At 62.8% G+C, this 57,671-nt stretch carries 31 protein-coding genes and 1 pseudogene (2 of these 32 running past the window's edge); 19 read left to right on the top strand and 13 right to left on the bottom strand.

Annotated features, from left to right (window positions below):
- A protein-coding gene (gene lapD / locus BLT86_RS03560) for a cyclic di-GMP receptor LapD (RefSeq protein WP_092374686.1) crosses the window boundary here: on the top strand, window positions 1-750 show its 3' end. It extends 1,197 nt beyond the left edge of the window; the window shows 750 of its 1,947 coding nt (coding positions 1,198-1,947); its start codon lies beyond the left edge, outside the window; its stop codon occupies window positions 748-750.
- Window positions 751-842: 92 nt separating this feature from the next.
- Here lapD and BLT86_RS03555 read toward each other — a convergent pair whose 3' ends face one another.
- On the bottom strand, window positions 843-1,184 hold the full coding sequence (locus BLT86_RS03555; RefSeq protein WP_017677405.1) for a hypothetical protein: 342 nt from the start codon (window positions 1,182-1,184) through the stop codon (window positions 843-845).
- 151 nt (window positions 1,185-1,335) lie between these two features.
- The gene (locus tag BLT86_RS03550; RefSeq protein ID WP_092374683.1) at window positions 1,336-12,414 is read right to left on the bottom strand and encodes a retention module-containing protein; all 11,079 of its coding nucleotides are present in this window, start codon (window positions 12,412-12,414) and stop codon (window positions 1,336-1,338) included.
- A 446-nt stretch (window positions 12,415-12,860) separates the two neighbouring features.
- Here BLT86_RS03550 and BLT86_RS03545 point away from each other — a divergent pair, with 446 nt between their 5' ends.
- The 3 genes from BLT86_RS03545 to BLT86_RS03535 are packed head-to-tail and all read left to right on the top strand — an operon-like array spanning window position 12,861 to window position 17,771.
- Window positions 12,861-14,216, top strand: coding sequence for a TolC family outer membrane protein (locus tag BLT86_RS03545; protein ID WP_021490009.1), 1,356 nt, complete (start codon window positions 12,861-12,863; stop codon window positions 14,214-14,216).
- A 33-nt stretch (window positions 14,217-14,249) separates the two neighbouring features.
- Window positions 14,250-16,400 (top strand): type I secretion system permease/ATPase, encoded by a 2,151-nt coding sequence (locus tag BLT86_RS03540; RefSeq protein WP_086005924.1) that lies wholly within the window; start codon window positions 14,250-14,252, stop codon window positions 16,398-16,400.
- A gap of 12 nt (window positions 16,401-16,412) precedes the next feature.
- Window positions 16,413-17,771: an HlyD family type I secretion periplasmic adaptor subunit gene (locus BLT86_RS03535; RefSeq protein ID WP_017677409.1), complete on the top strand. Its 1,359-nt coding sequence runs from the start codon at window positions 16,413-16,415 to the stop codon at window positions 17,769-17,771.
- 127 nt (window positions 17,772-17,898) lie between these two features.
- Here the strand turns inward: BLT86_RS03535 and BLT86_RS03530 are convergent, their stop codons facing one another.
- The 4 genes and pseudogenes from BLT86_RS03530 to BLT86_RS03520 form a co-directional block, all read right to left on the bottom strand.
- Window positions 17,899-18,492 (bottom strand): tRNA-uridine aminocarboxypropyltransferase, encoded by a 594-nt coding sequence (locus BLT86_RS03530; protein WP_017677410.1) that lies wholly within the window; start codon window positions 18,490-18,492, stop codon window positions 17,899-17,901.
- Between the two features lie 81 nt (window positions 18,493-18,573).
- Entirely contained in the window at window positions 18,574-19,614 is a 1,041-nt protein-coding gene (locus tag BLT86_RS03525; RefSeq protein ID WP_408003028.1) for a methyl-accepting chemotaxis protein, read from the bottom strand.
- Window positions 19,615-19,857: 243 nt separating this feature from the next.
- A pseudogene (locus tag BLT86_RS26335) lies at window positions 19,858-20,139 on the bottom strand (PAS domain-containing protein); the annotation flags it as partial.
- 117 nt (window positions 20,140-20,256) lie between these two features.
- On the bottom strand, window positions 20,257-21,150 hold the full coding sequence (locus BLT86_RS03520; RefSeq protein WP_017677412.1) for a LysR family transcriptional regulator: 894 nt from the start codon (window positions 21,148-21,150) through the stop codon (window positions 20,257-20,259).
- A 421-nt stretch (window positions 21,151-21,571) separates the two neighbouring features.
- On the opposite strand from BLT86_RS03520, the gene BLT86_RS03515 reads away from it, so the two are divergent.
- The 10 genes from BLT86_RS03515 (at window position 21,572) to BLT86_RS03470 (ending at window position 33,251) form a co-directional block, all read left to right on the top strand.
- The gene (locus BLT86_RS03515; protein WP_092374677.1) at window positions 21,572-22,414 is read left to right on the top strand and encodes a sugar phosphate isomerase/epimerase family protein; all 843 of its coding nucleotides are present in this window, start codon (window positions 21,572-21,574) and stop codon (window positions 22,412-22,414) included.
- A gap of 9 nt (window positions 22,415-22,423) precedes the next feature.
- Complete coding sequence (locus BLT86_RS03510; RefSeq protein WP_092374674.1) at window positions 22,424-23,464, top strand: isopenicillin N synthase family dioxygenase; 1,041 nt, start codon at window positions 22,424-22,426, stop codon at window positions 23,462-23,464.
- A 42-nt stretch (window positions 23,465-23,506) separates the two neighbouring features.
- Complete coding sequence (locus BLT86_RS03505; RefSeq protein WP_092374671.1) at window positions 23,507-24,313, top strand: ABC transporter substrate-binding protein; 807 nt, start codon at window positions 23,507-23,509, stop codon at window positions 24,311-24,313.
- Between the two features lie 125 nt (window positions 24,314-24,438).
- Entirely contained in the window at window positions 24,439-25,953 is a 1,515-nt protein-coding gene (locus BLT86_RS03500) for an amino acid ABC transporter permease/ATP-binding protein (RefSeq protein ID WP_092374669.1), read from the top strand.
- Window positions 25,950-26,672, top strand: a complete 723-nt coding sequence (locus BLT86_RS03495; RefSeq protein WP_092374666.1) for a class II aldolase/adducin family protein — start codon at window positions 25,950-25,952, stop codon at window positions 26,670-26,672. Before BLT86_RS03500 ends, BLT86_RS03495 begins: the two co-directional genes overlap by 4 nt.
- A 146-nt stretch (window positions 26,673-26,818) precedes the next feature.
- Entirely contained in the window at window positions 26,819-27,778 is a 960-nt protein-coding gene (gene speB, locus BLT86_RS03490) for an agmatinase (protein WP_017677418.1), read from the top strand.
- A 74-nt stretch (window positions 27,779-27,852) separates the two neighbouring features.
- Window positions 27,853-29,247: a YjiH family protein gene (locus BLT86_RS03485; protein WP_064494561.1), complete on the top strand. Its 1,395-nt coding sequence runs from the start codon at window positions 27,853-27,855 to the stop codon at window positions 29,245-29,247.
- A gap of 21 nt (window positions 29,248-29,268) precedes the next feature.
- The gene (locus tag BLT86_RS03480; RefSeq protein WP_092374663.1) at window positions 29,269-30,870 is read left to right on the top strand and encodes a 5-guanidino-2-oxopentanoate decarboxylase; all 1,602 of its coding nucleotides are present in this window, start codon (window positions 29,269-29,271) and stop codon (window positions 30,868-30,870) included.
- A gap of 193 nt (window positions 30,871-31,063) precedes the next feature.
- Entirely contained in the window at window positions 31,064-32,404 is a 1,341-nt protein-coding gene (locus tag BLT86_RS03475; protein ID WP_092374660.1) for a purine-cytosine permease family protein, read from the top strand.
- 115 nt (window positions 32,405-32,519) lie between these two features.
- Entirely contained in the window at window positions 32,520-33,251 is a 732-nt protein-coding gene (locus BLT86_RS03470; protein ID WP_092374657.1) for an MBL fold metallo-hydrolase, read from the top strand.
- 6 nt (window positions 33,252-33,257) lie between these two features.
- On the opposite strand, the gene BLT86_RS26200 is transcribed toward BLT86_RS03470, so the two are convergent.
- Together BLT86_RS26200 and aceK are read right to left on the bottom strand one after the other, a co-directional pair.
- Entirely contained in the window at window positions 33,258-33,386 is a 129-nt protein-coding gene (locus tag BLT86_RS26200; protein ID WP_017677423.1) for a PA1414 family protein, read from the bottom strand.
- An 87-nt stretch (window positions 33,387-33,473) separates the two neighbouring features.
- The gene (aceK, locus tag BLT86_RS03465) at window positions 33,474-35,192 is read right to left on the bottom strand and encodes a bifunctional isocitrate dehydrogenase kinase/phosphatase (RefSeq protein WP_092374654.1); all 1,719 of its coding nucleotides are present in this window, start codon (window positions 35,190-35,192) and stop codon (window positions 33,474-33,476) included.
- A gap of 211 nt (window positions 35,193-35,403) precedes the next feature.
- Between aceK and BLT86_RS03460 the strand changes: the two genes are divergently transcribed.
- Entirely contained in the window at window positions 35,404-36,294 is an 891-nt protein-coding gene (locus tag BLT86_RS03460; RefSeq protein ID WP_092374651.1) for a DMT family transporter, read from the top strand.
- A gap of 334 nt (window positions 36,295-36,628) precedes the next feature.
- Here BLT86_RS03460 and cysK read toward each other — a convergent pair whose 3' ends face one another.
- Entirely contained in the window at window positions 36,629-37,600 is a 972-nt protein-coding gene (gene cysK / locus BLT86_RS03455) for a cysteine synthase A (RefSeq protein WP_092374648.1), read from the bottom strand.
- A gap of 127 nt (window positions 37,601-37,727) precedes the next feature.
- Between cysK and BLT86_RS03450 the strand changes: the two genes are divergently transcribed.
- The 3 genes from BLT86_RS03450 to BLT86_RS03440 all read left to right on the top strand — a co-directional run bounded on the left by BLT86_RS03450 (window position 37,728) and on the right by BLT86_RS03440 (window position 41,156).
- Window positions 37,728-38,810, top strand: a complete 1,083-nt coding sequence (locus BLT86_RS03450) for a DUF748 domain-containing protein (RefSeq protein WP_092374645.1) — start codon at window positions 37,728-37,730, stop codon at window positions 38,808-38,810.
- Between the two features lie 145 nt (window positions 38,811-38,955).
- Window positions 38,956-39,801 (top strand): AAA family ATPase, encoded by an 846-nt coding sequence (locus BLT86_RS03445; RefSeq protein ID WP_092374643.1) that lies wholly within the window; start codon window positions 38,956-38,958, stop codon window positions 39,799-39,801.
- Between the two features lie 176 nt (window positions 39,802-39,977).
- The gene (locus tag BLT86_RS03440; RefSeq protein WP_017362875.1) at window positions 39,978-41,156 is read left to right on the top strand and encodes a vWA domain-containing protein; all 1,179 of its coding nucleotides are present in this window, start codon (window positions 39,978-39,980) and stop codon (window positions 41,154-41,156) included.
- Between the two features lie 122 nt (window positions 41,157-41,278).
- On the opposite strand, the gene BLT86_RS03435 is transcribed toward BLT86_RS03440, so the two are convergent.
- Complete coding sequence (locus BLT86_RS03435; RefSeq protein ID WP_092374640.1) at window positions 41,279-42,325, bottom strand: DUF2167 domain-containing protein; 1,047 nt, start codon at window positions 42,323-42,325, stop codon at window positions 41,279-41,281.
- A 213-nt stretch (window positions 42,326-42,538) separates the two neighbouring features.
- Window positions 42,539-48,631, bottom strand: a complete 6,093-nt coding sequence (locus BLT86_RS03430; protein WP_092374637.1) for a peroxidase family protein — start codon at window positions 48,629-48,631, stop codon at window positions 42,539-42,541.
- A 556-nt stretch (window positions 48,632-49,187) separates the two neighbouring features.
- Here BLT86_RS03430 and BLT86_RS03425 point away from each other — a divergent pair.
- Complete coding sequence (locus BLT86_RS03425) at window positions 49,188-50,663, top strand: sensor histidine kinase (RefSeq protein WP_092374634.1); 1,476 nt, start codon at window positions 49,188-49,190, stop codon at window positions 50,661-50,663.
- An 11-nt stretch (window positions 50,664-50,674) separates the two neighbouring features.
- On the opposite strand, the gene BLT86_RS03420 is transcribed toward BLT86_RS03425, so the two are convergent.
- Together BLT86_RS03420 and BLT86_RS03415 are read right to left on the bottom strand one after the other, a co-directional pair.
- On the bottom strand, window positions 50,675-51,343 hold the full coding sequence (locus BLT86_RS03420) for a response regulator (protein WP_092374631.1): 669 nt from the start codon (window positions 51,341-51,343) through the stop codon (window positions 50,675-50,677).
- 74 nt (window positions 51,344-51,417) lie between these two features.
- Window positions 51,418-57,671 carry the 3' portion of a peroxidase family protein gene (locus tag BLT86_RS03415; RefSeq protein ID WP_092374628.1) on the bottom strand. Its footprint extends 6,049 nt past the window's final position, so 6,254 of the gene's 12,303 nt are visible here — the last part of the coding sequence; the start codon falls outside the window, past its right edge; its stop codon occupies window positions 51,418-51,420.

The following is a 57,671-nucleotide window of genomic DNA, read 5'->3' as shown; positions in this document are numbered from 1 at the left end:
GACTTCACCGCCCAGACCACTCAGGGCCTGCACGACTGGCGCGGCTGGATCGACGAGGCGCTGAGCCAGGGAAAATTGCAGTTGTATTTCCAGCCTGTAGCCGAATGCGCGACGGGCAGGCTCATGCAGCACAAGGTCCTCGCACGCCTGCTCGATCCAGCCGGTGAAGCCATCACGGCCGGGCGCTTCCTGCCCTGGATCGAGCGCCTGGGCTGGGCTGCGCGCTTCGATCTGGCGATGCTCGAACACAGCCTGGAGCACCTGGCGCAACATCCTCACCCACTGGCGCTGAGCCTGTCTGCCGCGACCCTGCGCAATGACCAGGATAAAGCGCGCCTGCTCGATGCGCTGAACAGTCATAAAGACGTAGCGCACCTGATGACGCTGGAAATCGACGAACGCCACCTGCCGCCACCCGCCGAGCTGGAAGCGCTGAGCCAGGCGATTCGTGAGGCGGGTTTCAACCTGGGCCTGCAGCATTTTGGTGGGCGCTTCAGCCTGATTGGCAATCTCACCCACCTGGGCCTGGCGTACCTGAAGATCGATGGCACCTATATCCGGGCCATCGACCAGGAGAGCGACAAGCGGCTGTTCATCGAAGCGATCTTCCGCGCCACCAACAGCATCGACCTGCCGCTGATCGCCGAGATGGTGGAAACCGAAGAGGAGCTCACAGTGCTGACCGAACTGGGCATCCACGGTGCCATGGGCCGTCTGATCGGCGCACCGGCGCCCTGGGGCAAGCAATAACTGCAGGAGCCCCGCCGGGGGTAATTTCTGAAGATTACGGGTGTCGCACCGGCCGCTTCGCCGCGGGGCGCGGCTCCTACAAAGGCGGGGTTCTAAACCAGATTGTGCTCGTCGTCGCCAAGCAGGCCGCTGAGCCCCTCGATTTCGGCACGGGCGATGGCACGCTGATCGAGCTTCTGGCGTGCGGCCTCGGGCAGGTCGGTGTAACGAATAACGCCTCGTTCGACCAGCACGCTGACCACGTCTTCCAGCACGCGCACGAGCTCCAGGTCAGACTGTTTCAGGCTGTCCAGGCGCGCCTTGACCTCTTCCTTGGCCTCAAGCCAGCTGTGTAGCTCCTCGCTCTCGACAGCCAGGTTTTCCGTCATACCCTCAAAGGGCTCATGTTCGACTCGCAACAAACGCCCGGCCGCGTCGCGCTGTACGTAAACCATCGCTGCCTCCAGCAAACGCCATAAAAAAGCCCGCTACTCGGAACGGGTAGCGGGCTTACTCTAGTTGAGTGCTCCAACTAAGGAAACTCTGATAAGCATTTCCCTTTTCTTGAGAGGCCGCCAGCGCAGCGCTGACGGCCTCCCTCACACCTCAGGCGACCAGCTGATTCTGGTCCAGCATGCCCTGGATGATATCTGCAGTGTTGCCACCGGAAAGGATGGTGTTCTCCAGAGTGATGGTCTGATCCACCGGCGCGCCACCTCCGGCGCTGGCGATGTTGATCACCGTACTACCCGGATCGCTGACGAAGTCGAAGCTCAGGTATTGGGTCAACACATCAGCACTGGCTGGATCGCTGACACCCACCAAAAGCTGCGACAGATCCAGCTTGTCCGCGCCATTGCCGAAGTCCTTGACGATATCGTGGTAGTTGCCGCCACGATCATCGGCGTTCCACACGAAGGTGTCGTTGCCTGCACCGCCAATGAGGATGTCGTTGCCCTTGCCGCCGATCAGGGTGTCATTACCATCACCGCCCTCCAGACGATCATTGCCACCCAGCCCATGCAGCGTATCGTTGCCACCCAAACCCAGCAGCACATCACTGCCTTCGCTGCCCAGCAAGGTGTCGTTGAGCGCCTCATGGCCCATCACCACATTGGGCTGCACTGCAACGCTGGAGCCGATACCGACCACCAGACGCGCCGTGCTGACGTCGCCATCAGGCTGGGTCAACTGGTAGGTGAAGACATCTTCCTTGCCCAGGTTGGCGTAGTCGGGATCCGGTGTGTAGGTGTAGAAACCGTCGCTGTGCAACAGCAAGCTGCCCCACTGCCCGTCGATGGTCTTCGAGGTGCTCACGGCCACGAAGCTGCCGTTATCCAGCACGCTGAGCGTCGCCCCCTCGCTACCCTTGCTATCCACCGCACCCCATGGATGGTCGCTGTAGAGGTAGTTGTTGGCATCGGTCAGCACGTTGCCCGCCACCGCCGTGGCAGTGTCGACCAGCATCGCGGCTGCAACGGTGATCAGGGTGATGTTGTCCACCCGGACACGGAAGCTGCTGCTGTTGTTGGTGCGATCATTGACCTCGAAGTAGAGACGATAAGTACCCTCGCCCACGCTGTTGCTGGTGACGGTAGTCGAGTTACTGGATGCATGGGTGCCGCTCTGCACCAGCGTCCAGGCACTGCCGTTCTGCTTGTACAACGTCCAGGTGAACTGGTCTCCCGAGCCGCTGCTGCTGAAGTTGCTGATGCTGCCCAAGTCGAAGGAGACCTTGGCCGTGTTGCCCTCGGCCACCTCGAAGGTCGGTGTTGCAGCCTTGGTGCTGACACCGGCGCTACGATCACTGTCGACGAGCTGCAAGGCATTACCCTGCACGCTGACGCCATTAGAGGAATTGACAGCGGTAACGCCCCATTTGCTGCCTGCCACGGCCATGACATCGGCCTGCGTGATCACCGTGGTTTCATTGCCACTCACGTTGCCGTTGTCGGTGGTATCGAATATCCAGGGGTTGTAGTTGGGCCCGGACGAGGCCTGATTGCTGGTACTGGAAAAGTCCGCCAGCACCTTGGTTACCGGGTCGGGCGTGACCCATTTCTGCCCGACGATGGCCTGGTTGTAGTTGTCGTAGGCATAGACCTCGCTGCTGTCGGTGATGGTCAGCTTCAGGTCGGCAGACACCGCATCGCCATCGCGATCGATCAGGGTGTAGCGGATGGTATCCGTCACATCCTCGGCGACATCGTCGTTGAAGTTGTAGGTGTAAGCCCCGGTGACCAGGTTGACACTGAACGAGCCGCCACCCGCGGTGGTGAAGGTCAGCGTATGGCTCGCGGGATCGTAGGCAGCCGACTCGCTGGTATACGTGACACCGTTGTGGGTGATCGCAGCAATCGGCTGCAGACCCGGGCCATCGGCACCGAAACCATTGCTGCCTTCGCTGATCAGGTTGCCGGAGATCACCGTACCCGTCACCGTACCCTGCAGAGTGTCGTTGAGCTGGTTGAGGTTGGAGACCAGGATGCCATCGGTGTTGACGCCCGTCTGGCCGTCATAGGCGATGGGGTTGAGCAGGGTCTTGTCGAGGTCGCTGCCCAGCCCCATACCCAGCGCATAGGACTTGATGTCCTTGGCCGTGAGGAAGGCGATCCAGTCCGCCTCCTCGCTGGCGCCGATGCCATCGCCCAGTTCCGGGTTGTACTGGCTGCCACTGTTGTTACTACCTGGGTTGGCGTTGGACAGCGTCGGCTGGCCGTCGGAGAGGAAGTAGGAAACGTTCTGTACCCCTGCGCCGGTGAGCTTGCCGGACGAATCGTAGGCATTCATCGCCTTGATCAGCGCATCGTCATAGTTGGTCGAACCGTTGCCGGCGTTGTTGGCCAGGTCGGTGAGCCAGGCCTTGGCATCGACGGCGCTCATCCAGACATTGCCCACAGCACTCGCGCTGTTGGCGAAGGTCACGATGCGCACCATCACGTCACCGAGGTTGTCGTAGCTGTCGATCAGACGCTGCACGGCATCCTTGGCCAGCGCCAGCTTGCTGCTGAACCCGCTGACACCCGACGGCGCTTCGTCCATGCTGCCGGACAGATCCAGCACTACCATCAGGTTGGTCTGGATGCCTTGCGGCTCGCTGGCAGACTTGGCGATGTCGTCGGGCGTGGCCGGCGAGTCGTCATCCACCGTGATCGTCAGGCTACCCGTGGCCGGAGCCGAAGGCGCAGAGGAGTCCCAGACCTTGTAGGAGAAGGCCAGGTTCAGGTCGTTCTCGTCTGCCGTACCATCGACGTCCGGCGCCGGATGATCGAGCGGCTTGAACAGCTTGAAGCTGTATTGCCCGGTCTCCGAGTTGGTCAGGCTAAGGGTGAAGACCGGATTGCCACCGGCATCGAACGCACTCAGCGTCTTGCCATCTGCACTGAGCTGATAGTTGAGCGCCGAACCGCCTGAAGACAGGCTGCCAAGACCACTGGCATCCCAGGCGAAACCACCGAAGCTGTCCACCTGATAACCGAGCGCCCCACTGGCCGTGGTGGCTTCGCCAGCCAGGTCGTTGGGGCCTCCGGCCAGCCCATGGGTCAAGCCATCCTCGTCGACGCTGCCGGAAGCCTGACCACCGACCGGGTCGTTGCCACCGAGCGAGAGGGTCACAGTGGCCGTGGAAACGTCGCCATCGCCGTCGGTGATCTGATAGGTGAACACCTCCGTACCGGCGCTGGCCCCACTGCCAGCGCTGTAGACCAGATTGCCGCTGGTATCGATGACCAGCGTACCGCCCTGGCTGCCCTGGCCGATGATCTGCACCGGCGAGACGCTAGCCCTGCCATCGTTGCCAAAGCTGTCGTTACCGGTGAGGTCGTTGATGTTGCCGACAACCTGATCGACTGCCGTACGTGAGACCTCACCGGCAATTTCATCATTGACCGCCATGGGTGCGTCATCACGGAAGCCCAGCACCTGGCCCAGGTCGATGCTGGCCGAGGCCTGATCACCGTCGGCATCGGTAATGGTGGCCTGCAGTCCGATCTTGTCACTGCCCAGCAGATGCAGTTCATCAGGCTGGGCAGTGGGATGAACCACGGCCCTCAGTTGCGTCAGGGTCACCAGTCCTGCGGCGTCGACGCTCAGGGTGAAGACCAGCTCGTTACCGGTTTCGGTGCGACCTTCGAGCACCGAGCCGTTGAACACCAGCTTGACCGCTTCATCGCTCTCGGTATCGACCAGCCCGGAATCCGGCGATTTGATCACCAGCGCGTAGGCCAGCGAACCAGGGCCGTCGGCACCATACTCGGCGTTGAAGGCCGAGCTGAAGTTACGGCTGACCGTCGCATCCGGCGTACCCAGATAAGTCTCGTCCACCTGCAGCGGCATGCCCCAGGTAACGTTGGTGTTGACGTCGTTGTAGTCGTAGTCGGGAGCGTCAGTGAGGTCCTCCCAGTTCTGGTTGCCCGGTTCGGCGTTATCCTGCAGGTGCGAGCCGCCCGGGTTGAACTCGGCACGGTCGAACAGCACGTTGGCACCGCCAGCACCGGTCAGTGGCACCCCACCCAGCAAGGCCTGCCAGTTACCATCAGCGTCCTGCTGGAAGGTCAGCTCGGCGCCATTGCTCAAACCAACATTGGCGGCGCCATTGGGGATGATGAAGAAACCAACCTCACTCGGGTCGAGCCCATCCAGATCGAAGGTGACTCCTGTCGCCTGCGCCTTCACATCAGCCCAGATCACCTTGCCCACCGATGGATTGCCCTCGGCATCTCGCGAGTAATAACCGTAGCTGTTGTGATAGCCGGCATCGCTGCCGAGGAAGGTGGCCTGCGACTCGAAGCCCGGCTGCATGGCCTGGATGGTCGGGGTGTCATCGTCGACGGTGACCACCAGCTTGCCCACGGCGGTATCACCATCACCGTCGGTCACGGTGTAGCCGATCTGCAGTTTGATGTCGTTTTCGTCCTGGCCAGCCGGATGCATCAGGGGTTGATGCAACTCCAGCTCGTACTTGCCGAGCGCCGGATCGGTCAACACCACGGTCACCAGCGTGCCGCGCGCGGCACTGCTGATGGTCAGCGTTTTGCTGTCGGCGTTCCAGGTCGAGGTGACGTTCTCGGTGCCCAATACGCTCGGCCCGGACAGGGAGATGCCACGCAGACCATCGGAGCCGGCGTCGAATACCAGCGTGCCGGAGACCGTGGTGTTCGCCCCTGTCACGTCGCCCTCACCACCATTGATGCCATTGGGCAGGCCTTCATCGTCCAGCGCGTAGGCGGCATTGGTGATGCCTGCGGAGGGACCATCGTCCTCGAAGCCGACTACCTTGCCCAGATCCAGACTGGCACTGTGAGAGTCGCCATCCTTGTCATAGACGGTCACGCCGAGCTTCAGCACACCGGCGCGAATCAACGCCAGCTCGTCATGATTGCTGGTATTGCCATGGGCGATGGCCTCGTATTGCACGAGGGTCACATTGCCACTGCCGGCATTGACGCTGACCTTGAATACCGTGACGCCGTTGGCCACACCCAGCACGTTGCCGTCGGCATCCTTGTACAGGCGAATATCACCGCCGGCTGTAGCATCCAGCCCAGAGTCGACGCCGTCCTGGCTCAGATTCAACTCGAAACGGGTACGCGACGTGTCTTGGCCATCCGAACCGGCATCCACCGTGAGCTTGAACAGATCCTTGCCGTCGATGCTGGCATAGCCGAGCACATCACCATGGCCTTGCTCATCGTTCGGCGCGACATAGCCATTCTCGTTCTGGCTGGAACCTGTGCTGCCCACCGATTCGTCGACGTACAGCTTGGTGCCGTGCTGCAGCTCGAACTTGGTGATTTTCGGGCCGTCGTCCTCGAAGCCGACCACCTTGCCCAGATCCAGGCTGGCGCTCTGCGGGTCGCCGTCCTTGTCGTAGACCGTCACGTTCAGTTTCAGCACGCCATCCTTGAGCAGCGCCAGCTCGTCATGGCTGCTGGTATCGTCGTGGACGATGGCCTTGTACTGCACCAGGGTCACGCTACCGTCAGCGGCATTGACGCTGATCTTGAACACCGTAACGCCGTTGGCTTTACCCAGGATGCTGCCATCGGCCTCCTTGTACAGCAGGATGTCGCCACCGGCCGTGGCATTCAGCCCGGAGTCCACGCCATTGCTGGCAAGGGTCAGGGAGAAGCGGGTACGGCCACTGTCCAGGCCATCCGAACCACCATCGGCGATCAGCTTGAACAGCTTCTCGCCATTGATCCGGGCGTAACCCAGCACATTGCCGTGGCCCTGCTCGTCATTCGGCGCCGCCTGGCCGGGTTCGTTCTGGCTGGAACCACCTTTGCCAACGGATTCGTCGACGTATAGCTTGACGCTGTGACCCAGCTCGAACTTGATGATTTTCGGGCCGTCGTCCTGGAAGGAGAAGTAGGACGAATTGCCGCCAGCAAGCTCGACCTTCGCGGTACGGGTCACCGCGTCACCATCACCGTCGACACGGGTAACCTGATACTGCAGCTGCAACGAGCCCTGGTGTTTGATCAACAGATCGACCGCCTCGTCAAAGCGCTGATCGTTGTCCGGATGACGGATCGCTTCGAACAGCGTGGTCTGCAGTTGCGGTTGCCCATCGACAGTGACGATGGCGATGGTGAAGACCGTATCGCCAGTGGCATCGACACCTCTGACCACCTGGCTGTTGGCCGGGTCGACGAACAGACGGATGGCACCGCCATTGGTGGCCGACAAGGTGGTGGTCAGCCCCTGGGGCGGCACCCCGGAGAAGCTCAGCGTACCGCTGAGCGAAGCCTCGCCATCAGCCCCGGCTGCCCCACCGATGGTGAACAGCGAGGTCAAGCCGCCAGCAAGCTCAGTGGTGACCTTGGCCAACGCGCCATTGTCGTCGTTCACGTAGCCCTGGCTCTGGTTATCGTTGGTGGCGTAACGATCATGATTGCCACGGGTTTCGTCCAGCGCCACTTCCAGCTGAACCAACGCTTGCTTATTGACCCCTAGACTCAGGGTCGGCACATCGTCCTCGATATTGATCACGAACAGGCCGCCAGCCCCCTGCGGCATCTGCAGCGGGTCGCCATCGCCATCGGTGATCGCCAGCAACTGGGTGAAGTCGATGCCAAAGGCACCGTCCGACGACCAGAGCTCGTTATCGTCACCATTTTTCAGCGGATGGTCGATTGGCCCCTGCAGACTAAAGGTGAAGTCACCGTTAGCCTCCACCACCAGGGTGAATACCGGATAACCGCCTGCAGCCGTGCCCGTCGCAATAAGCGTGGTGCTGACCAGATTGCCATCGTCATCGAGCTCCTGGGTGACCTTGTAGTCGAGCGGCTCACCGCCGGACGTCAGCCCCTGGGCGTTCAGCAACTCGGCGGCGCTACCCTCCTCCACCAGGCTGAAATCGCCGGGCCCATCGGCACCGAAGGCAACCAGCGAGAGCAAACTGGCCGCGCCCGTCGCAGTGCTGATCACCAACGTCTGGCCAGGACCATCCGGGTTGCCCTGATGGGGATCGGTCAGCTTGTCCTCATGTACCGTACCGCCTACCGGTGCAGGCGTCTTGACCGTCCAGGTGGCCTGGATATTGACATCGTTGTAGTCGTTATCGCTGGCGCTGGCGCTGTTGATATCCTCCCAGTTCTGGTTGCCGGGCGCGGCGTTGTCCTCGACATGGGATTTGCCATTGGGGTTGAGCGCCGGGTTGTCGAAGACAACCTGCGCGCCGCCGGCACCATTGAGTGCGCTACCGCCGACAAAGGCCTGCCACTGTCCATCGACCAGTTGGAACGTGACCTCGGTACCGTTACTGACACCATTGAAGGCGCCATTGGGAATGATGAAAAAGCCGACGCTATCGGGATTGAGCCCTTCCAAGGTGGTGGTAGTACCAACCCCAAGGAAACGTGTATTGCTCCAGATGATCTCGCCGCTGGCCGGCGTACCATCTGCGTTCTTGATGTAATAGCCGTAGCTATTGAACATCGCCGCATCGCCGCCTTTATAGGTCAGCGTCAGGCAGTAGTCCGGCTCGCTGACGACCAGCTCAGGCACATCGTCTTCAATATTGATGACGAACAGGCCGCTGGTGCCCTCCGGCAGTTGCAGCGGGTCACCGTCACCATCGGTGGCGGTAAACAGCTGAGTGAAGTCGATACCGAATACGCCATCGGAAGACCACAGCTCACTGTCGTTGTCGCTCTGCTCGGGATGGTCTATCGGGCCCTGCAGTTCGAAGTGGAAACTACCATCGGCATTTACCGTCAATGTAAACACCGAGTAGTTGCCCAGGCTGTCGGCGGAAACCGCTGTCAAGGTGGTACTGACAAGCTTGCCGTCGACGCGGGTCTCAACCACGTCATAGAGCAGACTTTCTCCGCCCGAGGTCAGCCCCTGAGCGTCAAGCAACGCAGTGGCGTCACCGCTGTTGACCAACCCGAAAGCACCGGGACCATCCGCGCCAAAAGAGACCAGCGAAGCCAATGTACCGGCACCACCCTCGGTGCTGACTACCAGCGTTTGAGTACCGCCATCCGGGTTGCCGGAGTTCGGGCTGGTCAAAAGATCTTCGTGCACCGTACCGCCGAGCGCAGGCTGCTGCGGATCGACAGGTTTCAAGGTCGGCACATCATCCTCGACGTCGATGACAAAGCTACCGCTGGCAAAACCATCGGCGATCGGATCACCATCACGATCGGTGGCGATCAGTAGGCCAGAGAAATCCAGCGCCAGGCTGTTGTCGCCAAGGGTTTCGGAGTCGACACCATCCTCCTCCTCATGGTCCAACGCGCCCTTGAGCGTGAACAGGTAGCTACCATCGCTATTCACCACGAGGCTAAAGACCTCGCTGCCACCGTTACCAGCCGTCGCGGTGAGCGTAGTGCCATCCGTAGAGACGACGTAGAACAGCGCAACACCGCCGGAGCTCAAGCCAAGTGCCTGCAGTCCTGACAGCGCACTGGGCTCCTGGCTCAGGTGGAAACCACCACGACCATCGGCGCCGAAGTTGACCAGTACATCCAAAGTGCCGATACCCCCCTCAACCGTGAGGGTCTGTTCAGGCTCACTGCCGGGCTCGGCATTGCCGGTACCCAGGGCATCTTCATGTACCAACCCGCCAACCACCGGCTGCTGCGGATTGGGCTGGGCCGGCAACGGCACGTCATCCTGAATATTGATGACGAACAGGCCTTTCGCGCCTTCGGGCAGTTGTAGTGGGTCGCCGTCGCCATCAGTAGCGGTGAACAGCTGAGTGAAGTCGAGGCCGATACCGCCTTCGCTCGACCACAGCTCGTTATCGTCGCCATCGTCGCGAGGATGGTCGATCGGTCCCTGCAACTCGAAGCTGAAGCTGCCATCGGCGTTGATTACCAGGGTGAATACAGAATAGCCGCCAACCTCAGCGGCAGCTGTCGCAGTTAGCGTGGTGCTCAGCAGGTTGCCGTCAAGATCCGTGGTCGTGGTGATGCTGTAGAGCAGCGGCTGACCTCCAGAAGTCAGGCCCTGGGCACCCAGTACCTCTGCCACCGTATCGCTGCTTACCAGACCGAATACACCCGGGCCGTCAGCCCCGAAGGACACCAGCGCCATCAAACTACCAGCGCCACCCTCCGTGCTGATCACCAGGCGCTGACCAGCTTCAGGATTACCGGGATAAGGCGTCTCCAGTTGGTCTTCGTGCACGGTGCCGCCAACGGGCGCCTTGGTGGTCCATGCCACCTGGATGTTGACGTCGTTGTAGTCGTTGTCACTGTTGCCGTCGTTGACATCCTCCCAGTTCTGGTTGCCCGGCGCGGTATTGTCGTCAACATGGGACTTGCCACCGGGATTCAGCGTTGGGTCGCTGAACAGAACGTGAGCGCCACCGGCCCCATCGATGGGTGTATCGCCGATGAAGGCCTTCCACTGTCCATCCACAATCTGGAAGGTTACCTCGGTGTTACTGGCAGCACCGTTCAACCCCCCATTGGGAATGATGAAGAAACCAACCTGGCTCGGGTCGAGGCCATGAAGGGTGATCGAGTCTCCCTCAGCCAGGCCGCTGGTGTCGCCCCAGATGATCTGACCGCTAATCGGCTCACCATCGGGGCCTTTGATGTAATAGCCGTAGCTGTTGAGGTACGAGGCATCACCGCCCTGATACGTGATGGTCAGGCAGTGTTTGACCCCGTCTTCCACCAACACGGGCACATCATCTTCCACATCGATCACGAAGCTGCCAGGGTTGAAGCCGCCTGGCACCGCGTCACCATCGTAGTCGGTGGCGATCAGCAGCTTGGAGAAGTCCAGCGCGAGATCCTTGTCGCCCAACAGCTCGCTGTCATCTCCATCCTTGCGTGGATGATCGATCGGCCCCGACAGGGTGAAGACATACCCACCATCGCTGGTCACCACCAACGTGAATACCGGCACGCCACCCGCTGTCGCTATCAGGGTGCTCGTGCTGCCATCGTCCGAGACCTCGACGGAATAGACCAACGGCTCCTTACCCGAAGTCAGGGCCAATGCCTGCAGATCGCTCAATGCCTCAGGGTCAGTACTCAGCTGGAAGCCACCGCGCCCATCAGCCCCGAAGTTGACCAGCGCATCCAGTGCCCCCGGATCGCCAATCAGCTGATGGGTTTGCGCAGGCAGGTTGCCGGGCTCGGCGTTACCGATATCCGTCAGGGCATCCTCGTGCACCAGGCCTCCGACGACCGGACGCTCACCCTCGACCAATTCAGGACTGTCGTCGTCGATCAGAATGCTCAAACTGCCACTTGCCGGGGTGCCGTTACCGTCGGTGATGGTGTAGTTGAACAGATAGAGGATGTCGTTCTCGTCGCTTTCACCCAAGGGCGGCGCGGCATGATCCAGCGGAGCGAAGAGCTCGAACTGATAAGCACCGGTCAACAGGTCGGTGACCAGCACCTCGAATACCACAGACTCTCCGGCAAAGGCGGTCAGGAGAAGACCGTCGGCGCTGACCTGATAGGTCAGCGGTACACCACCCGAAGAGATACCCAGATCCGCCAGACCGGCAGTCGACCAGGTGAAGGTGCCCGGCCCGTCCGGCCCGAAGCTGTAGCCCAGAACCCCGGTGACCAGCGTCGCCTCGCCATCCAGATCGTTCACTCCGCCCACGATGCCGTCAGGCAGGCCATCCTCGTCCACCGCATTGGAGGCTGTGCCACCCGTGGGAATGCCATCTACCGCAGGCACGGCATCGTCGGCAGCGATGGGTTCACCCTCCGGAAACTCCGGTCCACCGGGTAGGCCTTCAGTGGGAAAACCGATCACCGGATCCAGCGCACCACCGACCTCATCGAGCAGCACGAAGGAATGCCCGCCCCCTACGCCACCCGCTCCGCCAGCGCCAGCACCCGGCCCAGCGGCAGTAGCTTCGCCCTCCAGAGTCGGGTCGACACCGGCTTCGATCGCGGCCTGCAAGCGCTCGACATCGGTGAGGTCGGCATCGCTGGGGGTGGCGGGAGGTGTTTCAGCGACCGGGGGCTGCGATTCGCCGCGGTAGGCAAGCATCTGCGCGTCAAGCGTCATGCTGCTGTCGCGCCCAAGCGTCAGTTGCTGGCCGTTGGTCATTGCAATGGCCACCGCGCCCGAAGCGCCGGTTACCAGTTGCTCGCCCGCGTAGACCCGGTCCCCTTCGCTGATCGGCCGGCGCGATCCATCGCTCGCTACCGCGAACACTTCGCCGACAACCTGACTGACGACACCAATAAGAGTAGCCATGATTCCATCCTCACTACGGCTGCCGACCACCGCCGACACGTACCTACCGAAAGGGTCAGAACACCTTTTCGAAGCCGAGGAGAAACCCAAGACAGCTGATTGAAATGGAACGGCGCAAAATCCAAAAAACGCTAATGACAAAAAAATGTCACTACAACCTGCGTCGAACTACTCCATCAGATGAATCCCCGCCCTGTGATGCCTGACAACCCATTTCAGCTGCGCAACCCACGGAAAATGAGGACTTGCGCAGCTCACAGGTTCAAACAATGTGCTGCTTTTCGCAGAGTTCATAAGATTTTTTCTGAATATAGGTTGTGAAAAAAACATCTTAGGTTCTCCAAAAGTTGTTCTTAGCTCTGATGTTACAAGCCTGAAACGGTTTTACAGGCAAAAACGCCAGTTTTATGGCGACAGGATAAGAACATCAGTCAGGAGAAACGCCAATGCGCACCCTAACCCCGCTATGGAGCGCCATGCTTTTGGCGACTGTTTGCAGTCAGGCGCAAGCCATGAATCTTTCGGAAGCGATTCAGAGCACCTTGGACAATCACCCGGAAATCCACGCTGCCGCCAATAGCCGACTCTCATCGGATGAAGACGTGAAATTCGCCAAGGGCGGCTACCTGCCCACCGTCGATCTGCTGGTCGGTTATGGCCGGGAACGTACTGACAGCCCCAGTACACGGGCGCTTGGCGATCACAACAAGGAGACCCTGAACTACCGCGATGCCGAACTGCGGCTGCGGCAGATGCTGTTCGACGGGTTCAACACGCCCAACGAGGTGGCGCGCACTCAGGCGGTGGTCAACTCCCGTGCCTACCGCCTGCTCGGTACGTCCGAAAGCCTGGCCCTGCGCACCGTCGAGGTGTACCTCGATGTGCTGATGCGCCGCGAGATGGTCACCCTGGCGCGCAATAACCTGCAGGCGCACCAGCGCATCAACGATCAGATCGGCTTGCGCAGCCGCCAGGGCGTTGGCAGCACTGCCGACCTGGACCAGTCCGAAGCTCGCTTGGCACTGGCGCAGAACAACCTCTACACCGAAGAGGTCAACCTGGCCGATGCCGAAGCCAGCTTCTTCAGTGCCGTGGGCCGTCTGCCGGATCAGCTGGAAAGCCCGGCATCGATCAGAGGCGGCATGCCTGCCGATCTGCTCGCTGCGCGGCAGACCGTGATGGACAACAACCCCTTCCTGAAGTCAGCGCAGGCTGACGTCAACGCCGCCGAGAAGCAGTACGAGGTAGCCAAGTCGCCATTCTACCCACGCTTCGATCTGGAGCTGGCGACCTCGGCCGATGACAACGTGCAGGGCGATGAGGGTCACTACAACACCTGGCGAGCTGCCGTGGTGATGAACTACAACCTGTTCAACGGCATGCGCGACAAGGCTCGGCTGCAGTCGGCTGCGCACCAGATCAACGAGTCGATGGACATCCGCAACAACGCGCTGCGCGTGCTCAACGAGAACCTCTCGCTGGCCTGGAACGCCATGGAGAACGCGCGCCTGCAAACCCCCAAGGCGCGTGATTACGCGGACTACACCTCACGGGTTCGCGAGGCCTACCAGCAGCAGTTCAGCCTGGGCCAACGCACCTTGCTCGACCTGCTCGACAGCGAAAACGAGCTGTTCACCGCCAACCGTCGTTACACCGAGGTGCGCTACGGCGAAGAGTTCTCGATGTACCGCGTCGTTGCGGCAATGGGTGATCTGTTGCGCCAGCAACAGGTCGTAGTCCCGGCAGAAGCTGTAGCCCTCACTGAAGTGAAGAGCGAGGCACGCTTGCCGGATATGAAGTAGTACCGGCGTGAGGAGTAGTAGAAATTGACCACCATGGAACGGCCAGGCCCGTCCAGTGATCCGCGGCTCAGTCACGACGATCCGCTGCTGGATGGTTTGTTGATCCTCTGCCGGCTACATGGCTGCTCGGCCAGCCGTGGCACCCTCAGTGCCGGCCTGCCCATGCCGGAGCAACGCATGAGCCCCGACCTGCTGCCGCGTGCTGCGGCACGGGCCGGGCTGCAGGGGCGCCTGCTACAGCGCGAGCTTGCCAGCATTTCCGCCCTCAACCTGCCAGTCCTGCTGCTGCTCAAGGACGGTCGCTGTGCGGTCCTGCGCCAGTGGGGGCCGAAGCAGCAGGCGCAGATACTGCCCTGCGAGACCGATGGCGGCGAACAATGGGTCAGCCGTGAACAACTGGCCGCCGAGTACAGCGGCCGGGCCTTTTTTGCCCGCCCTCGACATCAGCTGGAAGAAGCCCGCACGCCGCTGGTGCCACGCATCGAAGCCTGGTTTCGCGACACCCTCAAGCTGTCGCGCTGGCTCTACACCGATGCCGTCCTGGCCAGCCTGCTGATCAACCTGCTGGGCCTGATGGTGCCGCTGTTCGTGATGCAGACCTACGACCGTGTAGTGCCCAACCAGGCGACCGCAACGCTCTGGGTGTTGGCCATCGGCCTGTTTATCGGCACCGGTTTCGAACTGCTGCTCAAGGTGCTGCGCGCGCACCTGCTCGACACGGCAGGCAAGAAGACCGACGTGGTGCTGTCGGCCACCTTGTTCGAGCGCATCACCGGCATGTCGATGAAGGCGCGGCCGGCCAGCGTGGGCGGTTTTGCACAAAGCATTCATGATTTTCAGGGGCTGCGCGACTTTCTCACCGCAGTGACGCTGACCAGCCTGATCGATCTGCCCTTCTCCCTGCTGATGCTGCTGGTGATCGGGCTGATCGGCGGCCCGCTGGTGTTCATCCCGCTGTTGGCCTTCCCCATCACCGCGCTGTTCGCCTACATCATTCAGGCACGCCTGCGCGACACGGTGCAAAGAAGCCTGCAGCTTGGCTCGCAACGCCAGGCGCTGCTGATCGAAACCCTCGGTGGCCTGGAAACGCTCAAGGCCTGTGGTGCCGAAAGCGAGCGCCAGCACCAATGGGAGCAAACCCATGGCGCCCTCACCCGCCTGGACGGCCATGCAAAATTCCTCGCCTCGCTGGCCACCAACGGCACCCTGTTCCTGCAGCAGTTCGCCGGCATGGCCACCATCGTCGCGGGGGTCTATCTGATCATCGCCGGCAATCTCAGCGTCGGTGCGCTGGTGGCCTGCTACATGCTCGGTAGTCGCATCCTCGCCCCACTGGGACAGATCGCCGGGCTGATCACCCGCTACCAGCAGGCACGCCTGACCATGACCAGCACCGATGCCCTGATGGCCCTGCCGCAGGAGCGTCAGGACAAGCAGCAGCCGCTGGATCGCACCCAGCTCAAGGGGGCACTGGAGGTACGGCAGATCAGTTTCACCTACCCCGGCCAGAGTGCACCGGCGCTGAACAACGTCAGCCTGCGCCTGGGCGCTGGCGAACGCCTCGGCATCATCGGTCGCAGCGGTTCGGGCAAGAGCACCCTGGCGCGACTGCTGATGGCCTTCTACAGCGCCGACGAAGGACAGATCCTGCTGGACAACCTCGACCTGCGCCAACTCGACGTCGCCGACCTGCGCCATCAGATCGGCTACGTCGCCCACGACCTGCCACTGCTAGCCGGCAGCCTGCGCGACAACCTGACCCTCGGCGCCCGTTACATCAGCGACGCGCGCATGCTAGAAGTCGCCGAGCTCACCGGCGTGGTGGACCTGGCCCGCCAGCACCCGCAAGGCTTCGACCGCCCGGTAGGCGAACGCGGCCAACTGCTCTCCGGTGGCCAGCGCCAGGCCGTGTTGCTGGCCCGTGCACTGTTGCTCGACCCGCCAATCCTGGTGCTCGACGAACCCACCAGCGCCATGGACAACACCAGCGAAGACCTGCTGCGCCAGCGCCTGCACAAGTGGGTGCAGGGCAAGACGCTGATCCTCATCACCCATCGTGCCTCCATGCTCAGCCTGGTGGATCGCCTGGCCGTGCTGGACAACGGCCATGTGGTGGCGGACGGGCCGAAGGAAGCGGTGATCGAAGCCTTGCGCAAGGGCCGCGTCGGCCCGGCCAGCCTGTAGGAGCGACGAGCGATGCAAGCGACCCAGAGCCTCGGCAACTACTTCAGCAGCCTGCGCGAGAAACGCCAGGACACCGAGTTCATGCCGGAAGTCGAAGGCGCCATTCTGGAAGACTCGCCCTGGCTCAGCCGCGCCACGATCTGGGTGGTCAGCGCCTGCCTGCTGGCGGCGCTAGTCTGGGCAAATTTCGCCGTACTGGAAGAGGTCACCACCGGCGAAGGCAAGGCCATTCCGTCGAGCAAGGTGCAGGTGATCCAGAACCTGGAGGGCGGCATCGTCAGTGAGATCTTCGTGCGCGAAGGCCAGGTGGTGGACAAGGGCGATACCCTGCTGCGACTGGATGACACGCGTTTTCTCTCCAATCGCGGGGAAACCGAAGCGGATCGACTGGCGCTCATCGCCCGTCTCGAACGACTGAGCGCCGAGGCCGAAGGCCGCGAACCGCAACTGCCCGAAGAAATCACCCGCGACGCGCCACAGCTGGCCGAAGACCAGTTGGCTCTGTATCGCTCGCGCCAGCAACGACTGCGCAGCGAGCAGCGCACATTGGGCGAACAACTGCGGCAAAAGGAGCAAGAGCTCGCCGAATTTCGCTCCAAGGCCCAGCAATACCGTTCCAGTCTCGGCCTGTTGCAGCAGGAGCTGAACATGTCGCAACCTCTGGTGGCCTCGGGCGCCATTTCCGAGGTCGAGGTGTTGCGTCTGCGCCGCAGCGTGGTGGAAGTACGCGGCTCGCTGGAGGCCACCAACCTGGCGATCCCACGCGCCGAAGCGGCTATGAGCGAGATCAAGAGCAAGATGGAGGAGTCCGAGCTGGCATTTCGCGCCGAGGCCTTCAAGGAGCTCAACGAATTACGCACAGAGCTGCAAAAGATCACCGCCACCAGCGTCGCCATCCAGGACAAGGTGACCCGGACCACCGTGACCTCGCCGGTGCGTGGGGTGATCAAACAGCTCAAGGTCAACACCATTGGTGGCGTGGTGCAGCCGGGCAGCGACATGCTGGAGATCGTACCGCTGGACGACAGCCTGCTGATCGAAGCCAAGGTCCGCCCGCAGGACGTGGCCTTCTTGCATCCTGGGCAGAAAGCCATGGTCAAGTTCACCGCTTACGACTACACCATCTACGGCGGGCTCAAGGCCAACCTCGAGCTGATAAGCGCCGACACCATCACCGACGAGGAAGGCAACAGCTTCTACCTGATCCATGTGCGCACCGACAAAAGCCACCTCGGTGGCGAGGAACACCCGCTGCTGATCATCCCCGGCATGGTCGCCACGGTAGACATCATCACCGGCGAGAAGAGCGTACTGGCCTACCTGCTCAAGCCCGTGCTCAAGGCCCGCTCGGAAGCCATGCGCGAGCGTTGAACACCTGCCGTTCACGCGCGTAGCCCGGATGAAATCCGGGATTGATTATCGAGACGCACAATCTCCCCGGATTACATCCGGGCTACGCGGCCGAAGCGATTTCGTAGGGTGCGCCGTGCGCACCGCCCTAGCGCCGGTGATTGCGGGTGAACACCTCTTCTCCCATCGCCGCGATCTGGCCTTCGATCAGCGCATCGAAGGGCCGCAGCAGCGCGTCGAAACGCCGTGGCGCCTCCAGCACATCCAGCGCGGCAACGATCGCCTCGATGGTCGACAGCGCCCCCTCTTCCGGCGCCTTGCGCAGACGGTAGCGCGACGGGGCCACGGCTCCCAGGCTCACGCGCGGCAACGCCGCCAGGAGCGGGTTGAGATGCAGCAGCTTGCGCGCCTTGCGCCAGGTGCCGTCGGGTACCACCAACAGCAAGGGTTTCTCGTCAGGTGCATAAGCACTCAGAGCGACGGACTCTTCACCGGGAAACAGCAGGCAGGCGCGATAATCAGACTGCGCGAGCAGTTGCGGCAGATCATCGAATACCTCACCGACGCGCAGCTCCGCGTTGCGCAAGCCAAGCGCAGCCAGGCGAGCGGTATTGAGGGCATGGCCGACTTCGCTCGGGTGCTGCAGGATGAGCACACGAGTACGACTCTCGAGGTCGGGAATCAGCAGGCAGAGGCAGTGGCCAAGCGGGCGCTGGCAGCGGGAGCAGGTCGGACGAGGCATGCCGCGCAGTGTGCCAGAACGGCTCGAACTCGCGTAGCCCGGCTGCAATCCGGGCCCCCCAGACTGCATCCGGCTTCAGAGTCAGCGGTTGAAGCGCTCCGCCAGACTGTGCAGGTAATCGGCCATTTCCTCCAGCTCGCGGCTGATGGCCGCGCCCTGATGCGCCTGCCCAGCACTGTGATCGGAAAGCTGAGCGATACGAGTGATCTGCCGGCTGATGTCCTCGGCCACGTGGCTCTGCTCTTCGGAAGCCGCAGCCATCTGCTGACTCATATTGGTGATGCGCGTCACTGCAGAGCTGATGCCCTCCAGCGCATCGCGTACCGACTCCACGCTTTGCACGCTGCCACGGGAAATGTCCTCGCCCTTGCCCGCCGTGACCACCGCACGCTCGGCACCGGCACGCAGGTCAGCGATGATCTGGTGAATCTGCTCGGTGGACTGGCGCGTACGCGAAGCCAGCGAACGCACTTCATCGGCCACCACTGCAAAACCGCGACCCTGCTCCCCTGCGCGCGCGGCCTCGATGGCAGCGTTGAGCGCCAAGAGGTTGGTCTGCTCGGCGATCGAGGTGATCACGTCAGCCACACTGCCGATGGACTGCGTGGAGTTGGCCAGTTCGTTGACCGCCTGACCAATATCGTTGACCGCCTTGGCCATCTGGCGCATGGAGTCAAGGCTGCCTACAGCCAGATCACGCCCCTCACGTGCCAGGCGATCCGCCTCTTCGGCAGCATGCGAGGTGTTCTGCACGTTGTGCGCGACTTCCTGAATGGTCGCTGCCATCTGGTTGATGGCCGTGGCCGATTGATCGGTCTCGGCACGCTGTTGATCGAGCATCTGCGCGCTGGATTGCGACAACTCGGCGGACTGCGTGGCGCGCTTCTTGACGTTCTCGCCAGCATCCTCCAGTCGCGTCAGCGCCGTCTGCAAGCGCGCCTCCTCACTGATCATCGCCATATCCAGCAACGCCTGGGCACCACGGTTGTCGCTGTAGGTCAGCGCCACCAGGCCGCTGGTAAAGGCTTTCGGATGATCCGCCAGGGTGCGGCGAATCAGCTGCCGAGTCCGATAAAGCTGGTAGGAACCCAGCGCGAACAGTGTCAGCACGATAAAAGCCATCAACGGCCAGCCAGAAACCACCCAGTGCGCCGCAACGATCAGCAGCGACGCGGCGATCAGTGGCCAGGAGCGCAGCAAATCGTAGGTCCAGTACTCCAGCTTCGGCACCGGTGGTTTGCCGGCCCGCAGACGGGCATAGAGGGCTTCGGCACGACGTTTCTGGGCCTCGGTTGGCAATGAGCGTACCGACTCGTAGCCGGAAATTCGGCCGTTCTCGTAGACGGGCGTGACGTAGGCACTGACCCAATAGAAATCGCCATTCTTCGAGCGGTTCTTGACGATGCCCATCCAGGGTTTGCCCTGCTTGATGGTGTCCCACATATGGCCGAACACCGCTGGCGGCATGTCCGGGTGGCGCACGAGGTTGTGCGGCTGGCCGATCAGCTCCTCGCGGGTGAAGCCGCTGATCTCGACGAAGGCGTCATTGCAATAGGTGATCTTGCTGTTGAGGTCGGTGGTGGAAATCAGGCGTTCATCAGCGGGGAAGGTTCTTTCCCGCTGAGTCACGGGCAGGTTCTGGCACATCGAGGCTTCCCTGTTCGAATTGAAGTTGGTACAGACGTATGAATAAGTACTAGCACAGCCTAATAACCGCGCCAGTTGCAGGCTCTAAGCCTTTCGGAGGAGAAAGACGACCCTGTTTCAGATTTGATTCAGTTGCGTTTTGAGCAAATCGCGAAAGGTCTGAATCAGCGGCTCGCGAGTACGCCCTCGGCGCAGGATCAGCGAGAACGGTGCCTGGTAGCCAAATACCGCTGGCAGCAATACCCGCAGCTTGCCCTGATCCACCCAGGGCTGGGCGTAGTGCTCCGGCAGATAGCCGATGTAGGCGCCAGAGAGCACCAGAATCAGCTGCGCCTCCATCGACTCCACCGTGGCCGCACTGTGCTTGAAACCATGGCGTGCCAGTTCGGCCTGGCTCCAGTAGCCACGGCCCACCATGCGTTGCTGGGTGATCAGTTCTTCGGGTATCCGTCTCTGCTCGAACAGGGCATGCCGCTCGCTGCAATACAGCCAGTGTTGCTCGCGATACAACGGCTGGTAGACCAGGCCGTTCATGCGCGTGGAGAAAGCACCGATGGCCAGATCCAGACGATTGTCCAGCACCGCCAGTTGCAGCTCATAAGGGCTCATCACCGACAGGTGCAGATGCACGCCAGGGTGCTCCTGGCTGTAGGCGCCGATCACCTCGGCCAATGGCAGGGCCGGATCGCTGACCGTGGAGTCCAGCACACCGAGGTTGAGGGTGCCGCGCAACTCGCCCTTGAGCGCCGCCGAATAGCGCTCGAAACCTTCCAGTTCGCCGAGCAGGCGCAGGGTTTCCTGGTGAAACAGCTCGCCCTTGCTGGTCAGGCTGAAGCCGCCGCGGCCTCGATGGCAAAGCACAATGCCAAGCTGGCTTTCCAGCTGGCTCATGTAGGTGCTGATCGCAGAAGTGGACAGGTTCAGTTCCTGCTGCGCGGCGGCGAAGCCCTGATGACGCACCACGGCGACAAAGATCTTCAGCAGTTTCAGGTCGGGTAAAGCGAGGGACATGGCGGCGCACGGCAGAGGAACGGAGCGCCAGTGTAGCGCCCTGCCCTGGCCTGGCACATCCAGCAAACGTAGCCCGGATGAAATCCGGGACAACAGCCAGCCTATTTCCCCGGATTGCATCCGGGCTACAAGACTACACCGCCCTGCTCTAGGCACAGACCGACGAAACAACAGGTGCGCGCGGCGCATCCTACGGAGCGGCGCTAGCTTAGTACCCGAATGAAATCCGGGGCAGCGCATGGCGTATCAATAGTTCAGCAATCACTGAACTAAGTATTTGTTCGATGCGATTTAAACCATTCGCAGGCTGAGCCAACAATGCTGCCATAACCAGGCGCCGACTCGAATCGGCCGCCACCGGGCGCCACACCACGCCCCTTGCCAATCTGCCGCTGACCTTCGTCCTCTTCAGGAGACGGCCATGCGACTGGAAATCTTCCGCACCCTCTGGGGTTACCGCGGCAGTTGGCAGCAAGCGCTCGACGAAGCGCTCGGTGCCGGCTTCGACGGTATCGAAGCGCGCATCCCCGAGACCGCCGCGCAGCGCGCCATCAATGCCCGTCTGCTGCGCGAGCAGAATGTCCCCTATATCGCCACCCTGTTCACCTCCACCCCGGTTCTGCCACGTCAGAGCGACAGCCCGCAGGTGCACCTCGAAGACCTGCGCATGAAGCTCGACTGGGCCGCCGAACTCGGCCCGCGCCTGGTCAACGTGCTGCCCGGCAATGATCGCTGGGCGCTGAGTGAGCAGGTCGACTTCTTCGCCCGAGCCGTCGAACTGGCCTCGGCCAGCGGTCTGCGCGTGTGCTTCGAAATTCATCGCGGCCGCTCGCTGTACAGCCCCTGGGTCACTCTCGACGTGATTCGCCAGGTGCCCGAACTGCGCTTCACCAGCGACATCAGCCACTGGCTGGTGACCTGCGAGCGCCTGCTCGACGATCCCGCAGACGACCTTTCCGCCTTTATCGAGCGGGTCGACCACATCCAGGCTCGCGTGGGCTACGACCAAGGCCCGCAGGTGCCGCACCCCGGCGCCCCGGAATACGCCGAGGTACTGGCCTTCCACCAGCGCCACTGGGAAAGCATCTGGAGCAGCCAGGAAAAACGCGGCCTGCAGACCACCACCCTGACCCCCGAATTCGGCCCGGACGGCTACCTGCACCACCTGCCCTTCACCGACATGCCGGTGGCCGACCTGTGGCAGCTCAACCAGTGGATGGCGCGCTGCGAGCGCCAGCACTTCCACCGTTTCACCAGTCGCTGAGGAGCCGTGATGAACAACAACGCCAAGCATTTCACCGAAATCCCCGTGGTCGACATCGCCGGCCTGTTCAGCAGCGACCCGGCCGAGCGCCTGGCCGTGGCCGAGAACCTGGGCCGCGCCGCCCGTGAGGTGGGCTTTCTCTACATCAGCGGCCATGGCATCGAGCAGACGCTGATCGATGGCCTGCACCGCGCCGCCGAGGACTATTTCGCCCAGCCCCTGGACGCCAAGATGCGCCACTACATCGGCACCTCGGCCAGCCACAAGGGCTTCGTGCCCGAGGGAGAGGAACGCTACGGCGCTGGCAAGCCGGACCACAAGGAAGCCTTCGACATCGGTTTCGAAGTCCCCGCCGACAACCCGCTGGTGCTGGCCGGCACGCCGCTGCTGGGGCCCAACGACTGGCCAACGCTGCCCATTTTCAAGGAAGCGGTGCAGGCCTACTACGCGCGCATCTTCCAGCTTGGTCGCATGCTGTTCCGTGGCTTCGCCCTGGCCCTCGGCGTGCCGGAAAACACCTTCGACGAGATGGCCAACTTCCCGCCGTCGAAGCTGCGCCTGATCCACTACCCCTTCGACGGCGACGCCCAGGATGCCCCCGGCATCGGCGCCCACACCGACTATGAGTGCTTCACCATCCTGCTCGCCGACCGCCCGGGGCTGGAGGTGATGAACGACCTCGGCCAGTGGATCGACGCACCGCCGCGCGAGGGTACCTTCGTCGTCAACATCGGCGACATGCTCGAGGTGATGAGCGCCGGCACCTTCGTCGCCACCTCGCACCGTGTGCGCAAGGTCAGCCAGGAGCGCTACTCCTTCCCCTTCTTCTATGCCTGCGACTACCACACGCAGATCCGCCCGCTGCCGCAGTTCGAGGCCACCGGCCAGAGCTACGAAACCATCAGCATCGGCGAACACATGTGGAGCCAGGCGCTGCAGACCTACCAATACCTCAAGAAGCGCGTCGAGGACGGCCAGTTGCAGCTGCCCGAACGCGCCCGCGCACCGTCCAGCTTCGGCCACCTGAAGCACCAGCCGAGTGCGCTGTGACTTTCCACGCTGCCAACACAAGCCCTGACCCGGAGATAAACAATGACAACCCGTAAACCGCTGCGCACCACCGCCCTGGCTCTGGCCTGCACCCTCGCTGGCCTGTTCAGCACCGCCCACGCCGCAGAAACGCCCAAGACCCTCGCCAGCGGCGAGTTGAAGGTGGGCATGGAGATTTCCTACCCACCGTTCGAATACTACGAAGGCGACAAGGTGCTCGGCTTCGACCCGGAGGTTTCCGCAGCGCTGGCCAAGCGTCTGGGCCTGGAGGCGAGCTTCAGCGACATCACCTTTCCCAACCTGATCCTCGGCCTCGACGCGGGCCGTTTCGACACCATCATCTCCGGCATGTACATCCTCCCCGAGCGCCTGGAGAAAGCCGATGCCATTCCCTACGCCAAAACCGGTGCGGCGATCATGGTACGCAGCGACGCCGAAAAGAAACCGGCTACCCCCGAAGAACTGTGCGGCATGACCGTTGGTCTGCAACAGGGCACCTCATGGATTCCGGCACTGCAGAAAGTCTCCGACGGCTACTGCAAGGAGCAAGGCGCCGGCGCCATCACCATCAACCAGTACCCGACCACCGCCGAAACCACCCAGGCGCTGCTCTCCGGCCATATCCAGGCACACCTGGAGATCGACGCCGCCTCGCTGCGCATCGTCGAACGTGCCAAAGGCCGTATCGCCATCAGCTCCAAGGGCTCGATCTATCCGCAGGTGCTGGGCATCTACGTGAAAAAAGGCAACGCCCAGTTGCTCGACGCCCTGAAAGCCGCGCTGGACGAGTTCAAGGCCAGCGGCGAGTACAGCGAGTTGCTGAAGAAATACAACCTGGAAGAAGCCTGAAACCAACCCGTGGATAAGCCTTATGGCTCACCCACGGGCGCTGCATGGCATGACCGCTTCACCCCGCTGGCCGGTGCTTGATCAGGCCAGCGGCCTTTTTTCGGCTTGAGTAGCAGGTGCCCCATATGCCGTTCGAATGGAGCTATTTCTTCTCCCTGTTTTCCATGCCGGCCTTCTGGGCCGCGTGCTGGACGGTGGTCAAACTCAGCAGCCTGGCCTGGCTGCTCGGTCTGGTGCTGGGCTTCGGCCTGGCCAGTGCCAAGCAGGCCGCCAGCCGCTGGCTCAGTGCGCCAGCCGCGATCTACGTGTGGTTCTTTCGCAGCGTACCGCTGCTGGTGCTGCTGATCTTCGTCTACAACCTGCCACAACTCATCCCGGCCAGCGGCAAGGTGCTGTCCAACCCGTTCTATGCCGGCCTGTTCGCCCTGGTGCTGACCGAAGCGGCGTACATGGCGGAGATTCACCGCGGCGGCCTGCTCTCGGTGGCCAAAGGTCAGCGCGAGGCGGCCCGCGCTTTGGGCATCGGCCGCATCGGCGCGCAACGGCTCATCGTGGTGCCGCAGGCCTTTCGCATCGCCCTGCCGACCCTGACCAACGAGTACGTCACCATCGTCAAGCTGACCTCGCTGGTCTCGGTGATCTCCCTCAGCGAGCTGCTGCTGGTGGGCCAACGCCTCTACGCGCAGAACTTCCTGGTGCTGGAAACCCTCGGCGCCGTGGCCGTGTACTACGTGCTGATCGTCAGCCTGTTCGGCTGGGGCCTGCAGTATCTGGAGCGTCATCTCGACCTTGGCCGGCGTAAACCGAGCACCCTGGGTGAGGCCCAGATGGCCGAGCTGCGCAGCAGCCTGCCGCAGGTGACGGCCGGCGGCGCGCAGGCGCGCCAGCCCGGTACCCCGGCGGCGCTGCACCTCAGCAACATCCACAAGCACTACGGCGACCACCATGTGCTCAAGGGCATCGACCTGAGCGTGCAGCCCGGCGAGGTGATCTCCATCATCGGCCCGTCCGGCTCCGGCAAGACCTCGCTGATCCGCACCATCAACGGCCTGGAAAGCATCGACCAAGGCGAGATCGTGCTGTTCGGCGAGTCGTTCATCCAAGCCGGCGACCGCCCCGAGAACCGCCGCCAGCGCGAAGGCGTGCGGCGCATCGGCATGGTGTTCCAGAGCTTCAACCTGTTCCCGCACCGCACCATTCTCGACAATGTGCTGCTCGCGCCGCGCTACCACGGCCTGGGCGATACCGCCGACCTGCGCCGGCAGGCACTGGCGCTGCTGGACAAGGTCGGCCTGCTGGCCCACGCCAACAAGTACCCGCACCAGCTCTCCGGTGGCCAGCAGCAGCGCGTGGCCATCGCCCGAGCCCTGGCGATGAAGCCGGACATCATGCTGTTCGACGAGCCCACCTCGGCGCTCGACCCGGAACTGGTCGGCGACGTGCTCGCGGTGATCCGCGACCTGGCCCGCGAGGGCATGACCATGCTGATCGTCACCCACGAGATGGACTTCGCCCTGTCGATTTCCGACCGCGTGCTGTTCATGGAAAACGGCCACGTCCAGCTCGACGCCTCGCCCGACGCCATCCGCAGCGGCAACCACGAACGTGTACGCCGTTTCATCGGCCTGGAGAACGCATGAACGATATCGCCACCCTGCGCCGCGACCTGGCCGCGGCCTATCGCCTGGCTGCCCTGTTCGGCTGGGACGACACCCTCTACACGCACTTTTCCGTGCGCCTGCCAGGCGACGGCGAGCCGCGCTTTTTAATCAATCCCTTCGGCCTGTTCTTCGAGGAGATCCGCGCCAGCGACCTGATCGTGGTGGACATGCACGGCAAGGTGGTCGAGGGCAACGCCGACTACAACGTCGCCGGCTTCACCATCCACAGCGCCGTGCACATGGCCCGCGACGACGCCCACTGCGTGATCCACACCCATACCCTGGCCGGTATGGCGGTGGCCGCTCAGGACGCCGGCCTGCTGCAGCTCAACCAGATCAGCACCGAATTCCACGGGCGCCTGGGTTACCACGCCTATGAAGGCGTGGCGCTGGATCTGGACGAACGTACACGTATCCAGGCCTCGCTGGGCGACAACATCGCCCTGCTGCTGCGCCACCACGGCCTGCTCAGCGTCGGCGCCAGCGTCGCCGACGCCTTCTACGTCATGCATTACCTGAACCGCGCCTGCGAGATCCAGCTCGCTGCCACTGGCGGTGGCCAGCCCTGCAGCGAGATTCCCGCGCACCTGGCGCAGCACGCCTGCGAGCAGTTGCAGGGTGCCGAATGGCAGCGCCAGCTGATCTGGCAGGCCTGGCTGCGCAGGCTCGATCGCCTCGATCCCAGCTACCGCGACTGACGCGCACGCCACGCCGCACCTTATGAACCGGGGCTTACAGCCTTACTTCAAACAATCCTGAAGTAAGTTTTTGCCCCAGCCGATTTTTCCCAGCGCCTGGCCGGCCAAGAATCCGGCCACAACCAGAACGAGCCTGAGGCCCACCCATGGACAAGACCTTCCACCAGCCCCTGGGCGGCAATGAAATGCCCCGCTTCGGCGGCATCGCCACCATGATGCGCCTGCCCCACATCCAGAGCACCGAGGAAAAACGCCAGCTCGACGCCGCCTTCGTCGGCGTGCCGCTGGACATCGGCACCTCACTACGCTCCGGCACTCGCTTCGGCCCACGTGAGATCCGCGCCCAGTCGGTGATGATCCGCCCGTACAACATGGCCACCGGTGCCGCTCCTTTCGACTCGCTCAACGTGGCCGATATCGGCGACGTGGCGATCAACACCTTCAACCTGCTCGACGCCGTGCGCATCATCGAAGAGGCCTACGACGAGATCGTCGAACTCGGCATCAAACCGCTGACCCTGGGTGGCGACCACACCATCACCCTGCCGATCCTGCGTGCCCTGCACAAGAAGTACGGCAAGATCGGCCTGGTGCATATCGACGCCCACGCCGACGTCAACGACCATATGTTCGGTGAGAAGATCGCCCACGGCACCACCTTCCGCCGCGCCCAGGAAGAAGGCCTGCTCGACAGCCAGCGCGTGGTGCAGATCGGCCTGCGCGCCCAGGGTTATACCGCCGAGGACTTCAACTGGAGCCGCAAGCAGGGTTTCCGCGTGGTGCAGGCCGAGGAGTGCTGGCACAAGTCGCTGGAGCCGCTGATGGCCGAAGTGCGCGAGCAGGTCGGTGGCGGCCCGGTGTATCTGTCCTTCGACATCGACGGCATCGACCCGGCCTGGGCACCCGGCACCGGCACCCCGGAAATCGGCGGTCTGACCACCATCCAGGCCATCGAGATCATCCGTGGTTGCCAGGGCCTGGACCTGATCGGTGGCGATCTGGTCGAGGTCTCCCCGCCCTACGACACCACCGGCAACACCTCGTTGCTCGGCGCCAACCTGCTGTACGAAATGCTCTGCGTGCTTCCGGGGGTTCAGCGTCGCTGACCGTCGGCTTTTACTGCTCCGCCCGGGCGCCCCGCGAGGCGCCCGGTACATACAAAAACAATCAAGGTGCCCAGATGAATCGTGACGAAACCATACCGCTGCTGGACGACCAGCCACCGACCGATAACCCCTACAGCGTGCGTCAGTTACTGATCTTCCTTATCCCCTCGTTGCTCGGCGTACTGCTGTTTCTCACCCCCATCGTTTACGAAGAAAAGGTCACCATCGGCCTCGGCGTCATGGCTGACGCACTCAAGGCTGCCGTCAGCGATCAGCTGCCTGCCATCGCCACGGGGCTGCTAATCGTCTCGGCAGTCCTGGGCCTGTTTGGCAGCCTGCTCAAGCCACGCTGGCTTACCGAGCGTCGCGCGTTGAACGACCTGTTCGTGCTGCCACCGCTGTGGCTCGCCCTGCGCGTGCTCGGCGGGCTGTTCGCGGCCATGACGTTCTGGCAATTCGGCCCGGAATGGGTGTGGAACGCCAATACCGGCGGGGTGGTATTGAAAGACCTGGCGCCGGTGTTGATCACCTTCTTCCTGGTCGCCGGCCTGATCCTGCCGCTGCTTACCGACTACGGCCTGATGGAGTTCTGCGGCACCCTGGTGCGCAATGTGTTCCGCAAGATTTTCGGCCTGCCCGGACGCTCGGCCATCGACGCCATCGCCAGCTGGCTCGGCTCCGGCACCGTCGGCGTGCTGATCACCGCCCAGCAGTACCAGAAGGGCTTCTACAGCGCCCGCGAAGCGGCAGTGATCGCCACCAACTTCTCCATCGCCTCGATCGCCTTCAGCCTGCTGATCACCAGCTTCATGAAGCTCGACCATCTGTTCGTGCCCTTCTACCTGACCGTGGTGGTCGCCGGTCTGGCCGCCGCCATCATCACCCCGCGTATTCCACCGTTGTCGTGGAAGAAGGACGAGTACGTCGTCGGGGTCGGCAAGCAGATCAATGAAGACGTGCCGGCCGGCACCTCGCTGCTGCGCTGGGGCCTGCTGCAGGCGGTCAGGCGCGCCAACGCCAATCCCTCGCCGGGGCAGATGGTCAAGGTCGGCGTGCACAACGTGGTCGATATCTGGCTGGGTCTGCTGCCACTGGTAATGGCCATCGGCACCGTTTCCCTGGCCATCGCCGAGTTCACCCCGATCTTCAACTGGCTGTCCGCGCCCATCGTACCGTTGCTGGAATTGCTGCAACTGCCGGAAGCCACCAAGGCAGCGCCAGCGATGCTGGTGGGCTTCGCCGACATGTTCCTGCCAGCGGTGCTGGGCAAGGGCATCGAGAGCGAACTGACCCGCTTCGTGGTGGCCTGCGTGTCGCTGACCCAGCTGATCTACATGTCCGAGGTCGGCGTGCTGATCATCAAGGCCAAGCTGCCGCTGAATCTGCTGGAGCTGTTCGTCATCTTCATCATCCGCACCCTGATCACCCTGCCGATCATCGCGCTGATGGCGCACTGGATCGTCGGCTGACGTCGACACAAGGACCTGACCATGACCACCTGCGGCGAATTTCTCGTCAAGCAACTGGAAGCCTGGGGCGTCGACACCGTGTTCGGCATCCCCGGCGTGCACACCGTCGAGCTCTATCGCGGCCTGCCCTCGAGCAGCATCCGCCACGTCACCCCGCGTCACGAACAGGGCGCCGGCTTCATGGCCGACGGTTATGCGCGCGTCTCGGGCAAACCGGGTGTGTGCTTCATCATCACCGGCCCAGGGATGACCAACATCCTCACCGCCATGGGCCAGGCTTACGCCGACTCGATCCCGATGCTGGTGATTTCCAGCGTCAACGAGCGCGCGCGCCTGGGCCTGGGCAAGGGCTATCTGCACGAGCTGCCCAACCAGCGGGCGATGACCGCCGGCGTCACCGCCTTCAGCCACACGCTGATGAGCGTCGAGGAGCTGCCCGGCGTGCTGGCTCGCGCCTTCGCCGTATTCGAAGGCGAGCGCCCGCGCCCGGTGCATATCGAACTGCCATTGGACATCATCACCGCAGACGCCACGCATATGACCCCGGCGCCACGGCCAACGGTGCACCGCCCGGCGCCCAACCGCACGCTGATCCGTGAGGCCGCTGGCCTGCTCAAGCAGGCCAAGCGCCCTCTCCTGCTGCTGGGCGGCGGTTGCGTATCCGCCGAGGCTGAAGCCCGTGCTCTGGCCGCTGCACTGGATGTGCCGACCGCGCTGACCATCAATGCCAAGGGCCTGCTGCCGCCGGGCCATCCGCTGCTGCTGGGCAGCAACCAATCGCTGCGACCGGTGCGAGACCTGGCATTGGAGGCCGACGTGGTACTGGCCATCGGCACCGAGCTGGGCGAGACTGACTACGACGTGGTGTTCGACGGCGACTTCCGCCTACCCGGCCGACTGATCCGCATCGACATCGACGCTCAGCAATTGCAGCGCAACTTCACCCCGCATCTGGCGATCCAGGGCGATGCCCGCGTGGCCATGCGCATGCTGCTGGCCGAGTTCGACCCGCGCGAAGCCAACGCAGGCAGCCCCGGCGCCCGGCGTACCGCAGCCGTGCAGGCGCGCCTGAACGAGGACTTCAGCGGTTGGGCGCATTACCGCCAGCTGTTCGACTGCATCCTCGATGCCCTGCCCGACGCCCGCTTCGTCGGCGACTCGACGCAGACCGTGTACAGCGGCAACCATCTGGTCGAACTGGACGGTGCGCGGCGCTGGTTCAACGCCTCCACCGGCTACGGCACCCTCGGCTACGGTCTGCCGGCAGCCATCGGCGCCAAGCTGGCCGAACCTTCGCGGCCGGTGATCAGCCTGATGGGTGATGGCGGTATTCAGTTCACCATCGCCGAGCTGGCCAGTGCCGTAGAGGCCAGGGTCGGTATCATCGTGCTGCTGTGGAACAACGCCGGCTACGGCGAGATCAAGCGCTACATGCAGCGCCGCGATATCACCCCGATTGCCGTCGACATCTACACGCCTGATCTGCTGGCCATCGCCCGTGGCTTTGGCTGCGCCGCCGAGCGTGCGCGCAATCATTCCCATCTGGCCGAGCTGCTGCGCAGCGCGCCCGACGACCGCCCCTTGATCATCGAAGTGCAGGAGGCTGCGCCCTTTCATCCCTGACTACATCGATCGCGATTGATCGCGGCTAAAGCCGATCCCACAGATAGCCGGGTATCCCTGTGGGAGGGGCTTTAGCCGCGACATCCACCGTACTCCCGGATCGCATCCGGGCCACGGCCATAACCACAAGATTCAGCTGTACCACTGACTGCCGCCCACCAATACCAATAATCAAGCATCGGGGAGTCGTTCCATGTTCAAGAATCTCAGCCAGCATTTCGGCCAGGACGGCCTTGCCCCTACCGACAAGGCGCATCGCAGCCTCGGCCTGGGCGGCACCATCGCCCTGTGGCTGGGCGCCAACGTGGTGGTCACCACCATCCTCACCGGCATGTTGCTGGTGCCGGATCTGAAATTCACCCAGGCCATGCTCATCGTCCTGATCGGCTCCGGTATCGGCATCCTGCCGCTGGTGCTGGTCGGCCTGATGGGCCAACGCTCGGGCCTGACCACCATGGTGCTGGCGCGCGGCAGCTACGGCGTACACGGCGCCAAGCTGCCGTCACTGGTCAACCTGCTGACCCTGCTGGCCTGGAGCTGGATCCAGGCACTGCTGGCCGGCATGAGCCTGAACTATGCGGTGGAGCACCTGACCGGCTACTCCAACCTGCCGCTGTTCACCATCCTCTGCGAGACCCTGGTGCTGCTGATCGCCCTGCGCGGTCACCTGGGCATCGAGCGGGCCGAGCGCTGGGCTGCCATAGGCATGCTCCTGCTGGCCGGCGCGGTGTTCTATGTGATGGGGCAGAAATTCGAGTTCGCCAATCTGTTGTCTATGCCCACCGAACCGCGCAACGAGATCACCCCCGGCATCGCCTTCGATATCGTCATCGCCACCGCGTTTTCCTGGATTCCGCTGGCCGCCGACTACAACCGCAACTGCCGCAGCCAGGGCGTGGCGGGGGTCGGCACCTGGGTCGGCTATGTCGCGGCCACCCTGCTGGCTATGGGCCTGGGCGCGACCGTATCGGGTTTCTCGGTGCTGACCGGTATGGAGCAGACCTACGACCCGGCGGTATTGCTGGCAGGTTTCGGCTTCGGCTTGCCGGCGGCGATCGTGGTGTTCCTCTCGGTGATGACCACCAACGTCATGTGCGTCTACAGCGCTTCGCTGTCGTACCTCAACATCAGCCCGAAAACCCCGTTCTGGAAGCCCGCACTCTGCATCGGCGTGCTGTCGATCCTCGGCTCGCAGATTCCCGGTATTCTCGACAACTTCCAGAGCTTCCTGCTGGTGATCGGCAGTGTGTTCATCCCTGCCTTTGCGGTGCTGATCGCCGACTACTTCGTGATCCACAAGGGCGACTACGCGGTGGATGAGCTGCTCAGTGAAGATGGCGGCCGCTATCGCTACCTGAACGGCTTCAACCCGGCCGCCTTCGTCGCCTACGGCCTGGGCGCGGTGCTGGCCTACTACTGGGGCTGGGTCTCGCCGCTGGCCTGGGGCGCTTCGCTGCCGGTATTCCTGATCACCGCTGCCAGCTACGCCGTGCTGCGGCGCTGGGTGCTGGTGCCACGGGCACAGCTGGCGTAGCGTGATGACAACCGTGGCGGGTAGCACCCGCCCGACCGGAAACGACGCCCCGTAGGGCGGGTGCAACCCGCCACCGAGGCCACCGCAGGGTGCGAACCCGGTTTGAGGAACGACCATGAAAATCGTCAGCCGTGACCGCTGGTTCGAGGTGGAGCACCGCCACGATGGAATCTGCCTGATCCATGAGCCTTACGTGCGCCCCTTCTATCGCTGCAACATGTGGCATGTGCAGGGGCGCGAGCATGACGTGCTGATCGACTCGGGTTCCGGGCTGGTCAGCCTGCGCGAGCAACTGCCGTGGCTGACCGAAAAGCCGCTGCTGGCGGTGGCCAGCCACTGCCACTTCGACCATATCGCCGGGCATCACGAGTTCGATGAGCGCCTGGTGCATCCGGCCGAGGCCGATATCCTCGCCGCACCGGACGGTGCCAATACCCTGGCCACCGACTTCGTCGGCGACGACATGTTCGAGGCGCACCCGGATTGCCCGCTGTGCTACGCCGAATACCGCGTACGTGCAGCGCCGGCCACGCGCTTGGTCGAAGATGGCGACGTACTGGATCTGGGCAATCGGGTATTGCAGGTGCTGCACACGCCCGGACATTCACCGGGCGGCATCAGCCTGTGGGAAGCGCAGACGCATACGCTGTTTTCCGGCGACATCCTCTACGATGGCCCGCTGATCGAAGACGCCTACCACTCGAATCTGGAAGATTACGCGCGCAGTCTTGCGCGCCTGCGCGAGCTGCCCGTACGCACCGTGCATGGCGGACATTTCGCGAGTTTCTCGGGAGAGCGGATGCGCGAGCTGATAGACGCCTGGTTCGACGCCCATCGGCTCACCTGACGAGTTTCAGCGACGCTGACGCTCGCGGCGCAGGCGTTGCTGCTCGGCTTCACTGATGCGAATCGGCTGAGGTTGCGGGGCGAGGCCAAGGGCCTGCAGCAGGGCTTGCAGTTGTTCTTGCAGCTTGGCGAGCATGGGTACGACCTCCTGCCAAGTAAAGGGAAGAGCCAGCGGCTCACCTATAAGATTAGGCCGGGCCAAACGGATTTCAACCAGCCTCCGTCAAATCACCGGACTCTTGCGTCGATACGGGAACACGTCGATCACCTTGCCCGCGCGAATCGCCTCCTGCAATTGTTTCCAGTAATCGGCCTCATAGAGATTGCCATGCAACTGGCTGAAGAGCCGGCGCTGCTTGATATCGGCGAACAGGAACGGCGGAAACTCCTCGGGAAACACGTCCATCGGCCCCACCGAATACCAGGGCTCGGAACTCATCTCGTCCTCGGGGAAACGCGGCGGCGGGATGCGCCGGAAGTTCACTTCGGTAAGAAAGCAGATCTCGTCGTAGTCGTAGAACACCACGCGGCCATGGCGAGTGACGCCGAAGTTCTTCAGCAACATGTCGCCAGGGAAGATATTGGCCGCCGCCAGTTGTTTGATGGCCAGGCCGTAGTCATCCAGCGCCTCGCGTACCTGCGCCTCGTTGGCACTTTCCAGGTAGAGGTTGAGCGGGGTCATGCGCCGCTCGGTCCAGCAGTGTCGTACCAGCACGGTGTCACCCTCCACCACCACGGTGGACGGTGCCACCTCCAGCAGCTCGGCGAGGCACTCAGGCTCGAACTTGGCCTTGGGAAAACGGAAGTCGGCAAACTCCTGGGTATCGGCCATGCGCCCTACGCGGTCGACGCTTTTCACCAGGCGGTACTTCTCGATCACCGTCTTGCGGTCCACTGTCTTGGCGTGAGCGAAGCGGTCCTTGATGATCTTGAACACGGTATTGAAGCCCGGCAGGGTGAACACGCTCATGACCATGCCACGCACGCCGGGCGCCATGATGAAGCGATCATCGGTGCTGGCCAGGTGGCCGATCAGGGCGCGGTAGAACTCGGATTTGCCGTGCTTGTAGAAGCCGATCGAGGTGTACAGCTCGGCGATGTGCTTGCCCGGCAGGATGCGCTTGAGAAAGCCGACGAACTCGGCCGGAATGGCCACGTCCACCATGAAATAGCTGCGGGTGAAGGAGAAGATGATCGACACCTCCGCCTCGTCGGTGATCACCGCATCGGCCTGGATACCCTGCCCTTCGCGATGCAGCAGCGGGATCGCCAGCGGCCACTGCTCCTCTCGGGTGTAGATGCGCCCGATCAGGTAGGCGCCCTTGTTGCGATACAGCACCGAGGAAAACAGCTCGATGCACAACTCAGGATCCTTGCACACCCAATCCGGCAGGCTGGCGCGCAGTTGCTCCTGCAGACGTTGCAGGTCGCGCGGCAGATCCTCGTAGGGGGCGTCGAAACGGTAATCGTCGAAGATCGCCTGCAATGCCAGGTGCAGCTCGCCAGCCGGCCGATAGCAGCGCGTCTGGGCGGCGCTGGGCTGGTTGCGTAGCGATGGCCGGGTGGTGTGGATGAACATGCAGCCATCGCTGATCTGGTCATGGCTGAACAGGCTGCAGAAGATCGAGTTGAACCAGGTTTCCGCCAGCTCATCGTCGAAACGCAGATCGATCAAGGCGATATAGGCGCTCTTGACCAGCGGCCACTGCCCGACGTCCAGCAGCGAAGCATCGAACCCTTGCAGCAGGTGCTCGCGGGTTTCTGCGACCTTCTCTTCGTAGAGGTTGATGCGCGCCGCCGAGGCTTGCTGCGCTTCCTGCCACTGCGCCTGTTCGAAGCGTACACGGGCACCATCGGTGATCTGGCGAAAATGCTCGCGATAATCGTCGAAGCCATCGAGGATCAGGCGAGCGATCTCGCCGGCCGGCCATTGCTGCGCCATGGAAGTACCTCGCAAGGAAATGAGTGAAGCGAGCTTAGCCTCAACGCCGGCCAAACGTAGCCCGGATGTAATCCGGGGACTATCGCTCAAGTCCTCCCGGATTTCATCCGGGCTACGGGATGGCGTAAATCTCGTTCGAAAGCGCGATGCGGATTGCCAGAACCCCGCCCAGCGGCAACACTCTCGGCCCCACCCTGCCGGATACTCCGCCTTGCGTACCGCCGACCTGCTCCGCCTGCTGCTGCTCGCCGCCATCTGGGGCGCCAGCTTCCTGTTCATGCGCGTTGCCGCACCGGTGCTGGGCAGCATGCCGACCGCGTTCTTTCGCGCCAGCTTCGGCGCGCTGGGGCTGCTGGCGTTGCTCCTGCTGCTGCGCAGTAACTGGGACTTTCGCGGCAAACTGCGCATCTGCCTGGGGCTGGGCGTGATCAACGCAGGCCTGCCCTCGGCCATGTATTGCCTGGCGGCACTGATCCTGCCGGCCGGTTATTCGGCGATCTTCAACGCCACCACACCCCTGATGGGCGTGCTGATCGGCGCACTGTTCTTCCATGAGGGCATCACCCCGAGCAAGGCGGCGGGCGTGTTTCTCGGCCTGCTCGGCGTAGCGGTGCTGACCCGCACCGGCCCAGTGGCCTTCGACCTGCAACTGCTGCTCGGCGCCGGTGCCTGCCTGGTGGCCACCACCTGCTACGGCTTCGCTGGTTTCCTTACTCGACGCTGGATCGGCCAACAGGGCGGCCTGGACAATCGCCTGACCGCCTTTGCCAGCTTGGTGGGGGCCAGCCTGTTCCTGCTGCCGCTGTTCGCGGGCAGCCTGGCGCTGCAACCACCGCCAAGCTGGGGTGGCATCGAGGTATGGCTGTCGCTGGCCGCCCTCGGCCTGGTCTGCACGGCCTTCGCCTATGTGCTGTATTTCCGTTTGCTGGCCGATATCGGGCCGATCAGGGCTAGCACCACCACCTTCCTGATCCCGCCGTTCGGCGTGTTGTGGGGCGCGCTGCTGCTGGGTGAGCCGCTGAGCTGGGACTACCTCCCCGGCTGCGTGCTGATCGCGTTGGCGCTTTGGCTGGTGGTGCGCCCAAGCGTGACCAAAACCTAGCCCGGATGAAATCCGGGAGACAGGCGATGAAAGTTCCCGGATTGCATCCGGGCTACGGACTGGTAGTCAGGCCAGGCGTGGCGAAAGCCTAGAGGCCTTGCGGAACCACGAACCTGTAGAAGCGGCGCCCCGCCGCGAATCTGGGCAGCGCAAAATTGAAAAGCTTCGCCCCGGGGCGGGGCTCCTACGAAAGGAGCCATTTAGAAAGTAGCCCGGATGAAATCCGGGGCGCAGGCGGCGTGACTCCCCGGATTGCATCCAGGCTACGGACTGGCGGTCAGGCCAAGCGTAGGTGGATCGCGCTTCATTGATCCACCCTACGCCTGCAGCTGCTTTACTGCTGCAGCTCCTGCTCGGTGAACATATCGCTGAACAGCATGCTCGACAGATAGCGCTCGCCGGAGTCCGGCAGGATCACCACCATGGTCTTGCCCTGCATCTCCGGCTTCTCCGCCAGACGCACCGCCACTGCCATCGCCGCACCGCAGGAGATACCACAGAGAATGCCTTCCTCGCGCATCAGGCGCAGGGCCATGGCCTTGGCCTCATCGTCAGTGACCTGCTCGACCTGATCGACCATCGCCAGATCGAGGTTCTTCGGCACGAAACCGGCACCGATCCCCTGGATCTTGTGCGGAGCCGGCTTGACCTCGTCACCAGCCAGGGTCTGGCTGATCACCGGCGAACCTACCGGCTCCACTGCCACCGACAGGATCGGCTTGCCCTGGGTCTGCTTGATGTAACGCGAAACGCCGGTGATGGTGCCGCCGGTGCCGACGCCGGAGACCAGCACATCAATGGCGCCTTCGGTGTCGCGCCAGATTTCCGGGCCGGTGGTCTTTTCGTGGATGGCCGGATTGGCCGGGTTCTCGAACTGCTGCGGCAAGTAGTAGTCAGGGTTGGCCGCCACCAGTTCGTTGGCCTTCTCGATCGCGCCCTTCATGCCCTTGGCCGGCTCGGTCAGCACCAGCTCGGCGCCCAGGGCCTTGAGCACCTTGCGCCGCTCCAGGCTCATCGAGGCCGGCATGGTCAGCACCAGCTTGTAACCACGCGCTGCAGCGACGAAGGCCAGGCCGATGCCGGTATTGCCGGAGGTCGGCTCGACGATGGTCATGCCCGGCTTGAGCACCCCGCGCTCCTCGGCATCCCAGATCATGCTGGCGCCGATGCGGCACTTGACCGAATAGGCCGGGTTGCGGCCCTCGATCTTGGCGAGGATGGTCACGCCTTTCGGCCCCAGGCGGTTGATCATCACCAGCGGCGTATTGCCGATGGCCTGGGAGTTGTCAGCGAAAATGCGGCTCATGATTCCTTCCTAAGCAGATGGATGATGAATAAGGGCACCAGCCTATGCCCAGGTGCGGATGCAGTCCAGCCGAACAGATCGGCGTGAACGTAGTCCATCGAAGATAACTGCTCCGACAGACGCCGCCATGAAACGACGCTTCAGCTGGCCCCTCAGGGCTCTGCTCATCCTGGTTCTGCTGGTACTGACCGCGCAGCTCGCACTGCCGTGGCTGATCCGTGACTACCTCAACGACAAGCTCGCCGAGATGGGCGACTACCGTGGGCATATCGCTGATATCGACCTGGCCTGGTGGCGCGGCGCCTACCGCATCAACGACCTGCGCATCGTCAAGAGTAGCGGCGACGTGCCGGTGCCACTGCTCGACGCACCGCTGATCGATCTGGCGGTGAGCTGGCAGGCACTGTGGTCGGAACGCGCTGTGGTCGCGGAAGTATTCTTCGAGCGGCCGCAGTTGAACTTCGTCGATGGAGGCGAAAATGACCAGGCCACCCAGACCGGTGCCGGCACCGACTGGCGCGACCAGCTGAACAAGCTGCTACCGATCACGCTCAACGAACTGCGGGTGATAGACGGCCGCATCAGCTTTCACAACTTCACCACCGATCCCAAGGTGGAACTGAGCGCAGACCAGGTCAACGCCAGCCTCTACAACCTCACCAATGTCGGTGACGAACCGGGCGACCGGGTCGCGCACTTCGAAGGTCGCGCGCTGTTGCTGGAGCACGCGCCACTGGAGGCCGAGGCAACCTTCGATCCATTCGAGCAGTTCGAAGATTTCGAGCTGCGCCTGCGTGCGCAGGACATCGACCTGACGCGCTTCAACGACTTCGCCCGCGCCTACGGCCGCTTCGACTTCAAGCGCGGCAACGGCGACCTGGTGGTCGAAGCTCAAGCCAAAAATGCTCAGCTCAACGGCTACATCAAACCCCTGCTGCGTGATGTCGAGGTGTTCGACTGGGAGCAGGACGTCGAAGATGAAGATAAAGGCGTGCTGCGCTCGCTCTGGGAGGCCATCGTCGGCGGCAGCGAGACACTGCTGAAGAACCAGCGCCGCGACCAGTTCGCCACCCGTGTCGAACTCAGCGGTAGCGTGCACGACCAGCAGACCAGTGCATTCCAGGCCTTCATCGCCATCCTGCGCAATGGTTTCGTCGAGGCCTTCACGCCCCGCTACGAACGCCCGCCACCTCAGCAGGACGGCAGCTGAGCTGTAGTCGTAAGCAGCGGTGACCGCCCATTCAGTGACTGAATACTGCGTCTGCGTTCACAGCCACCGGAGCGGCGCGTTATAGTCGCGCTCTGAATTTCTGCTGCGGGCCGGCCCCGCGCGTTACCGTTCCGAGGATTTTCCGATGAAGTTCGAAGGCACCCAGTCCTACGTCGCCACCGACGACCTCAAACTCGCGGTCAACGCCGCCATCACCCTGCAGCGCCCACTGCTGGTCAAGGGTGAGCCGGGCACCGGCAAGACCATGCTCGCCGAGCAATTGGCCGACGCCTTCGGCGCCCAGCTGATCACCTGGCACATCAAGTCCACTACCAAGGCGCATCAGGGCCTGTACGAATACGATGCGGTCAGCCGCCTGCGCGACTCGCAGCTCGACTCGGACAAGGTTCACGACGTTCGCAACTACATCAAGAAAGGCAAGCTGTGGGAGGCCTTCGAGGCCGACGAACGCGTGATCCTGCTGATCGACGAAATCGACAAGGCCGACATCGAGTTCCCCAACGACCTGTTGCAGGAACTCGACAAGATGGAGTTCTACGTTTACGAGACCAACGAAACGATCAAGGCCAAGCAGCGCCCGATCATCATCATCACCTCGAACAACGAGAAAGAGCTGCCGGACGCCTTCCTGCGCCGCTGCTTCTTCCACTACATCGCCTTCCCGGATCGCGACACCCTGAAGAAGATCGTCGATGTGCACTACCCCAACATCAGCGGCGAGCTGGTGGCCGAGGCGCTGGACGTGTTCTTCGACGTGCGCAAGGTACCGGGCCTGAAGAAGAAGCCCTCGACCAGCGAACTGGTGGACTGGCTCAAGTTGCTGATGGCCGACAATATCGGTGAAGCAGTGCTGCGCGAACGCGACCCGACCAAGGCGATCCCGCCGCTGGCCGGTGCTCTGGTGAAGAACGAGCAGGATGTGCAACTGCTCGAGCGCCTGGCCTTCATGACCCGCCGCGCTTCTCGGTAAACATCGGGCGGCTGCGCGTCGGCCAGGCTGCGTTGAGAGCAGGCTCGCAATGCTCATGTACAAAAGTACACTGCGCTTGCTCGCCTGCTCTCGCCTTGCCTGACTCTAGCTCGCTCGCCCTTCCTCTGGTGCGGGCAGTGGCCACAGGCAGTCACAGACTTTCATGAGGGCATAGCATGCTGCTCAACCTGTTCAACGAAATGCGCGCGGCCAAGGTGCCGGTGTCGGTGCGCGAGCTGCTCGACCTGATCAACGCGCTCAAGCACAACGTCGTGTTCGCCGACATGGACGAGTTCTATTACTTGGCGCGGGCGATCCTGGTGAAGGACGAACGTCACTTCGACAAGTTCGACCGTGCCTTCGGCGCCTACTTCAAGGGCCTGGAAAACCTCAATGAACACATCGAGGCGATGATCCCCGAGGAATGGCTGCGCAAGGAATTCGAGCGCCTGCTCACCGATGAGGAAAAGGCGCAGATCCAGAGCCTCGGCGGCCTCGATAAGCTGATCGAGGAGTTCAAGAAACGCCTCGAGGAGCAAAAGGAAAAGCACGCCGGCGGCAACAAGTGGATCGGCACCGGTGGCACCAGCCCGTTCGGCTCCGGCGGCTACAACCCGGAAGGCATTCGCGTCGGCGATGCCGGCAAGCGCCAGGGCAAGGCCGCCAAGGTGTGGGACCAGCGCGAGTACAAGAACCTCGACGACCAGGTCGAGCTGGGCACGCGCAACATCAAGGTGGCGTTGCGCCGCCTGCGCAAGTTCGCCCGCCAGGGCGCCGCCGAAGAGCTCGATCTGGACGGCACCATCGACCACACGGCCAAAGATGGCGGCCTGCTCAATATCCAGATGCGCCCGGAACGGCGCAATACGGTCAAGCTCCTGCTGCTGCTGGATATCGGCGGTTCGATGGACGCCCACGTCAAGGTCTGCGAGGAGCTGTTCTCGGCCTGCAAGACCGAGTTCAAGCACCTGGAATACTTCTACTTCCACAATTTCATCTACGAGAGCGTGTGGAAGAACAACATGCGCCGCACCAGCGAGCGCACCTCGACGATGGACCTGTTGCACAAGTACGGCGCCGACTACAAGGTGGTGTTCGTCGGCGACGCGGCCATGGCGCCCTACGAAATCACCCAGGCCGGCGGCAGCGTCGAGCACTGGAACGAGGAAGCCGGCTACGTCTGGATGAAGCGCTTCACCGAGAAATTCAAGAAGATCATCTGGATCAACCCCTACCCCAAGGACACCTGGAACTACACCGCCTCCACCGGCCTGGTGCGCGAGCTGATGGAAGAGCGCATGTACCCGCTGACCCTGCAGGGCCTGGAAGATGGCATGAAGTACCTGTCCAAGTAAGCTAAGCCGCAATGAAAAACGCCGCGAACCCTGCACAGGATTCGCGGCGTTTTCGTAGCCCGGAGGCAATCCGGGAATATTGCGAAAGAGCCCCCGGATTGCATCCGGGCTACAGACTGAACTCAGCGTTTGTCCGCATCGTCCGGTTTGTTCAGATCCATCACTGTCTGCGCCGTCTCTTGCGGCTTGGTCTCGGCAACCGGTGCGACCGGAGCGCTCACTGCGTCGACCGGCGCTTGCTTCTTGCGCATGCCAATGCACTTGAACAGCCAGCCGCCCAGCACCACCGGGATGAACCAGAACTTCTTCAGCAGTACCAGCAGTAGCGCCAACAGACCAGTCTTGGCCGCCACCTTGCCGGCGACCAGCGCGCCCAGGCCGTATGCGGCTACGGTATCCAGATCCGGATCGAACTCGGCATAGCGCTGACCCGGGTTGAACTCGGTTGCAGCCAGCACGGCCGGCACGCTGGCCTCGATTTCTGCCAGTTGATCCATATTGGCGACGAAATTCAGCACCAGTACACCCTTACGGCCCAAGACGCGAATGTTGTAATTCAGCGTATTGGCCTCGCTATCGCCGAATTTCAGTTCCTTGGCCCAGTACAGCTTCTTGCCTGCGGCATCGTAGTGCGGCTCGGCGGCCCAGCCGACCAGTTGCACGGCCTCGTAGCCATTCTCTTCACGCCAGGTGTTGGCCTCGCGCATGTCGGCCTGCATGTCCTTGAGCATGTCGCCATAATCGATATCGCCGGCGTCCTCATCGGAAATGTAGCCGCTGTCTTCGTATTCGACGGTCACACCCCAGGATTCATCGGCCAGCGGCGACACGCCAGCTGGCAGGATCATGCCCAGCGGCGGAACGTCATCTGGCGGATTGCCCCAACCGTCGACCAGCAGACGCTGAGCGCTCTCACCGTCGAGAAACACCAGGGTATCGGGCAGGTTGAGGGTCGCCAGATCGTTGCCCAGGACGACACGGCCACTCTTGAACTCCAGGCTGGCGACGAATTCTTCAGGACTGATGTATTGCACCGCATCCTCGGTCTCGATGACCTCGGCGTCGACCGCAGCGTTTTCTGGCTCGGCCTCGGGATTGGCGTATGCAACACAGGTGAACGGCAGGACAGCAGCCAGCGCGGCTGCCAGGATCGAATCCTTGATCGACATAGGAACTCCATAGACACGGGTAGGTAAATGTAACTGCGTATTACGTTACCACGCGCACGGAACTCGACATGCGTCATACCGCAACTTTTTGCGATATTCCGTCCCCCTGCAAAGAAGACCACGGAGCACCGCCCCCGCAGGCGATGCTCCGCAGCCAACCTGGCGCCGACCTTGGCTACCGTGCGTGATCCGAACGCCAGGGATCACGCCACCTCATACCAACTGGAAGTCGGCGATGGTCACGCTGGTGTGGTCGGTCACACCGACCAGGCGGATATTGCCGCCATCTGCACCGCCCACCGTCACCAACACATCGTTGCCAGCATCGGCGATTGACACCCGACTGGCGAAAGTCGCCGCCGTCAGATTGAACGCCGCGATGTTGAGCAGGTCCTGCCCTCCAGCCGGGTTGGCGTCGAAACCGATGATGTTGTCGTTACCGAAGTTGGGGCCGAACACGAGGATGTCGTTACCCTGATCGGCATACAGAGTGTCGTTGCCGGCACCGCCGATCATGATGTCGTTACCCGCACCACCATCGAGGATGTCGTCACCGTCGCCGCCGTCGAGGATGTCGTTGCCACCCTCGCCGAACAGGGTATCGGCCCCATCGCCTCCCAACAGACTGTCGGCACCGGCTCCGCCGTAGAGGGTATCGTTGCCGCCCAAGCCGCTGAGCACATCATCGCCGCCCAGGCCGCGCAGGATGTCAGCGGCCGCCCCACCGGTCATCTGGTTGGCCAGACCATTGCCCGAGGCATTGGCTGCACCGGCACCGAGATGCACGTAGTTCTCCACATTGGCGCCCAGGGTAAAGCTGGCACTGGTGGAGTAGACGGTATCGACCCCTGCGCCAGCAGCCTCGACCACCACATCACCGGGGTTGTCGACGTAGTAGCTGTCGTTGCCCGCCCCACCAACCAGACGGTCGATTCCGGTACCGCCATCGAGCACATCGTTGCCCGCGCCGCCGGTGATGGTGTTGGCCAAGGTGTTGCCGTAACCAGTGAAATTGCCGCTGCCGATAAAGGTCAGGTGCTCGACGTTCTCGCCCAAGCCATAGCTGAGCAGCGTGGTGCGCACCGTATCGGTGCCGGCGCCGACTGCCTCGATCACCTGATCGCCGAGGTTATCGACGATATAGATGTCGTTGCCCAGACCACCGAGCATGACATCGGCGCCGAGGCCGCCATCCAGGGTGTCGTTGCCCGCGCCGCCGTCGAGGATGTCGTTACCGGCCAGACCGTTGAGCACATCGTTGCCGCCCAGGCCGAGGATATGGTCGTCCAACGCCGTGCCACTGAGCGTATTGGCCGCGTTGGTGCCCATGATCACCGCGCTGGCCACCACCGCCGTCGCCGCTGAGGTCAGCGACTCGAAGGTGCCGCGGTTGTCGGTGTAGCTGACCTGCACCCGCACCTGCTGGCCGGCCTGAGCCGCCGTCAGGGTGAAGGACTGCGCGGTGGCGCCGGTGATATTGCTGAAGCTATTGCCACTGCCGACCTGCCACTGGTAGGCGAAGGTCACACCGACCAGACCGTCGGCATCGGCGATCATCGCCGTGGAGGCGATCAGCACCTGGCCGACACTGGGCGAAGCATTGTTGAGTTGCGGCAAGCCGGTCGGCGCATCGTTGACGTTGAGCACCGGCGCGGTGACCGCAGACACCAGGCTCTCCGGGTTGCCCCAGTCGTCGTTGAAGCTGACCACCACGCGTAGCGCCAGCCCGACCTGTGCGTCGCCGGGCTGGAAGCTCTGCCCCGTACCGACCTGCACCCACTCGCCGGCCACCAGCGCCTGCCAGGCGTAGCTGAGCACAGCGAATTCGGTGCCATTGGGATCGCTGACGGTGGCGGCCGCCAGCAGCACCTCGTCCTCGGCCGGCGCCATATTGCTGATCGACACCGTGCCTTCGGCTGGGCGGTCGATCAACCAGACCACCTGGTCAGCGAACTGCAGCCGTTCGATATTGCGGATCAGGTCGGTGCCGTCGGTGCCGACGTTGTCCACCACCAGATAGCTGCCGGTGCCGTCGAAGGTCTCGACCAGCTCGTAGTTGGCGAACGCGCCGCTGAATACCGCGGTGTCGATGTCGCCCTCCTGATTGCCGTCGAGAATCTCGCGCACGATATGCAGCTGGCTCGGGTTGATCTCACCAGAGAACATCCGTGCCTGGATCTCCTTCATGCTATCGACGCTGAACAGCTCGATGCTCGGGTCGAGCTTGCTGCGCACGCTGATGCGCACGTTGAGCCAGGCGTCGCCATCGATCACATCGTTACCGGCACGCCCCTCGATAACATCGCTGCCGCCCCCGCCGAGCAGGATATTGCCGCCGCTGAACACCACCGGGTCGGAGGCATCGTGCGGGTTGTCGCGTGGCTCGGCCATCATCCCGAGTACAGCCTCCAGCCCGGCGATACGGTTCATCCCGGACAGGGTCAGCTCGTGGTTGAACAACGAGTTCTCACCGGCCGCGGTGTCATTCACGCGGTCGTCGCCGAACAACTGATCGTCGTGAATCCAGCCGGACAGCCCTTCGACCTGATCGAAGCGGTCGCGCAGGATGTCTTCGAAGTCGGTGGCGAAGATCGGCGTGGTTAGATCGGAATAGGCCGCCAGGGTATTGCCCTTGTGGATCGCCCAGTCGAAGCCCCACATGCCCTCGTTACGATGGATGCCGGCGCCCTGAACCATGATGTCGTCGCCGGACTCGCCGTCGTAGTCGTTGTCGTTGCCACCACCCATCATCACGTCGTGACCGATGATCGGGCTGTTGAAGAACAACTCCGAGTTGTCGCCGGCCAGGGTGTCGAAACCGGCGCCGCCCTCCATCCAGTCGTCGCCCTCGTTGCCGAGGATGAAGCTGGGCCCGTCGCCGCTGAAGATGAAGTCGTTGTCACGCCCGCCGAAGATTTCCTTACCGTCCGGCCCGCCATAGATGAAGTCCATGCCGCCGCCACCGAACACCAGATCGAGGCCGGGGCCGGTGTGGATCACGTCGTTGCCGTCATCGCCATGGATCACGTCGGCGTCGCCGATATCGGTGATGATGTCGTCGCCAGCGCCACCGAAGATATGGTCGATGCCGTAACCGCCTTCCAGCCGGTCGTTACCGCCGTCGCCCCACAAGGTATCGTCGCCTGCTCCGCCGATCAGGATGTCATCACCGTTGGTGCCACCCAGCACCACATGGGCATCGCCGGTGTAGCGCAGGTAATTGCTGTCCGGTCCTGCTGTGGCTGGATTGTCACGAATAACCAGCGGCGCCAGGGCGTTGAGGATCGGGTTGCTGCCCACCGGATCGGCATACTGCTGACGGTTCATGTCCAGTTCGAGGATGTAGTCCACGCGCTGGAACAGCGCCCCCGGCAAGTGCGAGGCGTTGGGGTCGCCCAGGTCGGTGTTGCGCATCACCAGCGCGGCGAAACTGTTGGCTTCCAGTTCGTTGAGCAGGTTCATGCCCTGGGTACGGCTGAGGTAGTAGAAGCGGTCGCCGTTCTGCAGGTTCTCCATCTGCACTTCGAAGACGAAGTTGAAGGTGGAACCGAGAATGCCGCCGAACGGCATGTTCTGCTCGGCCAACCCACCGATCCAGAAGTCCACCAGATCCAGCCCGCCCTTGTTCACGGCATACTCGCCGCGTGCGTTGAGGAAGTCATCGCGGTCCGCCGGTGCGCCCGCTCCTCCCAGCACCAGGGCCATGGCGGCATCGCGCTTGGCCTCCAGGGTGGTGGCCGAGGTGATGCTGCTGTGCGTACCGTAGGCGGCGATGAAGTTGATGATCGAGGCCGGTGTCTTGATGTTCAGGGTGAAGTCGATCCAGCTATCGTAAGGCTTGAGCTGGCTATCGCCGGTCATTTCGTAGAACTGCGCACGGGCGTTGTTCAGCGAAGGAACCCCGGTGTCGCGACCGCGGGCGATGTTGATCGCCGCCAGGTCCAACGGCAGGCCGACCAGGTTGTTGCGCAGCGCCTCGGTGACGAATTCGTCGATCTCGTTGCCGGTCTGCCGGGTCATGCCGCGGATGATCGAGCCAGCGGCCTGATCGGCGGTGAGGGTGCCGCCCTGGGTGAACTCGATGGGGTTAAGGAAGGCCTCGATCAGGCCGACGTCGCTGGACTGCATGCTGTTGTCCAGGCGCGCCACCGTCTCGTTGAGCATGGAGTGGCCAAAGCGGTACACCACATGGGCGAACTCGGCAACGATGGCCGGATCGATGTCCGCCGTGTTGGAGAATACGAACACGTCCACCAACGGCTGCACGGTACGGGCGAATTCCTCGAACACCAGGTGCTGGTACTGCATCTCGTTGACGAAACGCGCGGCCTGGAACAAGCGCTCACCGTTCCAGATCAGCCCATCGGCACTTCCCGGCACCTCGCTCACCGGTACCAACAGCCACTCGTTGATAAAGGCCAGATCGCCGGTATCGAGAATGGTCTGCTTGTTGGCCTCGACCAGACGATTGTGCTCGGCGTGGAACACATGGTGCACCGCGGTCAGGCCGATATTCTCGTTGCCGCGGCCGTCGCCGGTGATGAAGTGGGCATCGAGCAGTTCGTTGTCGTACTCGAGGTTGCGTCCGGTCATGGGGTTGACTGCCACGGCATTGCCGGCCACCTCATCGGCATCGGCCACCAATTGGCCGCCGACTATCACCGGTACCGCGTTATGGGCGATATCGTCGAGGAAGGCATGACCGGTGCGCAGGGCTCCCTGGGTGCTGATGGGACTGTCCGGATCGCCCTCTACCTGAACCGGTGGATTGCCGGGCATGATCAGCATGGCGAAACCGTTCTCGCCACGGATGAACTGACCGTACTGGTCGGTGGCCAGCAGCGGCACGTTGCCGACATCGGCATCGGTGAGGTTGATACCGAGCATCTCGCGGGCCTGCGCCTTGATATCGGCCCAGGTGGCCAGGCCACCGTTCTGGCCGTCGAGCATACGCCCGGTGGCCACCGGCTTGCCGTCGACCATCACGTACTCACGCAGGAATACCTGGTGCGAGGCGTGCGAGGTGTAGGTCTGGTTCTGGTCGATGAAGGGCGTGGTCTGGTTGGTGTGCTCGCGGATATCGTCAGCCGTGCCGAGAATGCCATCTGCCCCGGGTTGGTTGGTAGCGCGAGTGACCACCATGAAGTTGCTGTGCGAACCCTCGACGTACAGCGGGTCGTCTGGCTGTAGCGGGATATACACGGTGCCACTGCCACCTTTGTTGACCAGATCCAGACCATGGTCGAAGAACTGGCCGAACAGTGTCATCCAGGAGTTGAACGGCGCGGTCAGGCCTTCGTCCGGGGCGATATTGGGGATCACGACCGTGCCGTTTTCCACCACGATGCCGAACTCGTCCAGCAGCGTATCCAGCGCCGCCGAAGCGGCAACGACCGCAGCATCGTCGGCGGCAGCCTCGGCCAGTACGACCTGGTGGGCAGCAGTGTCGCTGGCCAGTTGTGTGGCTGCTGCCTGCGCCTGCTGGTTGGCAGCCTGCGCGGCAGCAGCAGACTCGGCGGCCACCGTGGCTTTGGCATTGGCATCAGCCTGGGCCTGGGCGGTGGCGATCGCCGCACTGAGGAAGGCGGCCTGGGCAGCGCCTTCGTTCGGCGTACCAATAGCAGCCATGTAGGCCTGCAGGGCCAGGCTCTGCACCTCTACCGCACTGGCGACCACAGCCAGCGCATCGCTATAGATCTGGGCATCCTGGTTTGCCAGCGTTTGGGCGTCCGCAGCCTCGGCACTGGCGGCCTGAGCAGCAGCCGTGGACGCGGCCAACGTAGCAGCGCTGGCCTGCACTTGGGCGCTGTTGCCAGCCGCGGCGTTTTCGGCCGTTTTCAAGGCGTTGTGCGCCTGCATTACCTGTTGTGCATCGGCAAAGGAGTTTTCCGAACCGGCGTAGTCGAGTGCGGCTATAACCGCCGCCAGGTTACCCAGGCTCTGGTCGACGATCAGGTTGCTGATGGTGCGCGGCTGCGAGTCGACCACGTAGCCGCTGGTCTGGGCATAGCTGGTGCTTTGGCTGCCGGTCGGGAACCCGGGAGGAGCGCCCGGCCCATCGATACCATTTTCTGCATCGCGGAATACCGGATCGAGCAGGCGGGGCATCAGTTGATCGGCCGAGCCGTAGTACTGTTGGCCCGGCACCAGGTTGTTATAGGTGCCATCGACGGTGCGCAGGCCCCAAGGCAACAGTGGATTGCCTACCAGGTCATAGAGCGACTCGCCGGCGGCATGGGCTTCGGAAATCTTGATCTGCTGGAGAATTAAAACAAGATCGGCTTGATTGACGGTTAGAGTGGCCATCTTTGTTCCCTCAATGCTGAGTACAACTGACGTTCAGGTCAGGAAAACCACATGCATACGGCAACATTGCAACGGCGTGGTCGGACGTTGGCGAACAAGTACAAAAAGAGAGGGGATGTGGCAGGCAACTGCGCCGCACACCCCGCGATAGGCGGCAAGCTTCAAGCTCGCCGACCATTCAGGGTGCTGGTGGCCCGTGAAAACGCAGCGCGAACGGATCGGCTGGACTGTCCACCGATCGACTTCTGACAACGAGGCGCAAAGCCATGTTTTACCTTCCCGGATGAGCACGCCCAAAGTTGCGCGCCCTCTCCTGCGCGGCGACTCCAGCACGCTCACACTCGACTGCAAGGGCCCTGCGGGGGGCCAGGTCAAGCTAAGGTCCAGCCGATGCCGGTACCGCTCTACGGGCATCGTCGCTACTCCAGTCGAGGCGGCAACCGCTATAAAAGCCGCCCCGCAGCGCATCCTGGACTAGCTTGTTGAGACAGGCGTCGACTGATTGCATCGGCTGCCTGCACAAAGCGCTTGTCACCAGCATCGGGGAGCAAGGCGAATGGCCACAGAGGCAAAGGTCGAATCAAATTCGAAGACTTTCGTCGAGCCTGCAGATCAGACCATGGTCGAATCGCCAGACACCTGGCCTCAGCGCCTCTGGCACCCTCTGGCCGGGCTCAACCGCTCGACTCAATTCATCCTGCTCGCCGCATTGATCCTGGGCCTGAGCATGGCCTTCGTCGGCAGCCTGGTCAGCCAGCAGATCAGGCTGGCAGCCGCGCACAGCGCCGGCGAAGGCGCGGCCATCTACATGGAAGCGTATCTGGACGAATATGTGCAGGAACTGGCCTCGGCCAGCACGCTGAAAACCGAAAGCGTGCAAGCCATCGACAACCTGATGAAAGACACGTCGCTCAAACAGCACATCGTTTCGGTGAAGATCTGGTTGCCCGATGGGCGCAACGTCTACAGCACCAGCAAGCGGCCGGTCTTCTACTATCACCCGGCCGGCCCCATCGCCGAGGCCATGCAGGGCAAGGTGGTCACCCGCCTGAGCCCGCTGGATCATGACGAGCACGCCTACGAGCGCAGCTTCAACCGACCGCTGTACGAGACCTACGTGCCGCTGCGCGAGTTCGGTAGCGGACGGATCATCGCCATCGGTGAATTCTACGAGATGGAGCACGAGATCGGCAGCATCCACCAGCAGGTCTGGGCGATCATCGCCGCGGCCACCCTGGCCATGCTCCTGCTGCTCTTTCTCATCGTCCGCCGCGGCGACCGCATCATCGAGCGCCAGCAGGCGATCCTGCGTCAGCAGATGCGCGAGCAGGAGGCCTTGCACCAGCAGAACGCCGCGCTGCAACGCCGGGTCAGCACCGCCAGCCAGGAGTTCGCCACCATCAACGAGCTGACCCACCGGCGCCTGGGCGCCGATCTGCACGACGGCCCGGCGCAGCTCCTGACCCTGATCCTGCTGCGTCTGGACGAGCTCGCCGAACTTTGCCCAACGGGGCAGAACGATGCGCTGGAGACCATCCGCAGCGCCGCCCAGGACAGCCTGCGCGAGATCCGCGGCATCTCCCGTGGCCTGGCGCTGCCGGAGATCAACGAGCTGAGCCTGGACGAGTTGCTCAAGCTGGTGGTGCAACGCCATGAACAGCGCAGCGAAACCAAGGTGCAGCTAGATCTCGGCGAGTTACCCGAGGCGCTGAGTCTGTCCTACAAGATCTGCGTCTACCGGCTGGTACAGGAGGCGTTGAACAACGCCTTCCACCATGCCGGCGGCCAGGGGCAGCGGGTCAGTGCCGAGTGCCGGCAGGGCGTACTGGAAGTCCAGGTGGCGGACGCCGGCGCAGGCATTGATCAGGGTCTTCAGGCCGCGACAGGGTCACATCGCTCGCGCCTGGGACTGGTGGGCATGCGCTATCGGGTGGAGTCTCTGGGCGGGACGTTCGAGCTCGAATCGGCCCCCGGGCAAGGTACCCGGGTCACGGCCAGATTCGATTTACACGATGACGAAAACTGCCAGTAACACCTGTGCCGTCACGGCGCACCGATGCCTACCGTCCAGGTCTTGTGGCTTTCCCAATAGCGGCGCACTGCCGCCACCGCCTCGACACGATTGCGCGCATGCAGCTTCTGCATCACGTTGGTCATGTAGTACTTCACCGTCTTCTCGCTCAAACCCAGCTTGGCCGCCACCTCGCGATTGGTCAGACCGTTGGCGACCTCGCGGATGATCTGTTCTTCGCGGTGTGTGAGGTCTACCCCACGCTGCTCGGTCTGGTGCTTGCGGAAGTTGCTCAGCAGGCGCGTCGCCAGCGCCGGGGTGATAAAGGTTTCACCCTTGGCCACGGTGCGAATCGCCTGAATCAGCTCAGGACCACTGACCCCCTTTAGCACGTAGCCCTGGGCACCGCCCTCCAGAGCCGAATAGGCGTCGTCCTCGGACTCCGACACCGTCAGCATCAACACCTTGACCTTCGGCTGCGCCTTGCTGATGGCGCGTACCGCGGCGAAGGTATCGCCCGGCATGTTGACATCCATCAGCAGCACATCGGGCTGACAGCGCGCGGAAATTTCCCGCGCTTCGTCGGCGCAACCGCCCTGCTCTATCACCTCGAAGTCCTCGACCCGGCCCAGGGTCGCGGCGACCCCTTGCCGTAGCAGTGGATGGTCGTCGACTATGCCCACCTTGATCTTGTCACTCATCGCATATGCTCCCCTCAAGGTTTATACCCTTGTCGCCATGGTGCCTGGCAAAGCCAGGCACCATGCTTCCCGACTCAACTCAACTGGAAGTCAGCTACCGTCACCGTGGTGTGATTGGTGACTCCAACCAGGGTGATGGTGCCGCCATCGACGCCATTGATGGTCACCACCGTGTCGTTTCCGGCATCGCCGATGGCGACCCGGCTGGCGAAGGTGTCCAGCGTCAGACCGAAGGCCGCGATGTTCAGCAGATCCTGACCACCAGCCGGATTGGCATCGAAGCCGATCACGGTGTCGTTGCCAAAGTTCGCACCGAACACCAGGATGTCGTTGCCCTGACTGGCATCCATGAAGTCATCGCCAGCGCCACCGGTCATCACGTCGTTGCCCAGGCCACCGATCAGCACATCGTTGCCATCGTCACCATCCAGCAGGTCGTTGCCGTCACCACCCAGCAGGGTGTCATTGCCGGCCTCGCCGTACAGCTGATCGATACCGGCGCCGCCTATCAGGGTGTCGTTACCTTCGCCGCCATACAGCAGATCGTTGCCGCCCAAGCCACTGAGGGTGTCATTGCCTACACCGCCAGACATCGTGTTGGCCAAGCCATTACCGGCCGCATTTGTGGCGTTGCCGCCGATATGCACCAGATTTTCCACATTGGCGCCCAGGATGTAGCTGGCACTGCTGGAGTACGCCGTATCCACTCCGCCATTGGCCGCCTCGACGATCACATCTCCCGCAACATCGACGTAGTAACTGTCGTTACCCGCGCCACCGACCAGACGGTCGATACCTGCGCCGCCGTCCAGCACGTCGTCTCCGGCACCGCCGGTGAGGGTGTTGTTGAGGGCATTACCGGTACCGCTGAAGTTGCCGGCGCCGATGAAGGTGAGATGCTCCACGTTGTCGCCCAGGGTGTAACTGGACAGCGTGGTGCGCACCGTGTCGGTTCCTGCACCAACGCCCTCCACTACCTGGTCGCCCACACTGTCGACCACATAGGTGTCGTTGCCGACACCGCCGACCATCAGGTCGTCACCCTCGCCGCCGTTGAGCGTGTCGTTACCGGCACCGCCTTCCAGCACATCGTCACCGGCCAGGCCGTTGAGCACGTCGTTAGCACCTCCGCCGACGATCTGGTTGGCCAGCTCGTTGCCGTTGCCGGTGAAGGCTCCGCCGTTGATCTTGACCAGATTCTCGACATTGGCCCCCAGGGTGTAGGTGGCCAGAGTGGTGCGTACCGTATCGATGCCCTCATCGGCCTCTTCGATGACCTGATCGCCAACCGCATTGACCACGTAGATGTCATTGCCGCTACCACCACGCATGAGGTCATTGCCCGCACCACCATCGAGGAAGTCGTTGCCGCTGCCCCCGATCAGGGTGTCATTGCCGGCCCCGCCGAGAAGGATGTCATCACCACCGCCACCCTCGAGCAGGTCATTACCGGCGCCACCATCGAGGGTATCGTCGCCGTCCATGCCCTGCAGGGTATCGTTGCCACCCAGGCCATTGAGCACGTCGTTGCCCAGATTGCCCTGCATCACGTTGGCCAGCGTATTACCGTTGGCCACAGTGCTGCCGACCCCGCCATGGATCAGGTTCTCGACATTGGCACTCAGGGTGTAATTGGCCAGGGTCGAGTACACCGTGTCGGCGCCAGCGCCTGCCGCTTCCACCACCACATCGCCGGCATTGTCGACGTAGTAGAAATCGCTACCGGCGCCACCGACCATGCGGTCTGCGCCCGCCCCACCATCGAGCACATCGTTGCCTGCACCACCAGTGATGGTATTGGCCAGAGCATTGCCGGTTCCGACGAAATTGCCTGCACCGATGAAGGTCAGGTGTTCGAGGAATGCAGCCAGGGTGTAGTTGTTCAGCGTTGTGCGCACAGTGTCGGTGCCGCCTCCCTCCTCCTCGATCAGCTGGTCGCCGAGGCTGTCGACCACGTAGGTGTCGTTGCCGGCATCACCGATCATCAGGTCGTCGCCCGTACCACCATCCAGGGTGTCGTTGCCCACACCACCTTCCAGCACATCATCGCCGGCCAGGCCGTTGAGCACATCGTTACCGCTGCCGCCGACGATTTGGTTGGCCGAGGCATTACCTGTACCGCTGAAGTTGCCGCCATTGACCTTGAACAGGTTCTCGACATTGGCACCCAGGGTGTAGCTGGCCAGCGTCGTACTGACCGTATCGGTTCCGCCATCTACCCCCTCGATCACCTGATCGCCAGCCGCGTTGACCACATAGGTATCGTTGCCGGCACCACCGCTCATGGAGTCGTTGCCAGCCCCACCATCGAGCCAGTCATCGCCGTCACCGCCCTGCAGGGTATCGTTGCCGTCCCCACCATTGAGCACATCATTGCCCGTCCCGCCGGTGATGGTATTGGCCAAGCCGTTACCGGTACCGGTGAAGGCATCCGCACCGAGGTAGGTCAGGTGCTCGACATTGGCGCCCAGGGTGTAGCTGGTCAGCGTGGTGCGAACCAGATCCGTACCGCCGCCCGCACCTTCCACGACCTGATCACCGACTTCGTCGACCTCATAGGTATCGTTGCCAGCACCGCCGATCATGACATCGGCGCCCGCGCCACCGATCAGGGTGTCATTACCCGCCCCGCCGTTGAGCGTGTCGTTACTGCCGCCACCGACGATGACGTTGGCCAGGGTATTACCGGTTCCGACGAACGCCCCGACGCCGATGAAGCTGAGATTCTCAACGTTGGCGCCCAGCACGTAACTGGCCAGTGTGGTGAGCACGGTATCGTTGCCGGCATTGGCCGCCTCGATGACCTGATCGGCGAAGTTATCCACCCTGTAGATATCGTCACCAGCACCGCCACTCATGCTGTCGGTACCTGTGCCGCCATCGAGCAGATCATTGCCAGTGCCGCCTTGCAGGGTATCGTTGCCATCGCCGCCCTGCAGCGTGTCATCCCCGGTACCGCCGATGATCAGGTTACTGAGCGCATTGCCGGCGCCGGTGAAGTTGCCCGTGCCGATGAAAGTCAGGTTCTCCACCTGATCGCCCAGGCTGTAACTGGCGAGCGTGGTCCGCACGGTATCCGTGCCCTCGCCGGCCAGCTCAACGACCTGATCGCCAACACTGTCGACTAAATAGGTATCGTTGCCTGGGCCACCGACCATCAGGTCATCGCCTTCTCCACCATCGATGAAGTCATTGCCTTCGCCGCCATAGAGCAGGTCATCGCTGGCCAGACCGATGAGGGTGTCGTTGCCTGCCATGCCCTCGAGCATATCCACGGCGGGCGTGCCGATCAGCAGATCGTCACCGGCAGTACCGGCGATACCCAGGCCGAGCATCACGGCGACCGAGGTCACCAGTTCGAGGGTATTGCCATTGTCGGTATAACTGACCAGCACGCGGAGCATCTGTCCGGCCAGGGCCTGGCCGGGCAGGAACGTCGCGTTGTTGGCACCGGGTATATCGGTAAAGCTCACCCCGTCACCGCGCTGCCACTGATAGTGGAATTCGACACCCGCCAAGCCATCGGCATCGGTGAAGTCCAGGATGGCAGAGAGGGGTTGCCCACTCAGCGGCAGCAGATTGCTGAGCGATACCGTACCCACCGGTAGGTCGTTCGGATCGCCCACCAGAGTAACGGCCGTGGTCGGTGCCGAGAACACGGTTTCCAGCACGCCGTGAGCGTCCTTGTAGATCGCCTTGACGCGCAGGGCCAGGCCCTCGAGCTCGGGTGTCACGGTGAAGTTCGGGCCGGTGGCACGGGCGGCCTCACCGCCGATATTTTCCGTCACGATATCTTCGAAGGTACCGTCGCCCTCAGGATCCACCTGCCAGTAGTAGCTGATCGGCCCGGTGATGGTGCCGTTCGGATTACCGACGCCGATGTTGTCGGCGTCGCGCACCAGCGCAGCCGACACGCTGAGCACCTGGCCGACACTGGGCGAGCCGTCGCTGATACGCAGCACGCCTTCCACCTCGGCATTGCGTCCTTCGACCAGCACCATGGCCTGATCGTTGAACTGGATGCGCTCGATATTGCGGATCATGTCCGCGCCATCGGCGCCGACCGCATCGAGCTGGCCGTCACCGTCGTTGTCAACGGGCGCCGGGCCGATATGACGCACGCCCCACAGGCCGTCGCCCCACTCGATCACTTCATACTCGGACATCAGCCCCGAGTAGACCGCCGTATCGAAGGAGTGCCCGAGGTTGTTCGGGTCGACCGTGCCGGACATCAGCTCGCGGACGATGACCAGTTGCCCCGGGTTGTAGGTGCCGTTGAGCATGAACGGGATCATCGGCACCATGCTGTTGAAGGTGGCGATTTCCGGGCCCGTACCGTCGTTGTTCGCACGCACGCTGATACGCACGTTGAGCCACATGTCACCGTCGATCAGGTCGTCGCCGCCGTTACCGGCGATCAGATCGCTGCCATTGCCGCCGAGGATGATATTGCCCGCGCCAAAGGAGGTGACCTCGCCGGAGGTGGTCAGTGGATCGGCCAGTTGGTTGATGAACGCCCGCAAGCCGTCGACCATGTCCATATAGTCGTCGCTCAGCACGCTGCCGTAGGCACCGGACAGGGCGATGGCCGTGGCGTCGCGGTCGTCGCCGTTGAGGATGTCGGCATGGTGCGAGCCCGACAGCCCTTCCATGAATTCGAAGCGCGCCAGCACCGATACATCGGACGGTGCCACCGGCGTTTCATCGAAGGCGCGCAGACGGAAGTCGACGTTGACCCCGAACGGATCGTCGCGGAAGCCCGCCCAGTCGAAGCCGGAGCCACCGACGTAGCGGTCGCCCTCGCCACCGTTGCCGAACATGATGTCGTCACCACCCTCGCCGTCCATGCGGTCGATGATGCCGAACTCGCCGATGAACACGTCATGGCCGATCACGTCGTCCAGGCCGAACTCGTTGAAGTTGTCGCCGCCGTTGCCGTCGGGACCGCCCAGTTCCAGCCAGTCGTTGCCTTCGTTACCGAACTGCGCCTCGTTGCCGCGGGTGCCGAGGATGAAGTCGTCGCCCGGGCCGCCAAACACCTCGGTGGAGTCTTCGCCGGAGATGACGAAGTCCTTGCCGTGGCCAGCCATCACCAGATTGATGCCGTTGCCGGCATGCACCACGTCGTTGCCTTCGCCGGCGCGGATGATGTCGTCACCGCCCATGTCGGTGATGATGTCGTCGCCGACCCCGCCCATGATCAGGTCGTTGCCGAAGCCGCCCTCCAGGCGGTCGTTACCGGCGTCGCCCCACAGGGTGTCATCGCCGATGCCGCCCACCAGGGTGTCATTGCCGTCCGTGCCGCCGAGCACCACGTGCTCGCCGCCGTTGTACTGCAGGAAGTTTGGCCCGCGCATAACGTCTGGCAGCAGCGGGTTATCGCCTTCCGGATCGGCGCGGCCATCGTCGCCCAGGCCGGTGTACTGCCTGGCTTGGTCCACCTCGAGGATAAAGCCCGGGGTGGAGAAGATATCCCCCGGCAGGTGAGTGGCATTGGTGTTGGCCATGACAATGCGCGAGAAGAAGTTGTTCTCCATCTCGGTGAGCATGTTCAGGCCGGCCAGACGCTCCAGGTAGTAGAAGCGGTCGGCATCCTGCAAAGCCTCCATCTGCGTCTCGAAGACGAAGTTGAAGGTGGAGCCGAGCATGCCACCGAAGGGCATGATCTTCTCGGCCAGGCCGCCGATCCAGAAGTCGATGGCGTTGACCCCGGTAGTGGCCGCCGGACCGTAGAGGAAGGCGGCACGGTTGACGCCAGCACCATCGGCATCGAACAACCGCTCCTCGGCGGTTCCCTCGTTGATCAACGCCGTGCCGCCGAATACCAGGGCGAAGGCCACCGCCCGCTTCTCGGCCAGGGTATTGACGTCGAGAGCCAGCAACGCCTCATGCGTACCATAGGCGGCGATGAAGTTGACCAGCGAGGTCTGGTGCTTGAGGTTCATGGCGAAGTCGACCCAGCTGGTGTACGGCTTGAGCTGGCTATCGCCGGTCATGTTGTAGAACTCCTGACGCGCCGCGTTGAGCGACGGTACCCCGGTATCGCGACCACGGGCCAGGTTGATCGTCGCCAGATCCAGCGGCAGGCCGAGCAGGTTGTTGCGCAGGGCCTCGGTGACGAACTCGTCGATCTCGTTGCCGAGCTGCCGGGTCATGCCGCGCGCCAGGGCGCCAGCGGCTTCTTCCGCCGAGACGGTGATGTACTGCTCATTACCCGGTCCTACCGGCTGCAACGGATCGAAGTCCGGGTTGTTCAGCTGGTTGAACATCAGTGGATTGAGGAAGGCCTCGATCAGTCCCAGCTCGCTGGAGACGAAGTTCGGGTCGA

The organism is Pseudomonas sihuiensis (assembly GCF_900106015.1).
GTDB classification, from domain to species: Bacteria; Pseudomonadota; Gammaproteobacteria; order Pseudomonadales; family Pseudomonadaceae; genus Aquipseudomonas; species Aquipseudomonas sihuiensis.
The sequence above is the reverse complement of the archived record's forward strand: the minus strand, read 5'-3'. Positions and strand labels throughout refer to the sequence as shown.

Excerpts from the sequence above, each read along its gene's own strand:
- BLT86_RS03555 (WP_017677405.1), bottom strand. The coding sequence starts at position 1,184 with ATGGTTTACGTACAGCGCGACGCGGCCGGGCGTTTGTTGCGAGTCGAA.
- BLT86_RS03550 (WP_092374683.1), bottom strand. The coding sequence starts at position 12,414 with ATGGCTACTCTTATTGGTGTCGTCAGTCAGGTTGTCGGCGAAGTGTTC.
- BLT86_RS03545 (WP_021490009.1), top strand. The coding sequence starts at position 12,861 with ATGCGCACCCTAACCCCGCTATGGAGCGCCATGCTTTTGGCGACTGTT.
- BLT86_RS03540 (WP_086005924.1), top strand. The coding sequence starts at position 14,250 with ATGGAACGGCCAGGCCCGTCCAGTGATCCGCGGCTCAGTCACGACGAT.
- BLT86_RS03535 (WP_017677409.1), top strand. The coding sequence starts at position 16,413 with ATGCAAGCGACCCAGAGCCTCGGCAACTACTTCAGCAGCCTGCGCGAG.
- BLT86_RS03530 (WP_017677410.1), bottom strand. The coding sequence starts at position 18,492 with ATGCCTCGTCCGACCTGCTCCCGCTGCCAGCGCCCGCTTGGCCACTGC.
- BLT86_RS03525 (WP_408003028.1), bottom strand. The coding sequence starts at position 19,614 with ATGGCTTTTATCGTGCTGACACTGTTCGCGCTGGGTTCCTACCAGCTT.
- BLT86_RS03520 (WP_017677412.1), bottom strand. The coding sequence starts at position 21,150 with ATGTCCCTCGCTTTACCCGACCTGAAACTGCTGAAGATCTTTGTCGCC.
- BLT86_RS03515 (WP_092374677.1), top strand. The coding sequence starts at position 21,572 with ATGCGACTGGAAATCTTCCGCACCCTCTGGGGTTACCGCGGCAGTTGG.
- BLT86_RS03510 (WP_092374674.1), top strand. The coding sequence starts at position 22,424 with ATGAACAACAACGCCAAGCATTTCACCGAAATCCCCGTGGTCGACATC.
- BLT86_RS03505 (WP_092374671.1), top strand. The coding sequence starts at position 23,507 with ATGACAACCCGTAAACCGCTGCGCACCACCGCCCTGGCTCTGGCCTGC.
- BLT86_RS03500 (WP_092374669.1), top strand. The coding sequence starts at position 24,439 with ATGCCGTTCGAATGGAGCTATTTCTTCTCCCTGTTTTCCATGCCGGCC.
- BLT86_RS03495 (WP_092374666.1), top strand. The coding sequence starts at position 25,950 with ATGAACGATATCGCCACCCTGCGCCGCGACCTGGCCGCGGCCTATCGC.
- speB (WP_017677418.1), top strand. The coding sequence starts at position 26,819 with ATGGACAAGACCTTCCACCAGCCCCTGGGCGGCAATGAAATGCCCCGC.
- BLT86_RS03485 (WP_064494561.1), top strand. The coding sequence starts at position 27,853 with ATGAATCGTGACGAAACCATACCGCTGCTGGACGACCAGCCACCGACC.
- BLT86_RS03480 (WP_092374663.1), top strand. The coding sequence starts at position 29,269 with ATGACCACCTGCGGCGAATTTCTCGTCAAGCAACTGGAAGCCTGGGGC.
- BLT86_RS03475 (WP_092374660.1), top strand. The coding sequence starts at position 31,064 with ATGTTCAAGAATCTCAGCCAGCATTTCGGCCAGGACGGCCTTGCCCCT.
- BLT86_RS03470 (WP_092374657.1), top strand. The coding sequence starts at position 32,520 with ATGAAAATCGTCAGCCGTGACCGCTGGTTCGAGGTGGAGCACCGCCAC.
- BLT86_RS26200 (WP_017677423.1), bottom strand. The coding sequence starts at position 33,386 with ATGCTCGCCAAGCTGCAAGAACAACTGCAAGCCCTGCTGCAGGCCCTT.
- aceK (WP_092374654.1), bottom strand. The coding sequence starts at position 35,192 with ATGGCGCAGCAATGGCCGGCCGGCGAGATCGCTCGCCTGATCCTCGAT.
- cysK (WP_092374648.1), bottom strand. The coding sequence starts at position 37,600 with ATGAGCCGCATTTTCGCTGACAACTCCCAGGCCATCGGCAATACGCCG.
- BLT86_RS03450 (WP_092374645.1), top strand. The coding sequence starts at position 37,728 with ATGAAACGACGCTTCAGCTGGCCCCTCAGGGCTCTGCTCATCCTGGTT.
- BLT86_RS03445 (WP_092374643.1), top strand. The coding sequence starts at position 38,956 with ATGAAGTTCGAAGGCACCCAGTCCTACGTCGCCACCGACGACCTCAAA.
- BLT86_RS03440 (WP_017362875.1), top strand. The coding sequence starts at position 39,978 with ATGCTGCTCAACCTGTTCAACGAAATGCGCGCGGCCAAGGTGCCGGTG.
- BLT86_RS03435 (WP_092374640.1), bottom strand. The coding sequence starts at position 42,325 with ATGTCGATCAAGGATTCGATCCTGGCAGCCGCGCTGGCTGCTGTCCTG.
- BLT86_RS03430 (WP_092374637.1), bottom strand. The coding sequence starts at position 48,631 with ATGGCCACTCTAACCGTCAATCAAGCCGATCTTGTTTTAATTCTCCAG.
- BLT86_RS03425 (WP_092374634.1), top strand. The coding sequence starts at position 49,188 with ATGGCCACAGAGGCAAAGGTCGAATCAAATTCGAAGACTTTCGTCGAG.
- BLT86_RS03420 (WP_092374631.1), bottom strand. The coding sequence starts at position 51,343 with ATGAGTGACAAGATCAAGGTGGGCATAGTCGACGACCATCCACTGCTA.